Origin of the sequence: Polaromonas sp. YR568, assembly GCF_943369415.1 — a bacterium.
Taxonomy (GTDB): Bacteria; Pseudomonadota; Gammaproteobacteria; order Burkholderiales; family Burkholderiaceae_C; genus Polaromonas.
In genome coordinates, this window is the sequence record NZ_CALRNF020000001.1 from 55607 (window position 1) to 109671 (window position 54065).

Consider the following 54065-nt stretch of genomic DNA (forward strand, 5'->3'; position numbering starts at 1 on the left):
TGATGGGGACGTAATCCTTGTCCTCGATGTCCAGCAGCGCGCGCGCGGTCTTCTTGGGCAGGCCGCCCGGCATCTTCTTGTTGATGAAGTGGATGACCTGCTCTTTGACGGGCGATTTGCCGACGGTCGCCGGCGGCAGGGCCGTTTGCTTGCGCGCCAGCCGGCGCAGCAGGTCGTTGGCCAGGCGCTGGGCCTTGAAACCCACGCCCACCATGGCGCCGCGCATGAACTTGATGGTCTGCGGGCTGGTCGCGTTCAGGAAAATCATCGCGGCGGCGTTGCCGGGCCGGAAAGACTTCTGTCCCATCTTGCGCAGCAGGTTGCGCATGTTCATCGAGACTTCGCCGAAGTCGATGTCCACCGGGCAGGGCGTGAGGCACTTGTGGCAGACCGTGCAGTGGTCGGCCACGTCCTCGAACTCTTCCCAGTGCTTGATGCTCACGCCGCGCCGGGTCTGCTCTTCGTAGAGGAACGCCTCCACCAGCAGCGAGGTCGCCAGGATCTTGTTGCGCGGGCTGTACAGCAGGTTGGCGCGCGGCACGTGGGTGGCGCACACCGGCTTGCACTTGCCGCAGCGCAGGCAGTCCTTCACGCTGTCGGCGATGGCGCCTATGTCGGACTGCTGCATGATCAGCGACTCGTGCCCCATCAGGCCGAAGCTGGGGGTGTAGGCATTGGTCAGATCGGCCTGAAGCCCCTGCCCTTCCCTGCCCAGGTGGCCCTGGTTCCGCAGCAGCTTGCCTTTGTTGAAGCGACCTTCCGGGTCGACCTTCTGCTTGTACTCGGTGAAGGGCCGCAACTCCTCGTCGGTCAGGAACTCCAGCTTGGTGATGCCGATGCCGTGTTCGCCGGAAATCACGCCGTCCAGCGAACGGGCCAGCACCATGATGCGCGCCACGGCCTCGTGCGCGGTCTGCAGCATCTCGTAGTCGTCGCTGTTGACGGGCAGGTTGGTGTGCACGTTGCCGTCGCCGGCATGCATGTGCAGCGCCGCCCAGACGCGGCCCTTGAGCACGCGCTTGTGGATGGCCGTGCATTCCTCGAGGATGGGCAAAAACGCGCCGCCCGAGAAGATCGCCTGCAGCGGCGCGCGGATCTGCGTCTTCCAGCTGGCGCGCAGCGAATGGTCCTGCAACTGCGGGAACAAGGTGGCCACGCCTTGCAGCCAGCCGGACCAGAGCGTGCGCACCTCGGCCACCAGCGCCAGCGCCTGGCCGACGCGGTCTTCGAGCAGTTCGGCCGAGGGAATGTCGTTGGCGTCGTCCGACTTGCCCAGGGGCAGGCTGCCCTTGAGGAAGAAAGCTTCCAGTTCGTCGCACAGCTTGATCTTGTTGCGCAGGCTCAGCTCGATGTTGATCTGTTCGATGCCGTCGGTGTACTCGGCCATGCGCGGCAGCGGGATGACCACGTCTTCATTGATCTTGAAGGCGTTGGTGTGCTTGGAGATGGCCGCCGTGCGCTTGCGGTCCAGCCAGAATTTCTTGCGCGCTTCGGCGCTGATGGCGATGAAACCTTCGCCGCTGCGCGAGTTGGCGATGCGCACGATCTCGCTGGTGGCGCGGGCCACCACGTCGGCGTCGTCGCCGGCGATGTCGCCGATCAGCACCATCTTGGGCAGGCCGCCGCGCTTGGACTTGGTGGCGTAGCCGACGGCGCGCAGGTAACGGTCGTCCAGGTGCTCAAGGCCGGCCAGGATGGCGCCGCCGCGCTTTTGCTCGGCGAACATGAAGTCCTTGATTTCGACGATGCTGGGAACGGCGTCCTTGGCGTTGCCGAAGAATTCCATGCAGACGGTGCGCGTGTGCGCCGGCATGCGGTGCACGATCCAGCGCGCGCTGGTGATCAGGCCGTCGCAGCCTTCCTTCTGGATGCCGGGCAGGCCGCTGAGGAATTTGTCGGTGACGTCCTTGCCCAGCCCTTCCTTGCGGAAGGATTTGCCGGGGATGTCGAGCCGCTCGCGGCGCAGCGGCGTCTTGCCGTCGGCCTCGAAATACTGCAGCTCGAAGCTGGCCATGTCGGCGTCGTGGATCTTGCCCAGGTTGTGGCCCACACGCGTGACTTCCAGCCAGGTCGCGTCAGGCGTGACCATGCGCCAGGAGGCCAGGTTGTCCAGCGCCGTGCCCCACAGCACGGCTTTCTTGCCGCCCGCGTTCATCGCGATGTTGCCGCCTATGCAGGAGGCTTCGGCGGAGGTCGGGTCGACCGCGAACACAAAGCCGCCGCGCTCGGCGGCATCGGCCACGCGCTGGGTGACCACGCCGGCTTCGGTCCAGATGGTGGCGACCTGTGTTTCAAGGCCAGGCAGCGAGACCATTTCGACCTCGGTCATGGCCTCGAGCTTTTCGGTGTTGATGACGGCCGACTTCCAGGTGAGCGGAATCGCCCCGCCGGTGTAGCCGGTGCCGCCGCCACGCGGGACTATGGTCAGGCCCAGTTCGATGCAGGCCTTGACCAGGCCGGCCATTTCGACTTCGGTGTCGGGTGTGAGGACCACAAAGGGGTATTCGACGCGCCAGTCGGTCGCGTCAGTGACGTGCGAGACCCGCGAAAGGCCGTCGAACTTGATGTTGTCCTTGAGGGTCAGCTTGCGCAGCTTGCGTTCGGTCAGGCGGCGCAGGTCGTACATCTCGCTGAAGGAGGTGTAGAAGCGCGCGACGGCGCCGCGGGCGGCGTCCAGCAGTTCACCGACGATGGCGTCGCGCTGCGGGTCGGCGTCCGGCGTGCGGCGTTTTTCCACTTCGGTCAGGCGGTGCTGCAGCGCGTCGACCAGCAGCTTGCGCCGCTTGGGGTTGTCCAGCAGGTCGTCCTGCAGATAGGGGTTGCGCTGCACCACCCAGACGTCGCCCAGTACTTCATAGAGCATGCGCGCGGAGCGGCCGGTGCGGCGCTCGTCGCGAAGGCGGTTCAGCAGGTCCCATGCCCGTTCGCCGAGCAGGCGTATGACCACTTCGCGATCGGAGAAGGAGGTGTAGTTGTAGGGAATCTCGCGGATGCGGGCTTCGCCGGCCTTTGCGTCGTCGGCAAAGACATGGAGTTCTTGGAGTGTAGTAGGGGCGTTCATCGTGAAAAGCCAGCGGCTTCAGACCGTGTCCAGCGCTGTTGCCCTATATTACCGCAGCGCACCATTTGCAGCCGTGGCCGCACCTGTCTTGGGCGAATCTTAAGTTATCTTATGGAAATCCCGCTTGTCGGGAGCGCCTCAAATCGCTTAAATCCGTCTGTCACAAACAGTTCCTAGACTGTCCCGTTTAACTTGGCGCGCCCCGCGCGTGCCCAATTCCCAGGAGTTTTGATGAAAAAACGTCTTTCCGCGTTTGCCTTTGCGGCCCTAGGCCTTTGCGTGCCTTTGGCCGGCCAGGCGCAGACCGAGATCCAGTGGTGGCATTCCATGACAGCCGTCAACGGCGAGTGGGTCAACGACCTGGCCAAGCAGTTCAATGAAAGCCAGAAGGAATACAAGGTCGTACCCACTTTCAAGGGCACCTACGACGAATCCATGACGGCCTCCATCGCGGCCTTCCGCGCCGGCAACGCGCCCCACATCCTGCAGGTGTTTGAAGTCGGCACCGCCACGATGCAAGCCAGCAAGGGGGCCATCGTCCCGGTCGGCAAGATCATGCAGGACGCCGGAGAAAAGTTCGACCCGAAAGCCTACATACCCGCTGTCGCCGGCTACTACACCGCGCCGAACGGCCAGATGCTGAGCTTCCCGTTCAACAGCTCCACCACCATCTTCTATTTCAACAAGGACGCCTTCAAGGCCGCGGGCCTGCCGACCGACAAGGCGCCCGTCACCTGGCCTGAGGTCGTCAACGCAGCCGCCAAACTGAAGGCATCCGGCCACAAGTGCCCCTTCACGACCGCCTGGCAGAACTGGACGCAGGTGGAGAGCTTCTCGGCCTGGCACAACGTCGAATTCGCCACCAAAGCCAACGGCCTGCAAGGCCTGGATGCGCGCCTGAAGGTGGATTCGCCGCTGCACATTCGCCACATCGAAAACCTGGCCAACATGGCCAAGCAGGGCCTCTTTGTCTACAAGGGCCGCGGCAACGTGCCGGAAGCCAGCTTCGTGTCGGGCGAGTGCGCCATGATCAACACATCGTCGGGCTTCTACGGCAACGTGGCCAAGAACGCCAAGTTCGCCTACGGCCTGGCCCCGCTGCCTTATTACCAGGACGTTCCCGGCGCGCCGCAGAACACCGTGATCGGCGGCGCCAGCCTCTGGGTCATGTCGGGCAAAAAGCCTGCCGAATACAAAGGCGTTGCCAAGTTCTTCAGCTTCATCTCGACGCCTGAAGTGCAGTCGGCCAGCCACAAGCGCACGGGTTACCTGCCCGTCACGATGGCTTCGTACGACTTGACCGAAAAGTCCGGTTTCTACAAACAGAACCCGGGCACCGACGTCGCGGTCACGCAGATGATCCGCAAGGTCACGGACAAGAGCCGCGGCATCCGCCTGGGCAACTACGTGCAGATCCGCGCGATCGAGGACGAGGAACTCGAACAGGTGTGGAACGGCAAAAAGACCGCCAAGGAAGCGCTGGAGTCCATCGTCAAGCGCGGCAACGAGCAGCTCGAGCGCTTCCAGAAGGCCAACAAGGGCGGCTGATCGCCCACGAGACAGAGCAAGCCCGCCCGCCGGGCTACACTCGGCCCGCCTGAATCCCTCTTCCAGATAAGAGACGGCCAGGCGGGTTTTTATGTTTAAGCGCCCCCAAGTTTCTGCCCATTGAAGGCCCTATGGAAAAACGCGTTGTCTTTAAATCCAGCTGGCTGCCCTGGCTGCTGCTGCTGCCGCAAATGGCGGTCATCCTGGTGTTCTTCTTCTGGCCCGCCGCGCAGGCGCTGCTGCAGTCGCTGCAGCAGCAGGACCCCTTCGGCACCTCCGTCGAGTTCGTCGGCCTGGCCAACTTCAGGCAGTTGCTGGACGATCCGAGCTATGTCGAGTCCTTCAAGACCACCGCTTTCTTCTCGGTGATGGTGGCCGGCCTCGGCATCAGCCTGTCGCTGGTGCTGGCGGTGTTTGCCGACCGCATCACGCGCGGCGGCATGTTCTACAAAACGATGCTGGTGCTGCCTTATGCAGTCGCCCCGGCCGTGGCGGCCGTGCTGTGGGTCTTCATGTTCTCGCCCTCGCTGGGCGTGGTGGCCTATGCGCTGGGCAAGATAGGTATCAACTGGAACCACCTGCTCGATTCGGGCCATGCCATGACGCTGATCGTGATGGCTTCGGTGTGGAAGCAGATTTCCTACAACTTCCTGTTTTTCCTGGCGGGCCTGCAGTCCATTCCCAAATCTCTGATCGAGGCCGCTGCGATCGACGGCGCGAAACCCTGGCGCCGCTTCTGGACCATCCAGTTCCCGCTGCTGTCGCCGACGACCTTCTTCCTGCTGGTCATCAATGTGGTCTACGCCTTCTTCGACACCTTCGCGATCGTCGACGCCGCCACGCAGGGCGGCCCCGGCAAGGACACGGCCATCCTGGTCTACAAGGTGTATTACGACGGCTTCAAGGCCATGGACCTGGGCGGCTCGGCCGCGCAGTCAGTGGTGCTGATGGTGATCGTGGTCGCGCTGACCGTGATCCAGTTCCGTTACGTCGAGAAAAAGGTTCAATACTGATGTTCTCTAAAACACACGTGAATTTCTGGTCAGCCGGGGCCGCGGAACTGGCTTTGCCAGGCCGCAGGCGCAGCGGCCCCTTTACCCGTGCAAGGGGCAGGGCGTTGCCGCAGGCTCGCAGTGAGCAACCGTGGGGGTCATATCATGGTTGAAAAACGCGGCACCCATGGCATTCTTGCTCATGTGATCGTGATTCTGGGCGTCCTCATCGTCGCCTTTCCCCTCTACCTGGCGTTTGTGGCCTCGACCCATACGGCGCAGGAAATCGTGCAGGCGCCCATGCCGCTGCTGCCGGGCACGAACATGCTCGACAGCTACAAGGCGGCGCTGTTCGGGCGCGAGTCCGCGGCCGGCTCCAATGCGCCGGTGGCGCACATGATGTGGGTCAGCTTCGTCACGGCGATGGTGATCGCCATCGGCAAGATCACCATCTCGCTGCTGTCGGCATTTGCCATCGTGTACTTCCGCTTTCCCTTCAAGAAAACCTGCTTCTGGGCCATCTTCGTCACCCTGATGCTGCCGGTGGAGGTGCGGATACTGCCGACCTACAAGGTGCTGTCGGACCTGAACATGCTCAATACCTATGCGGGCCTGACGGTGCCGCTGATCGCCTCGGCCACGGCGACCTTCCTGTTCCGCCAGTTCTTCCTGACGGTGCCTGAAGAACTGACGGAAGCCTCGCGCATGGACGGCGCCAGCCCCATGCGCTTTTTCTTCGACGTGCTGCTGCCGCTGTCCAAGACCTCGATCGCGGCACTCTTCGTGATCCAGTTCATTTACGGCTGGAACCAATACCTCTGGCCGCTGCTGGCCACGACCAGCGAAGACATGTACCCGGTGGTCGTGGGCATCAAGCGCATGATCGCCGGCGGCGACGGCCAGAACGAATGGAACGTGGTCATGGCCACCGCCATCCTGGCGATGCTGCCGCCCGCCCTGGTGGTGGTGCTGATGCAGAAATGGTTCGTCAAGGGCCTGGTCGACACCGAGAAATAAAAGAAACACGCAAGCAAGACAAGACGGAACACAACTATGGCATCCCTTTCATTCAACAACGTCATCAAGCGCTACGGCTCCGGCAAGGACGCGCTGCAGGTGCTGCACGGCGTGAACGCCGAAATCGCCGACCACGAGTTCATCGTTATCGTCGGGCCCTCGGGCTGCGGCAAATCCACCCTGCTGCGCATGGTGGCCGGGCTGGAAGAGGTCAGCGACGGGCAGATCTCCATAGGCGGCAAGGTCGTCAACGAGCTGGAACCCTCCGAGCGAGACATCGCCATGGTGTTCCAGAACTACGCGCTCTACCCGCACATGAGCGTGTTCGACAACATGGCCTACGGCCTGAAGATCGCCAAGGTGCCCAAGGACGAGATCAAGACGCGCGTCGACAAGGCCGCCAGGATCCTGGAGCTGGGCCACCTGCTGGACCGCAAGCCCCGCGCGCTCTCGGGCGGGCAGCGCCAGCGCGTGGCCATGGGCCGTGCCATCGTGCGCCAGCCTCAAGTGTTCCTATTCGACGAACCCCTGTCCAACCTGGACGCCAAGCTGCGCGTACAGACGCGCCTGGAAATCCAGAAACTGCACCGCGAGCTCGGCATCACCTCGCTCTTCGTCACCCACGACCAGGTCGAGGCCATGACGCTGGCCCAGCGCATGATGGTGATGAACGCCGGCCGCATGGAGCAGTTCGGCACGCCCGAAGAGGTCTACAACCGCCCCGCCACCACCTTTGTGGCCAGCTTCATGGGCTCGCCGCCCATGAACCTGCTCAAGCAGGCGCCCAATGCCGACTTCGGCGGCAAGCCCGGCGCCATCCTGGGCATACGACCCGAGCATCTCCAGGTGGGCGCCACCGGCTGGGCCGTGCAGGTCGACACCATTGAAATGCTGGGCGCCGAACGCCTGGTGTACTGCCGCATGGGCGAGGAATTCCTGATCGTGCGCACCGACGAAAGCCTGTCGATAGCGCCCGAGATCGGCGCGACCATCCACGTCACGCCGCGCGCGGACCGCCTGCACTGGTTTGACGCCGAGACCGGCAAACGGCTGTAATTCCCGCCATGACGAATCCCGTATCCGCCACCCACTGGCCCTATCCCCGCTGGGTGGCGCACCGCGGCGCCGGCAAGCTGGCCCCCGAAAACACCCTGGCCGCCTTCATGGTGGGCGCCAGCCACGGCTACCGGATGTTTGAGTGCGACGTGAAGCTCAGCGCCGATGACGTCCCGTTTTTGCTGCACGACGCCACGCTGGAGCGCACCAGCAACGGCAAGGGCGTGGCCGGCGAACTCAGTTGGGAGGCACTGGCGAAGCTGGATGCGGGTGCGTGGCATTCGCCGGCCTTTGCCGCTGAAGGCCTGGCCAGCTTTGAGCGCATTGCCCGCTTTTGCCTGGACAAGGGCTATTTCCTGAATATCGAGATCAAGCCCACGCCGGGCGCGGAAAGCCATACCGGCACCGTGGTGGCCAACGAGGCCGTCCGGCTGTGGCATGGCCAAGCCGTTCCCCCGCTGCTGACGTCTTTCCAGCCGCTGTCGCTGGAGGCGGCCCAGGCGACACAACCGCAGTTGCCGCGCGGCCTGCTGCTCGACCAGCTTCCCGTCAACTGGCTGGAAACGGCCACCCGGCTGGGCTGCGTGGCGATTGTCTGCAACCACAAGCTGTGGAATGCGGACACGGTGGCGCAGGCCAAAAAAGCCGGCTTCAAGTTGTTGAGCTACACGGTGAACGACGAGGCCAACGTGCAAAGGCTGCTGGCATTGGGGACTGACGGCATCATCACGGACGCCGTGAACGTTTTCAAGCCTGACTAGGCTTTCCAGGCGCCTGTCAGCACCCACTGGCACAGCGACGCGCCGGCCACCATCGCGGCATAGGTCAGCATCTTCCCGTCATGGCCGAAAACCAGCAGGCCGGCGACCAACACCGCAACATTCACGGCAAAAACAATGGCCGCCTGCGCCCACCATGTGGCGGCCATGGGCGTTTTGGACCGGAAGACACCGCCAAAGACGCGGCTGGACAGCACCAGCAGCAAGGCGACGGCGGCGGCCGGCAAAACAAAATTAAGCAGGTGATTGGCCAGCAGGTAAAAGGTCATGCGCTTGCGGATGGTGGGGAAAATCCCCGGGGAAGGCGCCGACACAGCGCCAAAACAGGCCCCCAAAAGGGGCTATCAGGGCAATTGTCAGGGCTTCCCGCCGGAGTGAGCACTTCAATTTTATAATCGGGGGATGTCAGTCTGGGCCCTTGGGCTAAACCATAACACCGCACCGCTCGATTTGCGTGGACGCTTTGCCTACGCTATCGACCAAATTGAGCCCACTTTGCGGGGCCTGCGCGCCTCGCTGGCCCGCCAGCCCGAGGCCACGCTGCTGTCGACCTGCAACCGCACCGAAATCTACTGCGCCGGCGACAACGGCGACATGGACCACACGCTGGAGTGGCTGGCGCACAACGGCGGCGTCTCGCCGGCCCTGCTGCGCTCCCATGCCTACACGCTGCACGGCGACCAGGTCGCCCGCCACGCCTTTCGCGTGGCCAGCGGGCTCGATTCCATGGTGCTGGGCGAGCCGCAAATCCTGGGCCAGATGAAAGACGCGGTGCGCGCCGCCGAAGACGCCGGGGCCATGGGCACCACACTGCACCAATTGTTCCAGCGCTCCTTCGCCGTGGCCAAGGAAGTGCGCAGCAGCACCGAAATCGGCGCCCACAGCATCAGCATGGCGGCCGCCAGCGTGCGCCTGGCCGGCCAGCTGTTTGAAGACTTGAGCGACATCAAGGTGCTGTTTGTCGGCGCTGGCGAGATGATTGACCTGGCGGCCACCCACTTCGCCGCCAAAAATCCCAAGGCCATGGCGATCGCCAACCGCACGCTGGAGCGCGGCGAAAAGCTGGCCGGCCGCTTCGGCGCCGAAGTCATGCGCCTGGCCGATTTGCCCAGCCGCCTGCACGAATTCGACGCGGTGATCAGCTGCACCGCCAGCACGCTGCCCATCATCGGCCTGGGCGCCGTCGAGCGCGCCGTCAAGCTGCGCAAGCACCGCCCCATGTTCATGGTCGACCTGGCCGTGCCACGCGACATCGAACCCGAAGTCAAGGGCCTGCCCGACATCTACCTCTACACGGTGGACGACCTGGCGCACGTGGTGCAGACCGGCAAGGACAGCCGCAAGGCCGCCGTGGCGCAGGCCGAGGTCATCATCGACGCCGGCGTGCAGAACTTCATGCACTGGCTGGGCCAGCGCCGCAGCGTGCCGCTGATCCAGCAGCTCAATGCGCAAACCGACGCGTGGCGCGCCGCCGAAATCGTGCGGGCCAAGAAGCTGCTGGCCCGGGGCGAACCCCTGGACACGGTGCTGGACGCGCTGACCCGCGGGTTGACGCAAAAAATGCTGCACGGCACACTGGCCGAACTGCATGCGGGCGACGCCAGCAGCCGCGAAGCCACGGCGCAGACCGTCTCCAGGCTGTTCTTGCGCGGCCAGCTGCCCAAAATCAGGCCCGACGACAAAGAGCGTTAGCGCCGCCTCTGCGCTGACTCCTCCTGCCGGCACCCGACGGCGCCCTTGTTGACGGCCTTGCGGCATCCTTTCCGGCTTTTGCAGCCCCACTTCCATGAAACCCTTTCTTCGCCAAACCCTGGACCGCCAGCTTCTGCGGTTGCACGAGCTGGACTCGCTGCTGTCCGCCAGCGACGTGGTCAGCGACCTGGACCGCTTTCGCGCCCTGACCCGGGAACACGCCGAAGCCAGCGTGATTGCCGAGCAGTACAGGCGGCTCACCGGCCGTGAAGCCGACCTGAACAGCGCCGAAAGCATGCTGGCCGAGGCGAAAGACGACCCCGAGATGGCCGCCATGGCCGAGGAAGAGATTGACGCGGCCAAGGCCGACATCGCACAGATCGACGAAGCCCTGCAGCTGATGCTGATCCCCAAGGACCCTGACGATGTGCGGCCGGCCTTTGTGGAAATCCGCGCCGGGACCGGCGGCGACGAGTCTGCGCTGTTCGCGGGCGACCTGTTTCGCATGTACACCCGTTTTGCCGAGCGCAACCGCTGGCAGGTCGAGATCATCAGCGAGTCGCCCAGCGAGCTGGGCGGCTACAAGGAGGTGGTGCTGCGTATAGAGGGCGCCGCCGATGCCCTGGGCGTGGGCGTTTACGGCAAGCTGCGCTTCGAGTCGGGCGGCCACCGCGTGCAGCGCGTGCCGGCCACCGAAACCCAGGGCCGCATCCACACCAGCGCCTGCACGGTGGCCGTGATGCCCGAGCCCGACGAGGCCGTGGCCATCCAGATCAACCCGGCCGACCTGCGGATCGACACTTACCGCGCCAGCGGCGCCGGCGGCCAGCACATCAACAAGACCGACTCGGCCGTGCGCATCACGCACATCCCGACCGGCATCGTCGCCGAGTGCCAGGAAGGCCGCAGCCAGCACAGCAACAAGGCCCAGGCGCTCAAGGTGCTGACGGCCCGCATCCATGAAAAAGACCGCGCCGAGCGCGCCGCCAAGGACGCCGCCCTGCGCAAGGGCCTGGTCGGCACGGGCGACCGCAGCGACCGCATCCGCACCTACAACTTCCCGCAGGGCCGCCTGACCGACCACCGCATCAACCTGACGCTGTACAAGCTGCTGGCCATCATGGAAGGCGACCTGGGCGACGTCATCACCGCACTGCAGGTGGCGCGCGGCGCCGAGCAGCTCGCCGAGCTGGAAACCGCCAACAGCGGGCTTTGAGGGCCGTGAATCCGCCAACTTGCGCGCAAGCCCTGGCCGCTGCCCAGACCCTGGGGCTGGATCGGCTGGACGCCCAGCTTCTGCTGCTGCACGCCCTGGGCAAGCCCGACGACGCGCGGGCTTGGTTGCTGGCCCACGATACCGACGTCCTGACGGAAAAGGCCGCGGAGGATTTCCGGGCCATGTGCCTGCGCCGGGCGGCCGGCGAGCCGCTGGCGTATATCGTCGGCCACAAGGAGTTTTTCGGCCTGGCGCTGACGGTGGACGCCCGCGTGCTGGTGCCCAGGCCCGACACCGAGACCCTGGTGGATTGGGCGCTCGAATTGCTGCGAACACCCGCCATGGCAAGCGCGCCCGCCGTGCTGGACCTGGGCACGGGCAGCGGCGCGATTGCACTCGCTATCGCCCACAGCCTGCAAACCAGTGGCCGCCAAGGCACGGTGACGGCCGTTGATGCGAGCAGCGATGCGCTCGACGTGGCCCGTGACAATGCCGTCCGCCTGCAACTGAAACTGGGGTTCATTCAAAGCCACTGGCTGAAAGAAGTTAGTGGACACTTTCACCTGATCGTCAGCAACCCGCCCTATATCGCCAGCGCCGATGCGCATCTGGTAGACCTGGCCTACGAACCGCTGGCCGCCTTGGCCTCCGGTTCGGACGGGCTGGACGACATCCGGGAAATCATCGCGCAGGCGCCCGGCCATCTGCTCGCAGGCGGCTGGCTGCTGCTGGAGCACGGCTACGACCAGGCCGAGGCGGTGTGCGCACTGCTCGCCCGGGAAGGCTTTGTGCAAGTCCAAAGCCGCATGGACCTGGCCGGGATCGCGCGCTGCTCCGGGGGGCTGTGGCCGGGTGGACAAGGAATCGGCGCGGGATTTCAAACGGCGGGATAATCAGCCGTTGAATTCTGGTTTCCAGATTCCATCTAATTGAAACGGCCCGGCCCCGGCAATGGGGCCCGGCACGGGCGCCCGGACCCTTACCCCCCAGGATTTCCAAAGGATTTCACCATGAGCACCACAGACCCCACCCAGCAACGCATCGCCGAAATCGTCAAATCGAGCGACGTGGTCCTTTTCATGAAGGGCACGGCCCAGTTCCCGATGTGCGGTTTTTCCGGCCGCGCCATCCAGGTCCTCAAGGCCTGCGGCGTGAACAAGCCCGCCACCGTGAATGTGCTGGAAGACGAGGAAATTCGCCATGGCATCAAGGAATTCAGCAACTGGCCGACCATTCCCCAGCTGTATGTGAAGGGCGAATTCATAGGCGGCTCGGACATCATGATGGAGATGTACCAGAGCGGCGAACTCCAGCAGGTACTGGGAACGCCCGCCGCCTGAACTCAAGGCCCGGTGCCCGCGGGCCGCCGATGGTGGCCTCTCTTATTCTCTTGATTACCAGTCAGCGCGTGTAGCCCGTGCAGACGCCTGCGTCCACGGCTCCCTTGCATTCACGCTTGAGGCGCGCGGTACGCTGGGCGGGCGTTTCGCCGGATCCCTGGATGAATGTGACCTTGCCACCGCTGGCGGCGCCGCTTTTCGCGGCCTTTTTGGATTTGGACTTCGCGGGCTTGTCGCCTTCCGGCGCCGACTGAGTCTGTGCCTGGGCACCGGTTGCCGCCAACGCGGCGATCATGAGCGCGGCCAGGAGGGGCCAGCCCAAAGACTTCCTGTTCATTTTTCTCTCCCTATCTTTTTTTACTCTCACCAAACGCGGGTGACGCCGCGTGCCTCATCAAATTTTATTGCAGCTTCGGATCGCCGAACACCTCGTCATCGGGCGGCGTGTCCGCCGGCAACCGAAAACCTTCGCTGGCCCAGGCGCCCAGGTCGATGTTTTTGCAGCGCTCGCTGCAGAAAGGGCGAAAGGGATTGCTGGGCGCGTAAACGCTTTCGCCGCCGCAGCCCGGGCATACGACCAGCTTGACGGGTGGGGAATCTTTTTTCATCGCAGGCATGTTTCGGGACAGGTCTGTAGGATCAAACGGATGGGACGGCCCGTGTTCGGCAGCGCCCGGGATCAGGAACAGAGAGTCAGCTCAAACGCCGAATCTTCGGTGCTGGCATGCAACCGGTCGTCGCTGCCGTGGCGCATGAGGCGCACGGAGACGATCAGACGGTTGCCGCTGATTTCCGGGATCAGGCCGAGGGAGGGATCAATCCTGAGGCGCAGGAGCTGGAAAGTGCGCCCTTGCGGTAGCGTCTGCTGGTATTGCCCCGCCGGGGCCACCACTTTTTGCGCTGCCCCGGAATCGCGCAGCAGTGTCAGCAACACTCGAATGGACTCGGCCAGAGGCACCAGCGGCGTGATCCAGCGCTGCAGGTCTTGCTGGCGCACGCCGGTTGGCAGGTGTTGCCAGGCGTAATAGGCCGGCAGATCGAACTCGCAGGTTCCGCCGGGAATGCCGACGCGGCTGCGAATGCTCATGAGCCAGTCGTTTTCGGTCAGGGACTGGCCGGCTTTGCCAGGCAGGCCGTTCAATGCTGAAAAACACCCCTCAAGCTGGCCTGTCACCTCGTCAAGCACGGCCTCGGAAATGGCCGGGTTGCCGCGGTAGCCGTTGAGAACATGCTTTTGTTTTTCGAGGTCCTTCAGGACGTCGGTCTTCAGGTCGGCCCGGGCGCCCACGTCCATGATTTCAAAAATCGTCGTGATGGCGTAGTGATGATCCGTCGGGCTCTCCCGCTCCACCAGTTCGCCAAGGCGGCGGAACAGGTGTTCAAGTCGCAAATAAGTGCGTATGCGTTCGTGGAAAGGATACTCGTAAAGGATCACAGCGCTATTTTCGTCGGCTTCAATGAGGAGGTTTGTTTGCGCATCATAGCCCGAAGCGCGCGGCCAGTTGCCGCACCTGGGCATCCAGCGCATCCAGCGGCAAACCATCGTTGTACAGACACAGATCCGCGGCCGAAAGGCGCTGCGCGCGGCTGGCCTGCCCGGCGATGACTTTCTCCACCGCTTCGCGGGGCCAGCCGTTGCGGGCCATGACCCGGCTGACCTGCGCGGCTTCGCTGCAATCCACGACCAGCACCTGTTCCAGCTGTTGCCGCCAGCGCCCGGACTCCACCAGCAGGGGAACATCAAACACCACACAGGCGCTGCCTGCGCTGACGGCGTTCCCGTATTGCCTGAGGGTTTCCTGGCTCACAAGGGGATGAACAATGGACTCCAGCCGCCGCCTGGCGGACGTGTCGGTAAAGGCGAGCTGCCGCATCAATTCCCGGTCCATGGCGCCATCGGAGGTGATGAACTGGTCACCAAACTGCGCAGCGATTTCTTTCACGGCTGCACCGCCGGCGGCGGTGACCGCGCGGGAGATCGCATCGGCGTCCACCAGGGTCGCGCCGCACGCCACCAGGGTGCGGGCAACCGTGCTTTTCCCGCTGCCTATGCCGCCGGTCAGTCCGATGCGCAAGGCTGCACGGCGCATGGCATCACAAGCCCACAAACCGCAAAATGGATTGAGGCCCAAACACCATGGCCGTGAATCCCGCCCCCGCCAGGAAGGGGCCGAAGGGGACATAGCCGCCCTCGCGCAATCCACTGGAAAACTTCAGCGCTATGCCGATGACGGCGCCGATCACGGATGCCATCAGGATCATCGGTACCAGCGCCGGCCAGCCGAACCAGGCGCCGAGAGCGGCAAAAAGCTTGAAGTCGCCGTAGCCCATGCCTTCCTTGCCTGTAACCAGCTTGAACGCCCAGTAGACCAGCCACAGCGAGAGGTAGCCGGCGACCGCTCCCCACAATGCCGTCGGCAAGCTGACGGGCGGATTCCATTGCAGGGCGGCGACGATCAGGCCGGCCCACAGCAAGGGCAAGGTGATGTCATCCGGCAGCAGGGTCGTGTCCCAGTCAATCAGGGCCAGCGCCAGCAGCGCGGCAGAGAACCCGCACCATGCCAGCGCGGTCAGCGACCAGCCCCAGCGCCATACGCAAAAAAAGAACAGGGCGCCCGTTACCGCTTCCACAATGGGGTAGCGCACGCCATAGGGTGTGCCGCACACCGAGCACTTGCCCCGTAGAAACAGGTAGCTGGCCACCGGAATGTTTTCATACCAGCGTATGACGTGGCCGCAACTGGAGCAGCGCGAACGCGGCACCAGCAGGTTGAATTTTTCGACGGGTTCCTGGGGGGTTCGGGTCAGCTCGGCGCATTCCTGTGCCCACTGCCGCTCCATGATCCTGGGCAGGCGGTAAATAACGACGTTGAGAAAACTGCCGATCAGCAGCCCGAAAACACCGGCGAGTAGCGCATCCAGCACCGGCCCCAGACCGGGCTCCATTAAACGACGGAACCCAGCTTGAAGATGGGTAGGTACATGGAGACCACGATCCCGCCAATAAGGGTACCCAGGATCACGATGATGATGGGTTCCATCAAGCTCGAAAGGCCCGCCACCATCTCATCGACCTCGGCTTCATAAAAGTCGGCGGCCTTGCCCAGCATGTGGTCGATGGAGCCGGACTCTTCGCCGATGGCGCACATCTGCAGCACCATGGTGGGGAACAGGTTGGCATTGCCCATGGCTGCCGTGAGGCTGGTCCCCGTAGAGACCTCCTGCTGGATTTTTATGGTCGCGTCGGCGTACAGCGAATTGCCCGAGGCGCCCCCCACGGAGTCCAGCGCTTCCACCAGCGGGACGCCGGCGGCAAACATGGTGGAAAGCGTGCGCGTCCAGCGGGCTATGCAGGATTTCTCGATCAAGGCGCCAAACACGGGTATCTTGAGCATTACCCTGTCCATGACTTTCTGCATCTTCTCGTTGCGCTTCCAGGCCTGGAAGAAAAAGTAAAGTCCCCCGCCGATGCCTCCGAAAATCAACCACCAATAAGCCACGAAAAATTCGCTGATCGCAATCACTACCAGGGTGGGGCCGGGCAAGTCCGCGCCGAAGGACGAAAACACGGTTTTAAACGCCGGAATCACAAAAATCATGATCACGGCAACCACCACGAAAGCCACGACCATCACCGATATGGGATACATCAGGGCCGACTTGATCTTCGATTTGATTGCCTCGGTTTTCTCCATGTAGACCGCCAGGCGGTCCAGCAGGGATTCCAGAATACCGGCGGCCTCGCCTGCCTCAACCAGGTTGCAGTACAGCGCATTGAAATACAGGGGGTATTTGCGAAATGCCGCACTCAGCGACGTCCCGGTTTCCACATCGGTGCGCACGTCATTGAGCAGCTTGGTCACGCTGCCATTGGGATTGCCGCGGCCCACGATATCAAAGGCCTGCAGCAACGGCACGCCGGCCTTCATCATGGTGGCCAGCTGGCGGGTAAAAATGGCGATGTCCCTGGGCTTGATGGACTTGCCGGAGCGCATCTTGCGCTTCCTGATCTTGACGGGCAAAACACCCTGCCGGCGCAACGAGGACTTGACCTGGTTTTCACCGGAAGCGCGAATTTCGCCGCGGACCTGTTTTCCGCCCCTGTCCTTGCCTTCCCACTCGAAAACAAATTCCTTGATGCCTTTGGATGCTGCAGTTGCCATGATGCCTTCTCGTTGTATGGACAGCCTCAAGCCGCCCCGTCGCCACCGTCACGCCGCCCTGTCCCGGCTGTCAAGCGCACCGGCTTAAACATTGGTGCACCCCAGAATCTCCTCCAGCGAGGTCAGGCCGAGTTTAACTTTTGACAGCCCCGATTGACGCAGGCTCCTGACGCCTTCGGCCTCCGCCTGGGCCGCGATATCCATCGCGCTGCCGTCGCGAAGGACGATACGCTGAATTTCCTCGGAAATGGGCATGACCTGATAAACACCGACCCGGCCTTTGTAACCATTCGTGCACATGGAGCAGCCAACCGGACGATACGGCGTCCAGGAGCCATCGACATCTTCCTCCTTGAAGCCCGCTTCCAGCAAGGTCTCGCGCGGGATGTCCGCAGGGGCTTTGCAGTTGAGGCAGAGGCGCCGCGCCAGGCGCTGGGCGGTGATCAGAATGACGCTGGAGGCAATATTAAAAGGCGCGATGCCCATGTTGCGCATACGCGTCAGTGTGGTCGGCGCGTCGTTTGTATGCAACGTGGACATGACCATGTGGCCGGTCTGTGCAGCCTTGATCGCGATATCGGCGGTTTCAAGGTCCCGGATTTCACCGACCATGATGATGTCGGGATCCTGCCGCAAGAACGCCTTGAGAGCGACCGAAAATGTCATGCCGGCCTTGTCGTTCATGCTGACCTGGTTAACGCCCGGCAAGGTGATTTCGGCGGGATCCTCGGCCGTCGCGATGTTGACGCCGGGCTTGTTGAGGATGTTCAGGCAGGTATAGAGCGACACGGTCTTCCCGGAGCCGGTGGGGCCGGTCACGAGCACCATACCGTAGGGGCGCTGGATGGCCGCCAGCAACCGCTCTTTTTCAACGGGCTCGTAGCCCAGCGCGTCAATACCCAGCTTGGCGCTGCTCGGATCCAGGATACGAATGACGATTTTTTCGCCATACATGGTCGGCAAGGTGCTGACCCGGAAATCGATGACGCGATCCGGGCCGATCTTGAGTTTCATCTTGCCGTCTTGCGGAACGCGCTTCTCGGAGATGTCGAGCTTGGATATGACTTTGATCCGCGCAGCCAGCTTCTCCTTGATGGCCACGGGCGGCGACGCGATTTCGCGCAGCTCGCCGTCCACCCGAAAGCGCACGCGGTAGGTATGCTCGAACGGTTCAAAATGCAGGTCGGAGGCGCGCATGCTGAAGGCATCGAGCAGCATTTTCTGCAGGAATTTGACGACCGGCGCATCTTCAACTTCAGAGACACTCGCCTCGTTATCCTCGCTCGACGCGTCGGTGCTGGCTTCGTCAAACTCAAAATCGTCGCCGATGATGCTTTCCATGGCCTCGGAAGCCGTGGTGTTGGACGCCTCCGCCAGTTTCGAAAGCTTGTCGTACTCTGCGATGACCCAATCCACCCCCATCTGGGTGGAGAACTTGATTTTTTCCGCTGCTTCCTGGTCGGAAGGATCGGCTGTGGCGACGATCAGGCGGTTGTTGCGCTTGCTCAGCACGACGATGCGGTAGGTCGCGCAAATCTTGTTATCCAGCAACCCCTTGGGCAAACGCTGCACGTCGATGGCCTCTAAATCCAGCAAAGGCGCGGCAAATGCCGTGGACATGGTGTGGGCCAGATCGAACGCGGACACCGCGCCGGAACCCGTGAGCTCGGCGATAAAACTGGTGCGGCCGGTTTGGGCCTTGCGGAAAATGTCTTCGGCGGCCTTTTGACCTAACTTTCCGGCAATCACCAAGGCCCGTCCCAAGCCGGGCAAAGCCATGGAAGGCGGTTGGTTGATAGCGGTGTCGACAGCGGCCATAGTTCTCGGGGGATTAGCTCAAATAGGTATCATCGCCCATAGATTCCCGGGTGTAAATCGAAAACACCCCCGCAACCCAAGTGGCGTTGGAACTATGCGAAGAAACGCACACTTACGATGAAAACAGACCTGGTCGGGGTGAGAGGATTCGAACCTCCGGCCTCTACGTCCCGAACGTAGCGCTCTACCAGGCTAAGCTACACCCCGCCGTCGCGCAGCTCATCAGGAACGCCTCTCCAGCAATTGGGAGGCCAGCTGCGTCAAGGCATTACTGTAAATGTTTTGCGGCAATATCTGCAAGGCATTCAGCGCGCGCTGCGCCTCCACGGCAGCGGCGTCGCGGGTGGCCCGCAACGCTCCGGTGTGCTGCACGATCTCAATGATCTGTGCCATCTGGTCGGTGCCGCCGGTTTCAATGGCCTGCCGGATGGTGGCCCGCTCCGCTTCGCTGCCGCGCTGCATCGCGATGATCAGCGGCAGCGTCGCCTTGCCTTCGCGCAGGTCATCGCCCAGGTTTTTGCCCATTTCCGAGACGTCCCCGTCATAGTCAAGCACGTCATCGATCACCTGAAACGCCGTGCCCAAGGCTTGCCCGTAGTCGGCGCAGCTTTGCTCAATGGCGGGCGGCGACTTCGCCAGCAAGGCCGCCAAGCGGGCGCTGGCTTCGAACAGCTTGGCCGTCTTGGAGCGAATCACGCGCAGGTAGCCCTCCTCGGAGAGCGCCGCGTCATGCATATTCATGAGCTGCAGCACCTCCCCTTCGGCAATCACATTAGTGGCTTCCGCGAGGGTTTGCATGACGCGCATGTCACCGGCTTCCACCATCATCTGGAACGCCCGGGAATAGAGGAAATCGCCGACCAGCACGCTCGCGGGGTTGCCGAATGCCTCGTTGGCGGTCGCCCGGCCGCGGCGCAAGGTGGATTCGTCCACCACATCGTCATGCAACAAAGTCGCCGTGTGGATGAACTCCACGACGGCCGCGAGGTTGTAGCGCTGTTCGTCCCGATACCCCAAAGCGCCGCACATCAGCAACAAAAGGGCCGGGCGCAGCCGTTTTCCGCCGGCCGCCACGATATAGCCGGAAACCTGGCTGACCAGAGGCACTTCGGACTTCAGGCGGCGCTCGATCACCGCGTCCATCCCGCGCATGTCATCGGCAATCAGGGCAAGGGCTGCGGCGGTGCTTGAAGAATTGGCAGACAAGAGCGATCCAGACATTAAGTGTGGGCAGATTATAGGAAGCCGCCCCGCCGGCACTGCCTCGACGGGTCCCGGAAACAGGCTCCGAAAAGCCGTAAAACAGCCCTACTGGCCATTTTCTACCTGCCGTGCTAGAATATTGGGCTCTGCGGAAATCCGTCTGCAGAACTCAATTTACGAGGTCTTACATGTACGCGGTCATAAAAACCGGTGGCAAACAATACAAAGTTGCTACTGGAGAAAAAATTAAAGTAGAACAGATTGCTGCGGACGTAGGCCAAGAGATCGTTATTGACCAGGTATTGGCTGTCGGCACCGGCAGCACAATCACGGTTGGTACGCCCTTGGTGTCCGGCGCCACTGTTACAGTCACTGTCCTTTCGCAAGGTAGGCACGACAAGGTTCGCATTTTCAAAATGCGCCGTCGCAAGCACTACCAAAAACGTCAGGGCCACCGGCAAAACTACACGGAACTGCAAATCGGCGCTATCGCCGGTTAAGCAGGGACGTACCAGGAGTAACGAAAAATGGCACAGAAAAAAGGCGGCGGCTCTACGCGCAACGGGCGTGATTCACAGCCCAAAATGCTTGGCGTCAAGAAATTTGGCGGCGAAGTCATCAACGCAGGCAGCATCATCGTGCGCCAGCGCGGCACCAAGTTCCATCCAGGCGTCAATGTCGGCATCGGCAAAGACCACACCCTGTTTGCACTGGTTGACGGCTCGGTCTCGTTTTCCGTCAAAGGTGCGCTGAACAAGCACACCGTGAATGTGACCCCGGCTTAAGCTGATCACTTCGATGGCATCGAAGCCCCGACCTGTCGGGGCTTTTTTGTTTGTAAACTTCCTTCCCTACCCTCACCGCGCCGTTTCTTACCGCAGCACTCCATCATGAAATTCGTTGACGAAGCCTTTATTGACATTGCCGCAGGCGATGGCGGGAGTGGCTGCGTCTCCTTCAGCCACGAAAAGTACAAAGAGTTCGGCGGGCCCAACGGCGGCGATGGCGGGCGCGGTGGCCATGTGTACGCGGTCGCGGACATCAACCTGAACACTCTGGTGGATTTCCGGTTTTCGCGCCGGCACGACGCCCGCAACGGCGGTCACGGCATGGGCTCGGACATGTTCGGCGCCAAGGGCGACGACATCATCCTCAAAATGCCTGTGGGCACCATCCTGACCGACGCAGAAACGGGCGAAGTCCTTTTCGAGCTGCTGGTGCCTGGCGAGCAGGTCCTGATCGCCAAGGGCGGCGACGGCGGTTTCGGCAACCTGCGCTTCAAAAGCTCGACCAACCGTGCGCCCCGCAGCAAAACGCCGGGTTGGCCCGGCGAGCGCAAAAGCCTGAAGCTTGAGCTCAAGGTGCTGGCCGACGTCGGCCTGCTGGGCATGCCCAATGCCGGCAAATCCACCTTCATCTCGGCGGTCTCCAACGCCCGCCCCCGCATCGCCGACTACCCGTTCACCACGCTGCACCCCAACCTGGGCGTGGTGCGGGTGGGCCCCGAGCAGAGCTTTGTGGTGGCCGACCTGCCCGGCCTGATCGAAGGCGCTTCCGAAGGCGCGGGCCTGGGCCACCTTTTCCTGCGCCACCTGCAGCGCACCCGGCTGCTGCTGCACGTCGTCGACCTGGCGCCTTTTGATGAAGGCGTGGACCCGGTCGCGCAAGCCAAGGCCATCGTTGGCGAGCTCAAAAAATACGACGAAGCGCTCTATGAAAAACCGCGCTGGCTGGTGCTCAACAAGCTCGACATGGTGGACGCCGACAAGCGCGCGGCCATCGTCAAGGACTTCGTCAAACGCTTCAAGTTCAAGGGCCCGGTGTTCGAGATCTCGGCGCTGACGCGCGAGGGCTGCGAACACCTGATCAAGACGATCTACCAGCACGTCAAGAAGGTCCAGAAGAGCGAGCAACCCGTGGAAGAAATCGATCCGCGCTTTGCCCCACTTCCGCCGGAACCGCCGGAACCGTCCTGACCCTTCGTTTCCGGCACCCTCAACCTCGGGCAGGTGCAGGGCTGCACTTGCTCACTCAACCATAGCTGCCGATGTCCGTATTGACGGCAAAGCAGACTGAGAAGTACTGAACATGCAAGACAAACCAGGCTCCACCATCCTGCGCAACGCCAGACGCATCGTGGTCAAGGTGGGATCCAGCCTGGTCACCAATGAAGGCCGCGGGCTCGACGCCGTGGCCATAGGCCATTGGTGCGAACAGCTGGCCGTCCTGGTCAAGGACGGACGCGAAGTGATCATGGTGAGCAGCGGCGCCATCGCCGAGGGCATGAAACGCCTGAACTGGACCACCCGTCCCAAAGCCATTCATGAGCTGCAGGCCGCAGCCGCGGTGGGCCAGATGGGCTTGGTCCAGGTCTATGAAACCAAGCTGCGCGAAAACGGCATCGGCAGCGCGCAGGTTCTGCTGACGCACGCCGACCTCGCCGACCGGGAGCGCTACATCAACGCCCGTTCAACCTTGCTGGCCTTGCTGCAACTGGGCGTCGTTCCCGTCATCAATGAAAACGACACGGTCGTCAACGACGAAATCAAGTTCGGCGACAACGACACGCTGGGCGCGCTGGTGGCCAACCTTGTCGAGGCCGACGCGCTTGTGATCCTCACCGACCAGCGGGGCCTGTACAGCGCCGATCCGCGCAAGGACCCGGCGGCCCAGTTCGTGCACGAAGCCAAAGCCGGCGACCCTGCGCTGGAAGCCATGGCCGGGGGCGCAGGCTCCAGCATCGGTAAAGGCGGCATGATCACCAAGATACTGGCCGCCAAGCGCGCTGCCGGTTCAGGCGCTTCGACCGTGATTGCCTGGGGCCGCGAGCCTCAGGCGCTGATCCGGCTGACTCAGGGCGAGCCCATAGGCACTCTGCTGGTGGCACAGACACAGAAAATGCAGGCGCGCAAGCAATGGATGGCGGACCACCTGCAAATGCGCGGCTCGGTCACTGTCGACGCAGGTGCCGTGGTCAAGGTACAGGGCGAAGGGAAAAGCCTGCTGCCTATCGGCATGACGGCGGTTCAGGGCGATTTCTCGCGTGGCGACGTCATCGCCATCCGCAGCCCCGAGGGCGGGGAGATCGCGCGCGGCCTGGCCAACTATTCAAGCTCCGAAGCCCGGCTGATCTGCCGCAAGGCGTCCTCGGAATTCGAAAAGCTGCTGGGCTACACGGGCGAACCCGAAATGGTCCACCGCACCAACCTGGTCCTGACCCGCTAGGCGGGGCCGGACATCAAGCTCAGTCGGCCATCCTGAAGTTCGGGTTTTTCAGGCGAGACACCAGCACATTCACCGAAGGCGCCGACGCGGCGCTGTCACACGCACCAGCCCTGGCAAACCGCAGTGCGTGCTTGGACGGCATCGGCCCAAACATGGATTGCCACTCCGGATTGGCCACCATGTTCCATTTGCCGTCGGGTGAATAGCGGCCGTAGGTCTTGTACTCGCCGGTGGAGCAGCGAATGCCTTCATACATCACATTGCGGGCACCACTGGCGTTGCTGGCGACGATCACGTAGCGAACCACGTTGTCACTGTCGGTGATGGTGATGGAGGCAGGATCGATGCCGTAATTCAGTGAGGAGCCGGTCGACACCTCCAGCGGAATCAGTTTCTTGACGTCAAAGGCCGGTGGTGGCGGGACGGGCGATTCCTTCCAGTCGACAGGGTCCTCGAGCGCATACACCTGGGCCTGCGCCGGGCCCGTGGCGTAAAGCGCCGTCAGGACGATGGAGGCCAGGACGGCCAATTTGAGTTTCATGGTTTTGGGGTACTGGGATCCGCGCCCAGGCTGGTCTGCGGATCAGGTTCAAAGGTAGCGCCGGGCGGCAATTCAAAAGAAGCGCCTGGCCTGATCTGGGCGTGAAAAGACTCGCCCGCGGCATGGAATCCGGCCTCGCCGGTCGGGCCCGCGTGGTCGCGCTGGTGCAGGCCGCCGCGCAGGTAGCGGTTGCGATGGTCGGGACGCGGCTCGGCCCGGTTATCCACGCGCGGGACAAACCTTGAGAGTTCGGTCAGCGCCATTTCATAAACGCCGCGCTTGAACTCGACCACCACGTCCAGCGGCACCCAGTAGTCGTTCCAGCGCCAGGCGTCGAACTCAGGGTGGTCGGTCGCGCGCAGGTTCAAGTCCCAGTCGTGGCCGACCAGTTGAAGGAGAAACCAGATTTGTTTCTGGCCTTTGTAATGTCCGCGCGCATCGCGGCGGATGAACCGGTCAGGCACCTCATAGCGCAACCAGTCTCGGGTTCGGGCCAGCACATTCACATGCTGCGGCAACAGCCCCACTTCTTCATGCAACTCGCGGTACATGGCCTGCTCGGGATTTTCGCCCCGGTCAATGCCACCCTGCGGAAACTGCCACGAGTGGGTACGGATACGTTTGCCCCAAAATACCTGACTTCTCTGGTTGAGCAAGATGATGCCGACGTTGGGCCTAAAGCCGTCCCGGTCAAGCATAATCAAACCTCAAAATTTTTAAACTGAGTCCATTATGCACAGCGAAGGCCCCAGCGCCAAGCGCACGGCGGGCTGCAGCAGCTTTTCCCCTATTTCCAACCCCGGAATCCCCGAAAACCGCCCATGAAAGCATCCCAGTTCTTCATTTCCACCCTCAAGGAAGCCCCCGCCGACGCGGAAGTCGTCAGCCACCAGCTCATGATGCGGGCCGGCATGATCAAGAAACTGGGTGCCGGTGTTTACAACTACATGCCCATGGGCCTGCGCGTGATCCGCAAGGTCGAGGCCATCGTGCGCGAGGAAATGAACCGGGCGGGCGCCGTGGAGATGACCATGCCGGTGATCCAGCCGGCCGAGCTCTGGCAGGAAACCGGCCGCTTTGAAAAAATGGGTCCCGAGCTGCTGCGCATCAAGGACCGCCACGGCCGCGACTTCGTGGTCCAGCCGACCAGCGAAGAAGTCGTCACCGACGTGATGCGCCAGGACATCAAGAGCTACAAGCAGCTGCCGAAAAACCTGTACCAGATCCAGACCAAGTTCCGCGACGAGCGCCGGCCGCGCTTTGGCCTGATGCGCGGGCGCGAGTTCATCATGAAGGACGCCTACAGCTTCGACCGCGACCAGGCCGGCGCCAAGGCCAGCTACCAGGTCATGGCAGCGGCCTACCGCAAGATTTTTGACCGCTTCGGCCTGACCTACCGCGCGGTGGCCGCCGACAGCGGCGCCATAGGCGGCGACCTCAGCGAAGAGTTTCAGGTGATCGCCGCGACAGGCGAAGACGCCATCGTCTACTGCCCCGGCAGTGACTACGCCGCCAACATGGAGAAAGCCGAGGCGCTGCCGCCCCAAGGCGTGCGCAAGGCTGCGTCGCAGGCTATGACCAAAACACCCACCCCCGGCAAATCGACCTGCGCCGACGTGGCCGAACTGCTGGGCATTCCATTGCAGACCACCGTCAAGTCGCTGGTACTGGCCACCGACACGCTCGATGAGGCGGGCAAGCCCGTCAAGTCGCAGGTCTGGCTGTTGCTGCTGCGCGGCGACCACGACATGAACGAAGTCAAGGTCGGCAAGGTGCCGGGCCTGGCGGACTTCCGCTTCGCCACGCTGGCCGAGATTGAAGACCACTTCGGCTGCAAGCCGGGTTACCTCGGCCCGCTGAACCTGAAGAAACCCGTCAAGCTCGTGGTAGACCGCGAAGTCGCCGCACTGGCCGACTGGGTCTGCGGCGCCAACGAAGCGGACTTTCACCTGACCGGCGTCAACTGGGGTCGCGACCTGCCCGAGCCCGAACTGGTGGTCGACATCCGCAACGTGGTAGCGGGCGACCCGTCCCCCGACGGCAAGGGCGCGCTGGTGATCGAGCGCGGCATCGAAGTCGGCCATGTGTTCTACCTCGGCACCAAATACAGCCGGGCCATGAACGCCACCTTTCTGGGCGAAAACGGCAAGCCGCAATTCATGGAGATGGGCTGCTACGGCATAGGCATCACACGCCTGCCCGCTGCAGCGATCGAACAGAATCACGACGAGCGCGGCATCATCTGGCCCGACGCCATCGCCCCCTTTACCGTGGTGTTGTGCCCCATCAGCCCCGACCGCTTCCCCGAAGTCGAAGCCGCAGCCAACAAGCTCTACGTGGAGTTGCTGGCGGCCGGTGTGGACGTGATCCTGGACGACCGGGGCGAGCGGCCCGGCGCCATGTTCGCCGACTGGGAGCTGATAGGCGTGCCGCATCGCATCACCATCGGCGACCGCGGCCTGAAAGACGGACAGCTCGAATACCAGCACCGCCGCGACGCGGCCTCCAGCAAGATCGATGCAGCCGGCGCCTTCGACTTCCTCAAGGGAAAGCTGGCGCTTTGACCTTTCCATGGTTTCCGTGCGCTCATTGACGCTGTCCGCATCCGGTACCGCCCTGGCAAAGGCGCAGGGGATCTCCAGGCGAACCTGCCTGCAGGCCTTGCCTATCGCCTGCAGCCCGCTGCTGCTGGCGAAGCAGGCGCATGCCGGCGCGCAGGTGGAAGAGCCGCTGATTGACTCGGTACGCACCGCGCTGAGCTCGGCCATCGCCAACCAGGCGCCGCCCGTGCCCGAGTTCAAGGACACGGAAAGCCGCCTCACCTACCTGCGCTGGCTGGGTGCCATGAGCGACCGGCTCAAGAAGAAAAAACCCGAATGGCAGATTCGCAAGGAGTTTTTGCAAACCGTGTGGTACGAAAGCCGGCGCGCCGGGCTGGACACCACGCTGGTGCTGGGCCTGATCCAGGTCGAGAGCAACTTCCGCAAGTTCGCGGTCAGCAACGTCGGCGCGCGCGGCTACATGCAGGTCATGCCCTTCTGGACGCGTGTGATCGGGGACGGCGACCCGGGCAAGCTGTTTCACATGCAGACCAACCTGCGTTTCGGCTGCGTGATCCTGCGCCACTACCTGGACCGGGAGCGCGGCGACCTCTTCATGGGCCTGGGCCGCTACAACGGCTCACGCGGCAAATCCCCCTACCCCGACGCCGTGTTGGGCGCAAGCAAGAACTGGGTATTTGCCGGCTAAGGCAACGCTGTAAAGCACAGCAAGATCAGCAGGTCGCGCCGGCAAAGCCCCGCTCTTCGGCAAACCAGGCCAGCACCGGCACAGTACCCGGCAAGACGGGCTGCACGCTGACCGGCAGCGACTGCCAGGCATGCGATTGGCCTTCGTGCATCTGGAGTTCGCCGGTCCACTCAAACACCTTGCAGAAATTCAGGCGCACCAACGCATGCGGGTAGTCGACCATCTCGACCCTCCAGGGATGGACCGCGCCTATGGTCACGCCGATTTCTTCCTGCAGCTCACGGCGCAGCGCGGCCTCGACAGTTTCACCTTGCTCCAGCTTGCCGCCCGGGAACTCCCAGTAACCTTCGTAGACCTTGCCGGGGGGCCGGGAGGTCAGCAGGAAATCGCCATCGGGCCGGATCAGCACGCCGACCGCGACATCGACGACCTTGCGATCCGCGCCGCCCTCGCGCGGCCGTTCACCGTCGGCGACCAGCACGCTCATGTTGAATGGTCTGGCGCCTGGTCCGAAGACACCGCAACAGAAGCGCCTGGCCGCTCGTAGGCCGCAATGGCCGGCGCCGCCACAGGCCGCGTGGCGCTGTCGCGGCCCGCATAATCGCGCGCGAACTGGTAGGCGACACGACCGCTGCGCGAACCGCGCTCCAGCGCCCAGACCAGCGAGGCCGGCTTCGCGGCCGCGATGGCATCTTGGCCCACGCCGAAAGACGACAGCCACTGCGCGACGATGGTCAGATATTCGTCCTGGGTGAAAGGATAAAAGCTGACCCAGAGGCCGAAGCGCTCGGACAGCGAAATCTTTTCCTCGACCACTTCACCGGGATGCACCTCACCGTCGTCTCCGTGGGTGTAGGTGAGGTTTTCCGTCATGTACTCGGGCAGCAGGTGGCGCCGGTTGCTGGTCGCGTAGATCAGCACATTGGGCGTGGCGGCCGCGACGGAGCCGTCGAGGATGGACTTGAGCGCCTTGTAGCCCGGCTCGCCCTCCTCAAAACTCAGGTCGTCGCAAAAGACGATGAATTTTTCGGGCAGGCCGGAGACCACGTCGACGATGTCCGGCAGGTCGGTCAGGTCGGCCTTGTCGACTTCAATCAGGCGCAGGCCGCGTGAGGAATATTCATTCAGGCAAGCCTTGATCAGCGACGATTTTCCGGTGCCGCGCGCACCGGTCAGCAGCACGTTGTTGGCGGGCTTGCCCAGCACGAACTGCTCGGTATTGCGCTTGATCTTTTCCTTCTGGTCCTCGATCTCCTTGAGGTCGCCCAGGCTCATGTTGCCGATGTGGCGGACCGGCTCCAGTGAGCCGTGGCCCGAACTGCGCTTGCGGTAGCGGTAAGCGACTGAGGCGCTCCAGTCCGGCGCGGTCAGAGGCTGCGGCAGCACGGACTCAATCCGTGCCATCAGGGATTCGACACGGGTGATCAGGCGTTCAAACTGCTCGTTCATTTTTGTTGTGGTGTGCTGTCGCGATTAACTGCGGTAGTCGGCGTTGATCTTGACGTAGTCGTACGAAAAATCGCAGGTCCAGACGGTGTCAATGGCCGCGCCGCGGCCCAGCACCACGCGCACCGTGATCTCGCTTTGCTTCATCACGCGCTGGCCGTCGGCCTCGACATAGCCGGGGTGGCGGCCGCCGTTCTTGGCCACCAGCACCTCGTCCAGGTACAAATCGATTTTTGTCTGATCCAGGTCGTCAATGCCGGCATAACCGACGGCCGCGAGGATGCGGCCGAGATTCGGGTCACTGGCGAAGAAGGCGGTTTTCACCAGCGGTGAATGGGCGATGGCGTAGGCCACCTTGCGGCACTCCTCACCGGTCTTGCCGCCCTCGATCCGGATGGTCATGAATTTGGTCGCGCCTTCTCCGTCGCGCACGATGGCCTGCGCCAACTGCCTGGCGATGTCCAGCATGGCGGTACGCAAGGCCTGGCCGTCGGCGCTGTCCAGCGAGGTCACGGGTGCGTGAGCGGCCTTGTTGGTGGCCACCACTACAAAGGAGTCGTTGGTCGAGGTGTCGCCGTCCACTGTCACGCGGTTGAACGATCCCTCCGCCAGTTCCCGGGCCAGTTGCGCCATCAGCGGCTGGGCCACGCAGGCGTCGGTCGCCATGAAACCCAGCATGGTCGCCATGTTGGGCCGTATCATGCCGGCGCCCTTGCTGATGCCGGTGATGGTGACCTCGGCGCCTGCAAGCTTGATGCGTTTGGAAAAAGCCTTGGCCACCGTGTCGGTGGTCATGATGGCTTCAGCCGCATTGCCCCAGTTGTCTTCCTTCGCGTCGGCCAGCGCGGCCGGCAGGCCTGCCGCGATGCGGTCGTTGGGCAGCGGCTCCATGATGACGCCGGTGGAAAACGGCAGGATCTGCTCGGGCGCGAGGTCCAGCAGCCGCGCCAGCGCGATGCATGTGGCGTGCGCGCGGCTCAGGCCGTCGTCGCCGGTGCCGGCGTTGGCATTGCCGGTGTTAATGACCATGGCGCGTATGCCGGCCGTCTGGCCGCCGTTTTTGGCGAGGTGCTCGCGGCAGATCTGCACGGGCGCGGCACAAAAGCGGTTCTGCGTGAAGACCGCCCCTACGGACGCGCCTTCATCGAGCAGCAGCACGGAAAGGTCTTTGCGGTTGGCTTTGCGTATGCCCGCCTCGGTGATGCCCCAGCGCACGCCGGGAACAGGGTAAAGGTTCGCGGCAGGCGTGGCAACCAGATTGACGGGCATGTGTTGACTCCGGAAAACCAGTGGGATGGATAGGCGTTCAGCTCAGGCCGGTGCTCAGTTCAGCAGGCCGTGGCAGTTTTTGTATTTTTTGCCCGAGCCGCAAGGGCAGGGGTCATTGCGGCCCACGCGGGGCACGTCGCCAACCGGCACGGCCGGTGCGCGGCGCTGCGACTCCTCATCCACCGTGGTTTCCACTTCGCCGGTTTCGGTGGGCGCGGTGTAGGTGACGTTGGCGATGTTCTCGGCGCGGCTTTCCATCTCTTCGGCCGCTTGTTCCAGTTGCTCGCCCGACTGGATCTTGACCGTCATCAGGACCTTGGTGACTTCGTTCTTCACGCTGTCGAGCAATTGGCCGAAGAGCTCAAACGCCTCGCGTTTGTATTCCTGCTTGGGCTGCTTTTGCGCATAGCCGCGCAGATGGATACCCTGGCGCAGGTAGTCGAGCGCGCTCAGGTGTTCGCGCCAGTGGCTGTCTATGCTCTGCAGCAGAACCACGCGCTCGAACTGCGTGAAGTTTTCTTCGCCGATTTTTTCGACCTTGTCGGCAAAGGCGGCGTTGGCGGCCACTATGACCTTCTCGACCACCTCTTCGTCGGTGATGGCCGTGGCGGTTTCAAGCTCCTTGCGCAGCGGCAACTCGATCTGCCATTCATCGCGCAGTACGTTCTCAAGGCCCGGCACGTCCCATTGCTCTTCGACACTTTCCACCGGCACGTACTGCCGAGCCAGGTCGGTGAAGCAGCCTTCGCGCAGCGAAGCGATCTGCGCCTGCAGGCTACCGGCGTCCATGATGTCGTTGCGCTGCTGGTAGATCACCTTGCGCTGGTCGTTGGCGACGTCATCGTACTCAAGCAGCTGCTTGCGGACGTCGAAGTTGCGCGCCTCGACCTTGCGCTGGGCCGACTCGATGCTGCGGGTGACGATGCCCGCTTCGATCGCCTCGCCGTCGGGCATCTTGAGCCGCTCCATGATGGCCTTGACGCGGTCGCCCGCGAAAATGCGCATCAGCGGGTCGTCCAGGCTCAGGTAGAAACGCGAGGAGCCGGGGTCGCCCTGGCGGCCAGAGCGGCCGCGCAGCTGGTTATCGATGCGGCGCGATTCATGGCGTTCCGTCGCGATGATGCGCAGGCCGCCCAGCGAAGTGACCTGTTCGTGCTCTTCCTTCCAGGCAGTGCGCAGGCGGGCGATTTCCGCTTCCTTGGCGGCGGCATCCAGTGCCTCGTCCGCCTCGACGACTTCGATCAGTTTTTCAACGTTGCCGCCCAGCACGATGTCGGTGCCGCGGCCGGCCATGTTGGTGGCGATGGTGATCATCTTCGGGCGGCCGGCCTGCGCGATGATGTCGGCTTCGCGGGCATGCTGCTTGGCGTTGAGCACCTGGTGCGGCAGGTTTTCCTTGCTCAGCAGCGCGTCGATGATCTCGGAGTTCTCAATCGAGGAGGTGCCGACCAGCACGGGCTGGCCGCGCTCGTAGCACTCGCGGATGTCCTTGATGGCGGCTTCGTATTTCTCGCGCGTGGTTTTGTAGACGCGGTCCAGCTGGTCGTCGCGGCGGCTCACGCGGTTAGGCGGGATCACCGTGGTTTCCAGGCCGTAGATTTCCTGGAATTCGTAGGCCTCGGTGTCGGCGGTGCCGGTCATGCCGGCCAGCTTGGCGTAGAGGCGGAAATAGTTCTGGAAGGTGATCGAGGCCAGGGTCTGGTTCTCCGCCTGGATCTGCACGCCTTCCTTGGCTTCGACGGCCTGGTGCAGGCCGTCGCTCCAGCGCCGGCCCGACATCAGGCGGCCGGTGAACTCGTCGACGATCACGACCTCGCCGTCCTGCACCACATAGTGCTGGTCGCGGTGGTAGAGCTGGTTGGCGCGCAGGGCCGCGTACAGGTGGTGCATCAGCGAGATGTTGGCCGGGTCGTACAGCGTGGCGCCTTCGGGGATCAGGCCAAGGTTGAACAGCAGGCGCTCGGCGTTCTCATGGCCTTGCTCGGTCAGGGTCACCTGGTGGCTTTTTTCGTCGACGGTGAAGTCGCCGGGCTTGGTCACCCCCTCGCCGGTGCGCGGGTCGGCTTCGCCTTCCTGGCGCGTCAGCATGGGGACGACCTTGTTCATCGCCAGGTACATCTCGGTGTGGTCTTCGGCCTGGCCGCTGATGATGAGCGGCGTGCGCGCCTCGTCGATCAGGATCGAGTCCACTTCGTCGACGATGGCGTAGTTCAGGCCGCGCTGCACGCGGTCCGCCACTTCGTAGACCATGTTGTCGCGCAGGTAGTCGAAGCCGTATTCGTTGTTGGTGCCGTAGGTGATGTCGGAGCCATAGGCGGCCTGCTTTTCCTCGCGCGGCATATTGGGCAGGTTGATGCCCACCGTCAGGCCCAGGAAGTTGTAGAGCTTGCCCATCCAGCGCGCGTCGCGGCTGGCCAGATAGTCATTGACCGTCACCACGTGCACGCCCTTGCCGGTCAAGGCATTGAGGTACACCGGCAGCGTGGCGGTCAGGGTCTTGCCCTCGCCCGTGCGCATTTCGGAAATCTTGCCGTTGTGCAGCGACATGCCGCCCAGCATCTGCACGTCAAAGTGGCGCATCTTCATGACGCGCTTGCTGCCTTCCCGCACCACCGCAAACGCTTCGGGAAGGATGGCATCGAGCTCTTCACCCGCGGCTACCCGGCTTTTGAACTCCTGGGTTTTGGCGCGCAACTGGTCGTCGTCAAGCTTTTCGTACTGGGTCTCCAGCGCATTGATGCGTTCGACGGTTTTGCGGTAGGTTTTGAGCAGCCTGTCATTGCGGCTGCCGAAAATTTTGGTCAGGATGTTGGAAGCCATAAATGCGAGGCCGCCTTGACCGCTCCCCTTGAGCTGGCAATGCGGCCGAAATCCCTTATTGAGTACGGAACCTAGGTGTGGGCGCCATCAGTGAGTTCAACTGGGCCCAAACCTCTGATTTTAACTCTGCCGGGAGAGTCGCACGCCCTGCGGGCCTAAATCCGCGATGATCGGCAAAAAGCCGCGCATGCCCGCAATGCAGGCACAAGCCGCCTAATGAGGACGCGGCAGCTGCGGGAGCTGTGCGGGCACAGGTGCCGGAGCGGGTGCGGAGGGCCGCCCGGCGGCTGACGCCACCATGGGCCCGGGCAGTTTCTGTCCTGCGGTCAGGAATTTCTGCGGATCCTGGAAAACACCCTGGACCAGCACCTCGAAATGCAGGTGCGGGCCTGTGGAGCGGCCGGTGGTGCCGACTTCTGCAATCTTCTGGCCGCGCTTGACCAGATCGCCCTTTTTGACCAGTACCCGCGATGCATGGGCATAACGCGTGACAAGTTCGTTGCCGTGGTCGACCTCGACCATGTTGCCGTAGGCCGGGTGGTATTCCTGCGTGACCACCACGCCGCCCGCGGCGGCCAGGATGGCCGTGCCCGGCTCGGACGGGAAATCGAGCCCTGTGTGCAATGCGGAGCGCCCGTTCATCGGGTCAATGCGCCAGCCGAAGGGCGAGCCAAGGTTGCCGCCGGCGACGGGTTCCTGGGTGGGAACCATCATTTTTTTGATTTTCTGGTCAAACAGGCGCGACTCCATCACCGTCATCAGGTCAACCCGCTGGTCGGTGAGTTTGTCAAGGTCCGCCAGCGTGGCCTGCAGCTCTTCCATGGTGAGCGAGGGGCCCGCCACCAGTGCGCCGCCGCGGCCGGGCGTGGCCTTGATGTCGTTGGGATTGACGCCCGCCAGGCCCGACACCCGCTCGCCGAGCGCTTCAAGTTGCATCATCTTGGCCTGCATTTCGCCGACCCGCTTGGCCATCACGTCGAGGTTTTCACGCATGAAGCGGTCGCGTTGGTCGAATTCGTCCTTGACCATAAGCTTGACCAGCGAGCCGATGACAGGCCAGCCTTCGCGCGCGCCCTTGAGGAACACCCAGTGGTAGAGGCCGGCGGCCACAAGCATCAGCGCCAGCGCGGCGACAAAGCCCGCCAGCACCAGTTTTGTGCCGCTTAAATAGATGGCCCGGCTTTTTGCCAGCCACGCATCCGTGATAATCAAATGCACTTGTCTACCTCTTTAAAAGCTAGCGCTCACCCAGCCGCGCCCAGTCCATCATGACCTCCGACCGACGCCTTCCACAGGCGCTCTCCGTTTATCAAGCCGCCGGGAATTCCCCTTCCCTGGCCCGGCTGACCGAACTCGTCCGGGAGTCCAGCGACAGGCTCAAGGCCATTGAGTCGCTGCTGCCGGAAGCTCTGCGCCCCGCCGTTCAGGCGGGTCCTATCGACGGCGAAACCTGGTGCCTGCTGGTCAGCGGCAACGCGGCCGCCGCAAAAATCCGGCAGCTACTCCCCCTGATCCAAGCCCGCCTTATAGGCAAAGGTTGGAAGGTTACCTCAATTCGACTCAAGATCCTAATAAGCAGAAAGTAGTAGCCGTTCTTTTCATTAACGGCGCTATGACATGGAAACTAAAGCCCCGCCTGATGGTTCGCTACAAAATTGCTAGCGATAGTACCCATGTTGCATGGGGAAGGCAAGGCTTGGGGGAAATGGTGCCGCTTGTCGGAATCGAACTGACGACCTACCGCTTACAAGGCGGTTGCTCTACCAACTGAGCTAAAGCGGCACGGGGGTATTTTACTTGACGCGTTTCAGCGAAGGCCGCGCGCGTGGCGACTTGGGAGGCTCCGGCGGAGTGTCGGGGCCGCCGTCTTCAGCGCCAGGCGCGCTTTCGGGCACCAGTTGCATGATCTTGTTTTCGGGCACATCCACCGGGCTGTGCGATGCCGGCGCGGGTGCCGGCGATGCGGCCGCTGCAGGCGCCGTCAGGCCGGCGTCACTTGCCGTGCCGGCGCCGGAAACGGGGCCTGCTGCGGAAGGCGCCACCATGGGGAAGGCCATGCCCTGCCCGTTTTCACGGGCATAGATGGCAATCACATGGGTGATGGGCACCATGATTTCCCGGGCACTGCCGGCAAAACGCGCCTTGAACTCGATGAAATCGTTGCCCAGCTTAAGCGACGAGGTCGCGTCAAAGCTGATGTTGAGCACAATCTCATTGTTCTTCACGTACTCGCGCGGCACCTGCACGCTGTCGTCCACCGACACGGCCACGTAGGGCGTGAAGCCGTTGTCGGTGCACCACTCATACAGGGCTCTTATCAGGTAAGGGCGCGTCGACGTGGAGTCCAGGGCGTTCATGAATTCAGCCAAGCTGCTTGTCCGGAAAATCGAATCCGTAGATTATTTACGCATCACCTTTTCAGAAGGCGTCAGTGCCTCGATGTAGGCTGGGCGCGAAAAAATACGTTCCGCGTATTTGAGCAGCGGCGCGGCATTCTTCGACAGGTCGATGTCATAGTAGTCGAGGCGCCACAGCAGGGGGGCGATCGCCACGTCGAGCATGGAGAAGTTGTCGCCCAGCATGAACTTGTTCTTCAGGAAGATGGGGGCGAGCTGCGTCAAGCGGTCGCGGATGTGCGAGCGGGCTTTTTCGAGCGCCTTCTCGTTGCCCTTGGAAGCGCGCGATTCCAGCGTGCTGACATGGACGAAAAGCTCTTTTTCAAAGTTCAGCAGGAAAAGGCGCACACGCGCGCGGTCGACCGGGTCGCCGGGCATGAGTTGCGGATGCGGGAAACGCTCGTCGATGTACTCGTTGATGATGTTCGACTCGTACAGGATCAGGTCGCGCTCGACGAGGATGGGCACCTGGCCGTACGGGTTCATCACGTTGATGTCTTCGGGCTTGTTGTACAGGTCGACGTCGCGGATTTCGAAGTCCATGCCTTTTTCAAACAACACAAAACGGCAGCGGTGCGAGAAGGGGCAGGTTGTGCCTGAATAAAGGACCATCATGGTGCGGAACTCCTAAATGCAAAGGAGTGGATACATATAAAAAGCATCCACTCCAGAAGGTGCCGGGAACTGAATCCCGGCGAAAAAAATTACTTGACGTCTTTCCAGAACGCCGCATTCAGGCGCCAGGTGACGAAGGTCAGGCAGAGAAGGAAAAGCAGCACCCAGACACCGACGCGAATGCGGATGTTCTGGGCCGGCTCTGCCATCCACTGCAGATAACCCACGAGGTCGCCCATGGCCTGGTCATACTGCAGCGGCGTCATGGTGCCGGGGCTGACCTGCTGCCAGCCCTTGAAGATTTCGACCTTGTGCCCGTGTTCTTCCTTTTCCTCATACACGGGGGTGCGCACGCCCTGCAGTTCCCACAGCACGTGCGGCATGGCAACGCTGGGGAAAGCCAGGTTGTTCCAGCCGGTGGCCTTGGTTTCGTCGCGGTAGTAGGTGCGCAGGTAGGTGTAGAGGTAGTCGGCACCGGTGCCGTTGTGGCCGGCGCGCGAACGCGCGATCACGGTGAGGTCGGGCGGGTTGCCGCCGAACCAGTCCTTGGCCTGTTTCGGATCGATCGCGGACTTCATGGTGTCGCCCACTTTTTCAGTGGTAAACAGCAGGTTGTCCTTGATTTCCTTGTCGGTCAGGCCGATGTCTTTCAGGCGGTTGAAGCGCATGAAGGCGGCGGAATGGCAGTTCAGGCAGTAATTGACGAACAGCTTGGCGCCGTTTTGCAGGGAACCCAGGTCGTTGGTGCGATCGGGCGCTTTGTCCCAGGCAATGCCGCCTTCGGAGGCCTGTGCACCGGCCACGAGGCCAAAAGCGGTAACCAGCGCGAAAATAATTTTTTTCATCGTTTTTATCTCCAACTCTCAGTGACCGTGAAAAACAGGACGGTCCGGCGGTGTCTTGGGGGTGCCAACACGACTCCACCACGGCATCAGGATGAAGAAGCCGAAGTAAAACAGCGTGCCGACCTGCGAGACACGTTCGCCGATAGGCGACGGCGGCTGAACGCCGAGATAGCCCAGCACCAGGAAGTTGATGACAAAAATGCCGTAGAGGTATTTGTGCCAGTCGGGACGGTAGCGGATCGACTTGACCGGGCTGTGATCAAGCCAGGGCAGGAAGAACAGGATCACGACGGCGCCGCCCATCACGACCACGCCCCAGAACTTTGCATCGATGGACAGCAGCAACGCGGCGCCCACGACAGCAGCACCGGCGATGGCGGCCTTGAACAGTACCGGCATGCGGAATTTCCAGATGCTGACGGCCGCGGCACCCACCACGCAGACGATCAGCGCATAGATCATCTCGCTGGTGATGGCGCGCAGCATGGAGTAGTAAGGCGTGAAGTACCAGACAGGGGCGATGTGCGCCGGTGTCTTCAGCGGATCAGCCGGGATGAAGTTGTTGTACTCGAGGAAGTAGCCGCCGAATTCGGGCGCGAAGAAGATGATCGCCGAGAAGATCATCAGGAAGACGCTCACGCCGAAAATGTCGTGCACCGTGTAGTACGGATGGAAAGGAATGCCGTCCAGCGGATGGCCTTGGGCGTCTTTGGGCGCGTTCGGTCCCTTGATTTCGACGCCGTCCGGATTGTTGGAGCCCACCTCATGCAGCGCGATGATGTGCGCGGCCACCAGGCCCAGCAGCACCAGCGGCACCGCGATTACGTGAAACGCGAAGAAGCGATTCAGCGTGGCATCGCCCACCACGTAGTCGCCGCGGATCAACAGCGCCACGTCGGGGCCGATGAAAGGAATCGCGGCGAACAGGTTCACGATAACCTGGGCGCCCCAGTAGCTCATCTGGCCCCATGGCAGCAGGTAGCCCATGAAGGCCTCGGCCATCAGGCACAGGAAGATCGCGCAGCCGAAAATCCAGACCAGCTCGCGCGGCTTGCGGTAGCTGCCGTAGAGCAGGCCGCGGAACATGTGCAGGTAAACCACCACGAAGAAGGCCGAAGCGCCGGTCGAGTGCATGTAGCGGATCAGCCAGCCCCAGGGCACGTCGCGCATGATGTATTCGACGGAACCGAAGGCCTGTGCGGCATCCGGCTTGTAGTTCATCGTCAGGAAGATGCCGGTCACGATCTGGATGACCAGCACCAGCATGGCCAGCGAGCCGAAGATGTACCAGAAGTTGAAGTTCTTGGGCGCGTAGTACTCGCTCATGTGCTCTTTGTAGAGCTTGCTGGCGGGAAACCGGTTGTCGACCCAGTTCATCGCCTTGGCGGCGAGCGGGGCATCGGGGGAAATTTCTTTGAATTCAGCCATAACTGATCCTGGTTCGGTGGGGTTCTTTGGCAAGCGCCTGGTACGCGTGTCGGTGTGTCGGCAGGTATCGGGCGCTGGCTACAGGGTCTTATGAAGGAGCTTGGGGTGGAAAGCGCCTTCAGGCCTTCTTGTCTTCACCGATCAGCAACCGGGTGTCTGACAGGTACATGTGCGGGGGAACTTCGAGGTTGTCGGGCGCGGGCTTGTTCTTGTAGACGCGGCCGGCCATGTCGAAGGTCGAGCCGTGGCAAGGGCACAGGAAACCGCCGGCCCAGTTGTCGGGCAGCGAAGGCTGCGCGCCGGGCTGGAACTTGTCGGAAGGCGAGCAGCCCAGATGCGAGCAGATACCGACCACCACCAGCGTTTCGGGCTTGATGGAGCGGTTTTCGTTGCGGGCGTAAACGGGGGTCAGCTCGTCGGGCTTGCGCTCGGACTTGGGGTCGGCCAGCAGGGCGTCGACCTTGGGCAGCTCGGCGAGCTGCGCGGGCGTGCGCTTGACGATCCAGACCGGCTTGCCGCGCCATTCCACCGTGATTTTTTCACCGGGCTTGACGTCGGAAATATCGACTTCGACGGCGGCGCCGGCGGCTTTGGCTTTTTCGGAAGGCTGGAAGGTGCTGACGAAGGGAACAGCGGTGGCTGCTACGCCTGCGCCGCCCACCACGCAGGTGGTCACGAGCCAGTTTCTTTTATCTTTGTCTACGGGAGCGCCGTGCGGCACACCATTCGCGCTTGCTTCGCTTGCTTGGGTCATGAGAGTCCTTCAAGAACTGGCTTGAAATAGGCATAGTGGGGTCAACCCGCAATTGTAGCGGAGCGCGATGCCGTTTTTCAAGGCAAGGGGGCGTATACGGGTGGCCCCGGCCTGCCCTGCGGCCGTTCGCATGCCTATTTTTTGGGCACAGCCTGGATTGCCCGTGCACATACTTTGTTTCAAGCCGGGTCCGTGCGCACGCTGCGCCAGCAGGCTCAGCCTTGATAATGTTTTTCGGGATAAGCCGGCGAGGCCGGCAATGACTCAGCAACAAGAGGAGAGACTTCATGGGAATGATGCAGGAATTCAGGGAATTTGCCGTCAAGGGCAATGTGGTCGACCTGGCCGTCGGCGTGATCATCGGCGCGGCCTTCGGCAAGATCGTCGACGCGGTCGTGAGCGACCTGATCATGCCGGTGGTAGGCCTGGTCTTCGGCAAACTGGATTTCTCCAGCATGTACGTGCTGCTCGGCACCGTGCCGCCCGGCACCGACATGTCGCTGGAGGCACTGCGCAAGGCGGGCGTGCCGGTGTTCGCCTACGGCCACTTCCTGACCGTGACGGTCAACTTCGTCATCCTGGCCTTCATCATTTTCCTGATGGTCAAACAGATCAACCGGCTCAAGCGGCACCACGAGGCCGCGCCGCCGCCTGCGGCAACGCCGGAAGACATCGTGCTGCTGCGCGAAATCCGCGACAGCCTGAAAAAATAAACCGCCAACGCGTCAGCAAACAGCAAGCCGGCGCGCCATGCGCACGGCCGCCAGCAGGCTGGAGGCGTCGGCGCGGCCGCTGCCCGCGATATCGAAGGCTGTGCCGTGGTCGGGGCTGGTGCGCACCAGCGGCAGGCCCAACGTGACGTTGACGCCCTGCTCCACCCCCAGGTATTTGACCGGGATCAATCCCTGGTCGTGGTACATCGCGACCACCACATCAAACTCGCCGGGCTTGCCGGCGGTATGGCGAGCCCGCATGAACACCGTGTCGGGCGCGAAGGGGCCGCTCACATCCAGGCCTTCCGCACGCGCCGCGGCAATGGCCGGGGCGATGATGGCCTGCTCTTCGCTGCCGAACAGGCCGCCTTCGCCCGCATGGGGATTGAGCCCCGCCACGGCGATGCGAGGCGCACGTCCCAGGCTCGCCGCCACGGCGCCATGCGTGATGCGCAGGGTTTGCAATACGTTGTAAAAGGTCACGGACTCGATGGCGTGACGCAGCGACATGTGAATGCTCACCAGCACCGTGCGCAGTTCGTCATTGGCCAACATCATGCGCACCGGCACCTCACCCACGGACTTGCCCAGAAAAGCGGCCGCCTCGGCCTGCAACATTTCCGTATGCCCCGGAAAGCCGGCCGCCCAGCCGCCGGCGGCTGCCAGGGCCTCCTTGTGGATGGGCGCGGTCACCAGCGCAGCGGCATCACCGGCTAATACGCGGCGGGCCGCCCAGACGATGCAGTCCGCCGCAGCCTGCCCGGCCATGCCGCTGACCTGCCCATAGGGAACCAGGGCCGGCAGCGTGCACTGTTGCAACACCGCGATGCAGTTTGGCGGCACGCCCGGCAGGTCGGCCAGGCTTTCCAGTTGCCCGATGGGCAGTGCCAGCGGCGATGCCACCAGCGCGGCGGCGCGGCGCAGCGTGGCTACATCGCCCACCACGGCGCAGCCCGCCATGTCCGCAGGTGCTTCGCGAAAAGCCCGGGCGATGATTTCCGGGCCTATGCCGGCCGCATCGCCCATGGTGATAAGCATGGGCTTAGCCACGGTGCACGTTCCGCTTGACGACGGCGAATTCCGGTGGCCCAGTGCATTCCATGGCCGGACGGACCATAATCGCCAAAAAATGGGTACGCCCGCGGGCGGCAAGGCGCCGCGGCGGGTCAAAAGACGCAGAGGGTTGGTGCAGATGCATTCTTGGGCTATTTTGGCGCAAACCACAGAGCAGCGGCCGGCAGGCCCCTGCGCGCAGCGCTGAGCCGGCCATGAACACCCTTACCCACGCACTGCCCGATGCCGACCTGATGCTGTGGAGCGCCGCTGCCGGCGCGCTGGGCCTGGTGCTTTTTCTGGCGCTGGCCGATGCCTTTTACAGCCGCAACCGCGCCGCGTCGCAAACGCTGGCCTACCTGAGTCTGTGTTGGGCGGTAGTGATGCTGCTCAGCGGCCTGCCCGCCACCCTCTGGCCGGGCGCGCGCGAGTGGCTGGCGACCGCGCAGATCCTGGCCGGGCCGCTGTGTGCCGCCATGGGCAGCTTCGGCGCCAGCAAATGGCTGTCGGCCCACCAGCGCGACCGCCTGATGAAAACCAGCCTGCTGGCGATGACGCTGGTGTGCCTGGCGGGCGGGCCGCTGTGCCTGCTGCTCCTCGCCCCCGAGTGGCGCCTGCCGGTCTCAGGCGCGCTGGCTATCGCCAACCTGTCGGTGGTGCTCTGGCTGTCGGTGCGCGCCACGCAGCTGGGCGACAGGCTGGCCTGGGGCCTGGCCCTGGGATGCCTGCTGACCCTGCCCGCGCAGATCGGCCTTTATGGAATGGCGCTGAACACCACGCGGCCGCCTCTGCTGCTGCAGGCCGGCGTGGCGCTGGCCGCGCTGCTCAGCGTGGTCGTCACGGCCGCGATGCTGTGGTTGCGCAACCACCAGGCCCGGCAGATGACGCAGGGCGAGGTCTCGCGCCGCGACCCCATCACCCAGCTGTACGACGGCGTGGCGATGGTGCAGAAGATCATCCGCGCGCAGCGCCGGCGCCTGCGCACCCGGCGCGACGGCGCCCTGATGGCCGTGCTGCTGTTCGAACCCGAGCGCCTGCTGCCGCAAATCGGCCAGGCGGGCCTCAACGACATCTACATCCAGCTGGCGCGCCGCATGCAGCGCCATACCGGCACCGTGAATCCGGCGGGCCGCTATTACGACCGCTGCTTCGTGGTGCTGCTGGAGACCATGCACTCGCCGCGCTGGATACGCACGCTGGGCCTGCGCGTGGCCTCCAGCCTGCGCCGTCCCATGGACGTATCCTCGCTGGACGGCCGGCACCTGCGGATCACACCCGACATTGCGGTCGGCATCGTTCACCTGTCTACGGCGGACAAAGACGTGGACCAGTTGCTGCACGAGGCGCAGTCGGTGGCCCAGGCGGCGCGGGCCATGCGTTCCCGCGCTGCTTTGCTGGACCTGGAAAGCCACACCGCCGTGCCGGTCGAACATGCCGAGCTGGGCTCCAGCTGGCGCGCCCTGCGCAATACGGCGCCGAAAGCTGCTGCGCGCCCGAAAAGCCCGAAAACCGCCAACAGCAAAGCCCCGCGGACCGGCCGGTCGCGCCACAAGCCGGCCTGAACCGGCCCCCACCGGCAAGCCTCAAGCCGGGTTGTCGATGTCGATGAACTCGTGGGCCAGGCCCAGTTGCGCGGCCACCCGCCCTGCCACCGCCGGCGCGCCGTAACGCTCGGAGGCGTGGTGGCCGCAGGCGATAAAGGCCACGCCCATCTCGCGCGCGTAATGGGCCTGCGGCTCGGAAATCTCACCCGTGATGAAGGCATCGGCACCCGCCGCGATCGCCGCCTCGAAATAGCCCTGCGCGCCGCCGGTGCACCAGGCGATGTTGTGTATGGCCCTTTGCGCCGGTCCCGCGTGGATTACAGCCCGCCCCAAAACCTGCTGCACGTGCGCGGCCAGTGCGGCGGCATCGGTAAATCCGTCGCCGCTTGTACGCGTGCCCATAAAGCCCAGATCCTGTTCGCCGAAGCGCCCGCTGGCGGTGAGCCCCAGCTGCAGCCCCAGTTGCGCGTTGTTGCCGAGTTCGGGGTGGGCATCCAGCGGCAGGTGGTAGGCATAGAGGTTGATGTCGTGCGCCAGCAGCAAGGCCAGGCGCTGCTTCATCCAGCCCGTGACGCGCCCGTCCTGGCCGCGCCAGAACAGGCCGTGGTGCACAAAAACGGCGTCGGCCTGCGCGGCAACGGCCGCCTCGATCAGGGCCAGGCTGGCGGTGACGCCGGAGATGATCCTGCGCACTTCGGGCTTGCCCTCAACCTGCAGGCCGTTGGGGCCGTAGTCCTTGAAGCGCGCGGGCTGCAAAAGCGCGTCAAAGGCTTGCAGCAAATCCTGTCGTGTGGTGCTCATGGGGCGATTGTCTCAGGCGCGAACGACCCGCGAAAGCCTTGGGGACTTGGTGGACCTGAGGGACAATAGCGGCTTGCAGCGCCAATCTCCGCGCGGTTTTTGACTTTTTTTTGCTGACACTCCTCATTCATGAAGCGTACCTGGCTCCTGTTTTCCCAAGCCGTCACCGTCCTGCTGGCGGCTTACTTCGTCGTGGCCACGCTCAAGCCCCAGTGGCTGGACCGCGGCAACACGCCGGGCGTGTCGGTCATCGAAGCGCCCGCCGGCAGCGCGCCGCGCAGCCCGGGCGCAGCCGGCGGTTTTGCCTCGGCCGCCAAGGTGGCATCCGCGGCCGTCGTCAGCATCAACACCAGCAAGGCCGCCGCGAAAAACCCACATGCCGAAGACCCGTGGTTCAAGTTCTTTTTCGGCGACCAGAGTCCCAACGAGCCCCAGGGCGGCCTGGGCAGCGGCGTCATCATCAGCGCCAGCGGCTACATCCTGACCAACAACCACGTCGTTGAAGGCGCCGACGAAATCGAGGTCATCCTCAACGACACGCGCAAAGCCAAGGCCCAGGTCATAGGCACCGACCCCGATACCGACCTGGCCATCCTCAAGATCGACCTGGAAAAGCTGCCCGTCATCGTGCTGGGTAACTCCGACGCGCTGCAGGTGGGCGACCCGGTGCTGGCCATCGGCAACCCCTTCGGCGTGGGCCAGACCGTGACCGGCGGCATCGTGAGCGCGCTGGGCCGCAACCAGCTGGGCATCAACACCTTTGAAAACTTCATCCAGACCGACGCCGCCATCAACCCCGGCAACTCGGGCGGCGCGCTGGTCGACGTGAACGGCAACCTGATGGGCATCAACACCGCGATCTACTCGCGTTCAGGCGGCTCCATGGGCATAGGTTTCGCCATTCCGGTGTCCACCGCCAAACAGGTGCTCGAGGGAATCTTGAAAGACGGCCAGGTCACGCGCGGCTGGATAGGCGTGGAGCCGCAGGATTTAAATCCCGAACTCGCCGAGACCTTCGGCCTCAAGCCGGCGGCAGCGAAAGACGGGGGCGTCATCATCACCGGCGTGCTGCAGAACGGCCCGGCCGCGCAGGCCGGCATACAGCCCGGCGACGTGATCACCGCCGTGGACGGCAAGAATGTGCGTAACGTGAGCCAGTTGCTGACCGCCGTGGCGGCTCTGAAGCCCGGCACGCCGGCGCCGCTGACGGTGCTGCGCAAGGACAAAGAGACTGAGATTGCCGTGACACCCGGCAAGCGCCAGCGGCCCAAGGTGCAGCAGCGCTAGGCTGCCAAAGAATCAGGGCTTGGCGGCCTCGGCCTCGCCGTCGTCTTCGGGCTTTTTGGTGTGTTTGACGAAAAGCAGGGCGGCGAGGATACCGACCTCATACAAGCCGCCGACCACGCCCAGCAGCATGATCATCGATCCCGCGTCAGGAGGCGTCACCAGAGCGGTGCCGACTGCGGCGGCCACCCAGAAGTAACCACGGTAATCGCGCAGCTGGGCCACGGTGAGCACGCCCATGCGCACCAGCAAAATCACCGCGATCGGCACCTCAAACGCCAGCCCGAAAGCCAGGAACATGCCGAGCACGAAGTTCAGGTATTCCTCGATGTCCGGTGTGGCAATGATGGACTTGGGCGCAAAGCTCTGGATGAAGTGAAACACCTGGCCGAACACGACGAAATAACAAAAGGCCACGCCGACAAAAAACAGCAAGGTGCTGGAGATCACCAGCGGCATGACGAGCTTTTTCTCATGCGAGTAAAGGCCCGGGGCGACGAAAGCCCACACCTGGTAAAGCACCACCGGCAACGCAATCATGAAGGCGGCCATGAACAGGATCTTGATCGGCACCACAAAGGGGGTGATCACGCTGATGGCGATCAGTTTGGACCCCTGGGGCAGGGTTGCCACCAGCGGCGCGGCCATCAGGTCATACAGCGCACTGGCACCGGGATAAAACGCCAGCACGGCGGCGGCGATGCCGATGGCGATCACCGCCTTGATCATCCGGTCGCGCAGCTCCATGAGGTGCTGCACAAAAGGCTGCTCAGTGCCCGCGAGTTCGTCGGGCTTGTCGGTGTTGGGATCGCTCATGAAGGGAGTTTGCGCTGGGTGGATGGCGCCGGAAGATGCGCAAAGAACAGAAAATCAGCAGGAAGGCTCAAGACAGGCGGCCCGGCTGCGGACGGAAACGCGCCACACGCGCGGCGCCCGACTGCGCGCGGGTGCGCACGCCGGAACGGGCCTTGTACCACTGGGGCGTCGCGCCCTGCTTGAGGCGCCACTTCTTTTTCGGGTGCTTGTATTCGGGGAAGATTTCCATGCCCGGCAAGCTGCCTGAGGAGGAATCACCCGTGGCCTCGGCCCAGGATTTTTCAAAATCGCTGGCGTTGGTCTGGATGGAATTCTCGACGTCGCGGGCAGCGCCCTCGACGCTTTCCTTCATCTTCTTGAGCTCGTCCAGTTCCATGGAACGGTTGACCTCATTCTTGACGTCGGCCACGTAGCGCTGCGCCTTGCCCAGCAGCATGCCCACGGTGCGCGCCACGCGCGGCAGTTTTTCCGGGCCGATGACGATCAGCGCCACGGCGCCTATCAGCGCCATTTTGGAAATGCCGAGGTCAATCACGGAGCGTCAGGCCTGAATTAAGACTTCTGGCGTGCTTCGACGTCGATGGTGGTCTTGTCGGCAGCCTGCGCGTTCGTAACGCTGGCAGGCGGCACGGGCACGTCGGCCGGCGTCTGGCTGCCGTCTTTCATTCCGTCCTTGAAGCCCTTCACGGCGCCGCCGAGGTCGCTGCCCATGTTCTTCAGCTTTTTGGTGCCGAAAACCATCACCACGATCAACAGAACGATCAGCCAGTGCCAGATGGAAAATGAACCCATGATTTGCTCCTAATCTGTAAATACAGGTGTAAATGCAATATTGCCGGTTTGGGGCGGTTTGCACGCAATTGCGTTGATTCTAAAGGCCAGTCCTGCCGGGGCGTCGATTACACCCATTGGCCTACCGGGTTAGTGTGCTTACGCGGCCCGGGGTTCCCGGTGCTTCCTCAACCCTTCAGCCATGGGCGGGGGCCGCCAATCACGTGGAAATGCAGGTGGTGCACTTCCTGCCCGCCTTCCGCGCCGGTGTTGGTGAGGATGCGGTAGCCGCCTTCGGGGTAAGGGTTGCAGCCCTGTTCCATCGCCAGCCCGGGGGCCAGCACCAGCATGCGGCCCAGCAGCGCCGCGTGCTCGGGGCCCACCTGCGCCATGGACGGAATGTGATCCTTGGGGATGATCAGGAAATGCACGGGCGCCCAGGGATTGATGTCGTGAAAAGCGAACAGCTCGTCGTCTTCGTACACCTTGCGGCTGGGGATGGCGCCCGCGGCGATCTTGCAGAAAATGCAGTTGGCGGAATGGCTCATGGCTTGATCGGGTCCAAAGAGAATTAAGTGGGCCTGTGGCTGTTGAAACGCATCCAGCCGCGCACGCAACGGTACAGGTACCAGAGCCACACAAGGCCATAGGCGACAAATCCCGGGAACACGAACAGCAGCCACAACGGCGACAGCAGCACCAGCCATGCCAGCGTCCACCAGAAGGTGCGGATCATGTAGTTGTGGTGGTCGATGTACAGCGCATCGGTTTCGTCGGCACGGCGTATGTAATTGATGATGACGGCAATCACCGCGAACACGCCGCCGCTGAACCAGGCCAGCGTGTGCAGGCCGTAGAGCACATGCATGACGGTGCGGTCGTTGGGGTTCTTGCCCTCGAATTCGGCCAGATCGGTTTCCATGGGTCAGGTTCCTGTTACGGTGAAGTCAAAATGAAAATCCATGGCCGCCGCAATCAGGGCTTCTCGGCCGCGTCGCGTTGCTGCGCCTTGCGCAAGGCCTTTTCCTCGATGCCGCTGGTGCCTTCGCGGCGCTCCAGTTCGGCAATCACGTCGGCAGGGCTCAGGCCGTAGTGTGCCAGCGCGATCAGGCTGTGGAACCACAGGTCGGCGACCTCGCCGACCAGCTTGCCCTTGAGTTCGGCCGTCGCGCCACCGTGGCTCAGCGCGCAATCGATGTCCTTGGCGGCCATCACGGTTTCGGTGGCCTCCTCGCCGATTTTTTTCAGGAAGGCGTCGGGGCCTTTGTGCAGCAGGCGCGCCACATAACTTTTGTCCGGGTCGCCGCCGTTGGCCGTCTTGCGGCTTTCGATGATGTGCGCCAGGCGCTGGAGGGAGTCATTCGTGCTCATGTTTGCCGGGAGTCTGTTTGTACATGGTTGTCGGGTCTTTCAGGACCGGCTCGGTCACCACCCACTGGCCGTTTTTATACACACTGAAAAAGCAGCTGTGGCGGCCGGTGTGGCAGGCGATGCCTGGCGTGTGGCCCAGTTGCGTCACCTTGAGCAGGACCACGTCGTTGTCGCAATCCAGGCGGATTTCATGCACCGTTTGCTGATTGCCCGATTCTTCGCCCTTGTGCCAGAGGCGCCCGCGCGAGCGGCTGTAGTAAACCGCCTGGCCCAGCTCGGCGGTTTTTTGCAGCGCCTCGCGGTTCATCCAGGCGAACATGAGCACGTCACCGCTGGAGGCTTCCTGCGCGATGACCGGGATCAGGCCCTTGTCGTCCCAGCTGATGTCGTCTAACCAGTTCATCGGCATATTGTCAAAGATTTGGGCATTACAGCCGATTGCAACACAAAAGCTGCCGGAGTAAGGCGCAGCGGCACCCATGCGGGAGGCCTGAGGGGCTTAGGTCAACCTCATGGGGATACCTCGCGAGGCCATATGCTGCTTGGCCTGCTGCACCGTGTATTCGCCGTAATGGAAGATGCTGGCGGCCAGCACCGCGTCGGCGCCGCCGGTCTGGATGCCGTCGGCCAGGTGCTCCAGGGTGCCGACGCCGCCCGAGGCGATCACCGGCACGCCGACGGCATCGCTCACCGCGCGGGTCAGCGCCAGGTCGAAGCCCGACTTGGTGCCGTCGCGGTCCATGCTGGTAAGCAAAATCTCCCCGGCGCCGCGCCGCGCCATCTCGGCGGCCCAGGCCACGGCGTCCAGGCCGGTGTTCTTGCGCCCGCCATGGCTGTAGACGTCCCAGCCCGGGCCCACCGGTTCGCCGGCGGGGGTCAGGCGTTTTTCGTCTTCCGCGCTGCGGCGCTTGGCGTCAATCGCCACCACGATGCACTGTGAGCCGTATTTGGCGGAGGCGTCCGCGATGACCTGCGGGTTGGCGATGGCGGCCGAGTTGAAACTGGTTTTGTCGGCGCCGGAATTGAGCAGGCGGCGCACATCCTCGACGGTGCGCACGCCGCCGCCTACCGTCAGAGGAATGAAGACCTGCGAGGCCACGGCTTCGATGATGGGCAGGATCAGGTCGCGCCCGTCGCTGGTGGCGGTGATGTCGAGGAAGGTGAGCTCGTCGGCGCCCTGCTCGTTGTAGCGCGCGGCGATTTCCACCGGGTCGCCCGCGTCGCGCAGCTGGGTGAAGTTGACGCCCTTGACCACGCGGCCGCCGGTGACGTCGAGACAAGGAATGATTCGTTTGGCTAACATGTGGCCCCCACGCTTCTCGCTTCGCGTAGTGCGCTGCCCCCCGAGGGGGCGGCTGCGCCTGCGGCCCGGCAAAGCCGGTTCCGCGGCCCTGGCTGGCATGAACAGCCGCTCTTTATCGCAACAGCGGTCATCCGTTTAATTCGTCCGCGCGAGCCTGGGCTTTCTCAAAGTCGAGATCACCGCTGTAGATGGAACGGCCGCAGATCACGCCTTCGACGCCCTCTTCCTCAACTTCGCACAAAGCCTCGATGTCGGCCATGTTGGACAGCCCGCCGGAGGCGATCACGGGAATCGTCAGCGCCTGGGCCAGCTTGACGGTGGCGGCGATGTTGATGCCGCTGAGCATGCCGTCGCGGCCTATGTCGGTGTAGATGATGGATTCGACGCCGTAGTCCTGGAATTTCTTGCCCAGGTCTATGACCTCGTGGCCGGTCATCTTGCTCCAGCCGTCGGTGGCGACCTTGCCGTCCTTGGCGTCCAGGCCGACGATGATGTGGCCGCCGAACGCGGTGCAGGCATCCTGCAGGAAGCCCGGGTTCTTGACGGCCGCCGTGCCAATGATGACGTAGCGCAGGCCGGCGTCGAGGTAGCGCTCAATGGTGTCCAGGTCGCGGATGCCGCCGCCCAGTTGCACGTCGATTTCGCTGCCGACTTCGGCCAGGATCTGCTTGATGGCCGCCTCATTCTTGGGTTTCCCCGCAAACGCGCCGTTCAGGTCCACCAGGTGCAGGCGGCGTGCGCCCTTGTCGACCCAGTTGCGCGCCATGGCGGCCGGGTCTTCGCTGAAGATGGTGGATTGATCCATGTCGCCCTGTTTAAGGCGGACGCAGTGACCGTCTTTCAGGTCAATCGCGGGGATGAGTAGCATGTGGCGGTAAAAAAGACGGTAAAAAAAGAAACGGGTGCTCAGGGTAACAAAAAGCGGCGCGCCCCGATACCGGGTCTGACCCAAGGGCCTCAGGGATTCCAGTGCAGGAAGTTGCGGTACAGGGCCAGACCGTGGCCGGCGCTTTTCTCGGGGTGGAACTGGGTGGCAAAAATATTATCGCGTGCAACCGCCGCCGCAAAGCGGGCGCCGTAGTCGGCTTCGCCGGCGATGTGGCGCGCATCCGACGGGCGCGCATAAAAGCTGTGAACGAAGTAAAAGTAGGCGCCGTCGGGCACGCCGGCCCAGACCGGGTGCGCCTTGGCCGTGCCTGCACCATTTTGGTAAACCTGGTTCCAGCCCATCTGCGGCACCTTGTAGCGGCTGCCGTCGGGCTGGGTCCTGCCCGCCAGCTCGAACTTGACGACCTCGCCGGGGATCAGCCCCAGGCCGGCCGTGCCCGCCCCGCCGTCACCGGGCTGGCCTTCGTCGCTGTGGCTCAGCAGCATCTGCATGCCGACGCAGACGCCGAACAGCGGCTTGTGGGCGGCCGCGTGCAGCACCGACTCCAGCATGCCGGAATCGGCCAGCTCACGCATGCAGTCGGCAATCGCGCCCTGGCCGGGCAGCACGATGCGCTCGGCCGCCATCACGTCTTCAGCCCGGGAGGTGACCAGCACCTCAAAGCCGCTGCCCGCCGCGACGTGGCGGACCGCCTGCGAGACGGAATGCAGGTTGCCCATGCCGTAGTCGACCACGGCCACTGTTTTGGGTTTTGCCATCAGGGAATCAAGGTTGAGGGGCGGCGAGGGCCCGGCCTACAGCGAGCCTTTGGTCGACGGGATCACACCGGCCGAGCGCGGGTCAATCTCCAGCGCCATGCGCAGCGCGCGGGCAAAGGCCTTGAACACGGTCTCGGCCTGGTGGTGCGCGTTTTCGCCTTTGAGGTTGTCGATGTGCAGGGTGACAAAAGCGTGATTCACAAAGCCCTGGAAGAACTCATAGGCCAGCTGGCTGTCGAAGGTGCCGATCATGCCGCTCTTGAAGGGCACGTGCATTTCCAGCCCGGGACGGCCTGAAAAATCAATCACCACGCGCGACAACGCCTCATCGAGCGGCACATAGGCATGGCCGTAGCGGCGCAGGCCCTTTTTGTCGCCCACGGCCTTGGCCACCGCCTGCCCCAGCGTGATTCCCACGTCTTCCACCGTGTGGTGGCCATCGATATGCAGGTCTCCCTTGGCCTGGATGTCCAGGTCGATCAGCCCGTGGCGGGCGATCTGGTCCAGCATGTGGTCGAAAAACCCTATGCCCGTCGACAGGCTGGCTTTGCCGGTGCCGTCGAGGTTGAGCTTGACGGTGATCTGGGTCTCCGCCGTATTGCGCGAGACTTCGGCCGTTCTCGGTTCGGCGGAAACAGGTGTGGGGATGGTCATAAGGATTTTTCAAGCGCCGCCAGCATTTGCGCGTTCTCGTCCGCGGTGCCGACCGTCAGGCGCAAACAATTGGCCAGCAATGGGTGCATTTTAGAAACGTTTTTGACCAGTACCTTGTGCGATTTCATGCCTTCGAAGGTTTTGGCAGCATCGGGCACCCGCACCAGGATCATGTTGGCGTCGCTTTTCCAGGCCTTGACGCCCTTGGCAGCCATGCCGGTCAGCGCATCCATCAGCACCTGGCGCTGGACCACGAGATCCCCGGCCTGCGCGGCGAATTCTTCCTGGTGCTCCAGCGCGAACAGCGCGCATTCGTAATTGAGCACGCTGATGTTGTAGGGCGGGCGCACCTTGTCGACCTCGGCGATCAGGGCTTTGGGGCCCATCATGTAGCCGATGCGCACGCCGGCCAGGCCGAACTTGCTCAGGGTGCGCATCAGCAACACGTGGCCGTGTTTCGCGATGCGGTCGATATAGCTTTTGCTGGAGAACGGCTGGTAAGCCTCGTCCATCACGACCAGCCCGGGCGCGGCCTCGACGATCTTTTCGATGACCGCGTCGTCCCACAGGTTGGCTGTGGGGTTGTTGGGATAGGCCAGGTAGATGATGGAAGGCTGGTGCTCTTTGATGGCCGCCAGCATGGCGGCTTCGTCGAGTTCAAAGTCGGCCGTCAGCGGCACGCCGATGAATTTGAGGCCTTGCAGCTGCGCACTCATGCCGTACATCACAAAGCCCGGCATGGGCGCCAGGATGGAGCCGCCCTCGACGTCGCAGGCCATGGCCAGCAGCGAGATCAGTTCGTCCGAGCCGTTGCCCAGCATGATGTCGAAGCCCTCGGGCATCTGCGCATAGTCGGCCAGAGCCTTGCGAAGGTCATTGACCCGGCCATCCGGATAGCGGTTCAGCGCCAAAGCGCCCAGTCGCTGGCCCAGGTGCGCCTGCAGCGCTGCGGGCAGGCGGTGCGGGTTCTCCATGGCGTCCAGCTTGACCATGCCGGCCGAGTCCTGGATGGCGTAAGCATGCATGGACTGCACGTCCTGGCGTATCAGTTTTTTGAGCTTGGGGTCCAGGGAGGGTGCAGGCAGGGTCATTTGGTTTTTCTCATCTCGGGGACGGTCTTCAATCGCATCTCGGCCGCACGGGCATGGGCCTGCAGCCCCTCGCCATAGGCCAGTTCGGCAGCGACCTTTCCAAGGACCTGCGCGCCGGCTTCGCTGACTTCGATCAGGCTGGAGCGCTTCTGGAAATCGTAAACACCCAGGGGGCTCGAAAAGCGCGCGGTGCCGCTGGTGGGCAGCACGTGGTTGGGGCCGGCGCAGTAGTCGCCCAGGGATTCGCTGGTGTAGGCGCCCAGGAAGATGGCGCCGGCGTGCTTGAGCAGGGGCTCCCACTTGTGCGGCTCGCGGCTGGAGACTTCCAGGTGTTCGGGTGCGATGCGGTTGCTGATCGCACAGGCCTCTTCCATGCTGCGCGTGTGGATCAGCGCGCCGCGCCCGTTCAGGGACTTGGCGATGATCTCGGCGCGCGGCATCTCAGGTAGCAGACGGTCAATGGCGGCCTGCACGGCGTCGATGTACGCGGCGTCGGGGCACAGCAGGATGCTTTGCGCGAGTTCGTCGTGCTCGGCCTGGCTGAACAGGTCCATGGCCACCCAGTCGGCGGGCGTGCTGCCGTCGGCCAGCACCAGGATTTCCGAGGGGCCGGCGATCATGTCAATGCCCACTGTGCCGAAGACGCGCTTCTTGGCGCTGGCGACGTAGGCATTGCCGGGGCCGGTGATCTTGTCGACCTTGGGCACGGTGTGCGTTCCGTAGGCCAGCGCGGCCACGGCCTGCGCGCCGCCAATCGTGAAGGCGCGGGTCACGCCGGCCACGTAGGCGGCGGCCAGCACCAGGGCGTTTTTCTCGCCCTTGGGGGTGGGCACGACCATGATGATCTCGCCGACGCCGGCCACGTGGGCGGGGATGGCGTTCATCAGCACCGACGAGGGGTAAGCCGCCTTGCCGCCGGGCACGTAAATGCCGACGCGGTCCAGCGGCGTGACCTTCTGGCCCAGCAGAGTGCCGTCTTCGTCGCGGTAGCTCCAGCTCTCGCCGCTGGCCTTCTTCTGGGCCTCGTGGTAGCTGCGCACGCGGCGCGCGGCGGCTTGCAATGCATCGCGCTGGGCCGCTGGAATCGCGTCGAACGCGGCTTTCAATTCGGCCTGCGTGAGTTCAAGCTGGCCCATACCGGCAGCGTCCAGGCCGTCAAAGCGCGCGGTGTATTCCAGCACAGCCGCATCGCCGCGCTGCTGCACGTCGGCCAGGATGTCGGCCACGCGCTGCTCGATGGCCGCGTCGGTGTCGGCGGACCAATGCAGCCGCGCCTTGAAGTCGGCCTCGAAGCTGCCGGAAATCGTGGAAAGGCGGGCGGGTGCAGCGGTCAATTTCATGGGTCAGGTTTTTCGAGAGGCGGCCGTGGCGGCCGAAAGGGCGTCTATGAGTTGGCGTATGGGCGCCTGCTTGAGCTTGAGCGCGGTCTGGTTCACCACCAGGTGCGAGCTGATGTCCATGATGCGCTCGACCTCGACCAGGTGGTTGGCCTTGAGGGTACTGCCGGTGGACACCAGGTCGACGATGGCGTCGGCCAGGCCCGTGAGCGGCGCCAGTTCCATGCTGCCGTAGAGCTTGATCAGGTCGACGTGCACGCCCTTGGTGGCGAAGAAATCGCGGGCGATCGCCACGTACTTGGTCGCGACTTTCAGGCGCGAGCCCTGGCGCACGGCGGCGGCGTAGTCAAAGCCTTCGCGCACGGCCACGCTGATGCGGCATTTGGCGATCTGCAGATCGAGCGGCTGGTACAGGCCCTGGCTGCCGGATTCGAGCAGGGTGTCCTTGCCGACCACGCCGAGATCAGCACCGCCGTACTGCACATAGGTGGGGACATCGGTGGCGCGCACCAGCACCACGCGTACGCCGGGCTGGTTGGTGTCCAGGATCAGCTTGCGGGATTTTTCGGGGTCGTCGAGTACCTCGATGCCGGCCGTTTTCAGCAGCGGCAGGATGTCGTCGAAGATGCGGCCCTTGGATAAAGCAAGCGTAATCATGCTTTTAGCCGTTCGATGTCCGCACCGATGCCGCGCAGCTTGGCTTCCATCTGGTCGTAGCCGCGGTCCAGGTGGTAGATGCGGTCCACCAGGGTTTCGCCTTCGGCGACCAGGCCGGCGATCACCAGGCTGGCGGAGGCGCGCAGGTCGGTCGCCATGACGGTCGCGCCTGAGAGTTTTTCGACGCCTTCCATGACGGCGATCTTGCCGTCGATCTGGATCTTCGCGCCCAGCCGCACCATCTCGTTGACGTGCATGAAGCGGTTTTCAAAAATCGTCTCGGTCACGGTGCTGCTGCCCAGCGCGATGGCGTTGAGCGCCATGAACTGGGCCTGCATGTCGGTGGGGAAACCGGGGTATTCGGTGGTGCGGAAAGATTGCGCCTTCATGCGGCCGCTGGCCTGAATGCGGATAAAGCCCTCGCCCGCCGTCACAGTGGCGCCGGCTTCGCGCAGCTTGTCGATCACGGCATCGAGGTGGTCGGCGCGGCCATGCTTGAGCACCACGTCGCCGCCGGCGGCCGCGACCGCGCACAAAAAGGTGCCGGTTT

58 protein-coding genes and 2 tRNA genes (2 of these 60 running past the window's edge) are annotated in these 54065 nt (G+C 63.3%); 19 read left to right on the forward strand and 41 right to left on the reverse strand.

Annotated features, from left to right (window positions below):
* Positions 1-3061 carry the 5' portion of a DUF3683 domain-containing protein gene (locus ACLV74_RS00285; protein WP_411877361.1) on the reverse strand. 839 nt of this gene lie to the left of the window's left edge, so the window shows 3061 of its 3900 coding nt (coding positions 1-3061); the start codon lies at positions 3059-3061; its stop codon lies off the left edge, out of view.
* A gap of 231 nt (positions 3062-3292) precedes the next feature.
* Here ACLV74_RS00285 and ugpB point away from each other — a divergent pair, with 231 nt between their 5' ends.
* The 5 genes from ugpB (at position 3293) to ugpQ (ending at position 8435) form a co-directional block, all read left to right on the forward strand.
* On the forward strand, positions 3293-4609 hold the full coding sequence (gene ugpB / locus ACLV74_RS00290) for a sn-glycerol-3-phosphate ABC transporter substrate-binding protein UgpB (RefSeq protein ID WP_411877362.1): 1317 nt from the start codon (positions 3293-3295) through the stop codon (positions 4607-4609).
* A 131-nt stretch (positions 4610-4740) separates the two neighbouring features.
* Positions 4741-5622: a sn-glycerol-3-phosphate ABC transporter permease UgpA gene (ugpA, locus tag ACLV74_RS00295; RefSeq protein WP_411877363.1), complete on the forward strand. Its 882-nt coding sequence runs from the start codon at positions 4741-4743 to the stop codon at positions 5620-5622.
* A 144-nt stretch (positions 5623-5766) separates the two neighbouring features.
* Positions 5767-6618: a sn-glycerol-3-phosphate ABC transporter permease UgpE gene (ugpE, locus tag ACLV74_RS00300; RefSeq protein WP_411877364.1), complete on the forward strand. Its 852-nt coding sequence runs from the start codon at positions 5767-5769 to the stop codon at positions 6616-6618.
* Between the two features lie 36 nt (positions 6619-6654).
* The gene (locus ACLV74_RS00305; RefSeq protein ID WP_411877365.1) at positions 6655-7674 is read left to right on the forward strand and encodes a sn-glycerol-3-phosphate import ATP-binding protein UgpC; all 1020 of its coding nucleotides are present in this window, start codon (positions 6655-6657) and stop codon (positions 7672-7674) included.
* Positions 7675-7682: 8 nt separating this feature from the next.
* Positions 7683-8435: a glycerophosphodiester phosphodiesterase gene (ugpQ, locus tag ACLV74_RS00310; protein WP_411877366.1), complete on the forward strand. Its 753-nt coding sequence runs from the start codon at positions 7683-7685 to the stop codon at positions 8433-8435.
* Here the strand turns inward: ugpQ and ACLV74_RS00315 are convergent.
* Positions 8432-8722: a hypothetical protein gene (locus ACLV74_RS00315; protein ID WP_411877367.1), complete on the reverse strand. Its 291-nt coding sequence runs from the start codon at positions 8720-8722 to the stop codon at positions 8432-8434. The two genes, ugpQ and ACLV74_RS00315, sit on opposite strands and share 4 nt — an antisense overlap.
* Before the next feature lie 133 nt (positions 8723-8855).
* Between ACLV74_RS00315 and hemA the strand changes: the two genes are divergently transcribed.
* The 4 genes from hemA to grxD all read left to right on the forward strand — a co-directional run bounded on the left by hemA (position 8856) and on the right by grxD (position 12701).
* Positions 8856-10145 (forward strand): glutamyl-tRNA reductase, encoded by a 1290-nt coding sequence (gene hemA / locus ACLV74_RS00320; RefSeq protein WP_411877368.1) that lies wholly within the window; start codon positions 8856-8858, stop codon positions 10143-10145.
* 94 nt (positions 10146-10239) lie between these two features.
* On the forward strand, positions 10240-11361 hold the full coding sequence (prfA, locus tag ACLV74_RS00325) for a peptide chain release factor 1 (protein ID WP_411877369.1): 1122 nt from the start codon (positions 10240-10242) through the stop codon (positions 11359-11361).
* 5 nt (positions 11362-11366) lie between these two features.
* Entirely contained in the window at positions 11367-12254 is an 888-nt protein-coding gene (gene prmC, locus ACLV74_RS00330) for a peptide chain release factor N(5)-glutamine methyltransferase (RefSeq protein ID WP_411877370.1), read from the forward strand.
* A 117-nt stretch (positions 12255-12371) separates the two neighbouring features.
* Positions 12372-12701 carry a Grx4 family monothiol glutaredoxin gene (gene grxD, locus ACLV74_RS00335; protein WP_411877371.1) on the forward strand — a complete coding sequence of 110 codons (330 nt, stop codon included), beginning with the start codon at positions 12372-12374 and terminating at the stop codon, positions 12699-12701.
* Positions 12702-12762: 61 nt separating this feature from the next.
* Here grxD and ACLV74_RS00340 read toward each other — a convergent pair whose 3' ends face one another.
* The 9 genes from ACLV74_RS00340 to ACLV74_RS00380 all read right to left on the reverse strand — a co-directional run bounded on the left by ACLV74_RS00340 (position 12763) and on the right by ACLV74_RS00380 (position 19888).
* The gene (locus ACLV74_RS00340; RefSeq protein ID WP_411877372.1) at positions 12763-13038 is read right to left on the reverse strand and encodes a hypothetical protein; all 276 of its coding nucleotides are present in this window, start codon (positions 13036-13038) and stop codon (positions 12763-12765) included.
* 64 nt (positions 13039-13102) lie between these two features.
* Complete coding sequence (locus ACLV74_RS00345; protein WP_411877373.1) at positions 13103-13309, reverse strand: DNA gyrase inhibitor YacG; 207 nt, start codon at positions 13307-13309, stop codon at positions 13103-13105.
* A 71-nt stretch (positions 13310-13380) separates the two neighbouring features.
* Positions 13381-14136, reverse strand: coding sequence for a cell division protein ZapD (gene zapD, locus ACLV74_RS00350; protein ID WP_411877573.1), 756 nt, complete (start codon positions 14134-14136; stop codon positions 13381-13383).
* A gap of 43 nt (positions 14137-14179) precedes the next feature.
* Positions 14180-14791, reverse strand: a complete 612-nt coding sequence (gene coaE, locus ACLV74_RS00355) for a dephospho-CoA kinase (protein ID WP_411877374.1) — start codon at positions 14789-14791, stop codon at positions 14180-14182.
* A 4-nt stretch (positions 14792-14795) separates the two neighbouring features.
* The gene (locus tag ACLV74_RS00360) at positions 14796-15647 is read right to left on the reverse strand and encodes a prepilin peptidase (RefSeq protein ID WP_411877375.1); all 852 of its coding nucleotides are present in this window, start codon (positions 15645-15647) and stop codon (positions 14796-14798) included.
* Positions 15647-16864 (reverse strand): type II secretion system F family protein, encoded by a 1218-nt coding sequence (locus tag ACLV74_RS00365; protein ID WP_411877376.1) that lies wholly within the window; start codon positions 16862-16864, stop codon positions 15647-15649. The genes ACLV74_RS00360 and ACLV74_RS00365 overlap by 1 nt, the downstream gene beginning before the upstream one ends.
* Positions 16865-16948: 84 nt before the next feature.
* Complete coding sequence (gene pilB, locus ACLV74_RS00370; RefSeq protein WP_411877377.1) at positions 16949-18682, reverse strand: type IV-A pilus assembly ATPase PilB; 1734 nt, start codon at positions 18680-18682, stop codon at positions 16949-16951.
* A gap of 130 nt (positions 18683-18812) precedes the next feature.
* Positions 18813-18889, reverse strand: a tRNA-Pro gene (locus ACLV74_RS00375).
* Between the two features lie 15 nt (positions 18890-18904).
* Positions 18905-19888, reverse strand: a complete 984-nt coding sequence (locus ACLV74_RS00380) for a polyprenyl synthetase family protein (protein ID WP_411877378.1) — start codon at positions 19886-19888, stop codon at positions 18905-18907.
* Between the two features lie 185 nt (positions 19889-20073).
* Between ACLV74_RS00380 and rplU the strand changes: the two genes are divergently transcribed.
* The 4 genes from rplU (at position 20074) to proB (ending at position 23110) form a co-directional block, all read left to right on the forward strand.
* On the forward strand, positions 20074-20385 hold the full coding sequence (gene rplU, locus ACLV74_RS00385) for a 50S ribosomal protein L21 (protein WP_122955355.1): 312 nt from the start codon (positions 20074-20076) through the stop codon (positions 20383-20385).
* 27 nt (positions 20386-20412) lie between these two features.
* Positions 20413-20670, forward strand: a complete 258-nt coding sequence (gene rpmA / locus ACLV74_RS00390) for a 50S ribosomal protein L27 (RefSeq protein ID WP_122955354.1) — start codon at positions 20413-20415, stop codon at positions 20668-20670.
* A 105-nt stretch (positions 20671-20775) separates the two neighbouring features.
* A complete protein-coding gene (cgtA, locus tag ACLV74_RS00395; RefSeq protein ID WP_411877379.1) occupies positions 20776-21861 on the forward strand; it encodes an Obg family GTPase CgtA in 1086 nt (361 codons plus the stop codon).
* A 112-nt stretch (positions 21862-21973) separates the two neighbouring features.
* Complete coding sequence (gene proB, locus ACLV74_RS00400; RefSeq protein ID WP_411877380.1) at positions 21974-23110, forward strand: glutamate 5-kinase; 1137 nt, start codon at positions 21974-21976, stop codon at positions 23108-23110.
* 19 nt (positions 23111-23129) lie between these two features.
* On the opposite strand, the gene ACLV74_RS00405 is transcribed toward proB, so the two are convergent.
* Together ACLV74_RS00405 and ACLV74_RS00410 are read right to left on the reverse strand one after the other, a co-directional pair.
* Entirely contained in the window at positions 23130-23651 is a 522-nt protein-coding gene (locus tag ACLV74_RS00405; RefSeq protein WP_411877381.1) for a CNP1-like family protein, read from the reverse strand.
* Complete coding sequence (locus ACLV74_RS00410) at positions 23648-24349, reverse strand: RNA pyrophosphohydrolase (protein WP_411877382.1); 702 nt, start codon at positions 24347-24349, stop codon at positions 23648-23650. Before ACLV74_RS00410 ends, ACLV74_RS00405 begins: the two co-directional genes overlap by 4 nt.
* 123 nt (positions 24350-24472) lie before the next feature.
* Here ACLV74_RS00410 and ACLV74_RS00415 point away from each other — a divergent pair, with 123 nt between their 5' ends.
* Both ACLV74_RS00415 and ACLV74_RS00420 read left to right on the forward strand, forming a co-directional pair.
* Entirely contained in the window at positions 24473-26215 is a 1743-nt protein-coding gene (locus ACLV74_RS00415; RefSeq protein ID WP_411877383.1) for a proline--tRNA ligase, read from the forward strand.
* Positions 26216-26222: 7 nt separating this feature from the next.
* The gene (locus ACLV74_RS00420) at positions 26223-26900 is read left to right on the forward strand and encodes a lytic transglycosylase domain-containing protein (protein ID WP_411877384.1); all 678 of its coding nucleotides are present in this window, start codon (positions 26223-26225) and stop codon (positions 26898-26900) included.
* 25 nt (positions 26901-26925) lie between these two features.
* Here the strand turns inward: ACLV74_RS00420 and ACLV74_RS00425 are convergent, their stop codons facing one another.
* From ACLV74_RS00425 to ACLV74_RS00445, 5 genes are all read right to left on the reverse strand, one after another.
* On the reverse strand, positions 26926-27387 hold the full coding sequence (locus ACLV74_RS00425) for an NUDIX domain-containing protein (protein ID WP_411877385.1): 462 nt from the start codon (positions 27385-27387) through the stop codon (positions 26926-26928).
* Positions 27384-28349, reverse strand: a complete 966-nt coding sequence (locus ACLV74_RS00430) for an ATP-binding protein (protein WP_411877386.1) — start codon at positions 28347-28349, stop codon at positions 27384-27386. Before ACLV74_RS00430 ends, ACLV74_RS00425 begins: the two co-directional genes overlap by 4 nt.
* Before the next feature lie 24 nt (positions 28350-28373).
* Entirely contained in the window at positions 28374-29615 is a 1242-nt protein-coding gene (argJ, locus tag ACLV74_RS00435; protein WP_411877387.1) for a bifunctional glutamate N-acetyltransferase/amino-acid acetyltransferase ArgJ, read from the reverse strand.
* 54 nt (positions 29616-29669) lie between these two features.
* Complete coding sequence (gene secA / locus ACLV74_RS00440; RefSeq protein WP_411877388.1) at positions 29670-32435, reverse strand: preprotein translocase subunit SecA; 2766 nt, start codon at positions 32433-32435, stop codon at positions 29670-29672.
* A 213-nt stretch (positions 32436-32648) separates the two neighbouring features.
* Positions 32649-33653, reverse strand: a complete 1005-nt coding sequence (locus ACLV74_RS00445; protein WP_411877389.1) for a M23 family metallopeptidase — start codon at positions 33651-33653, stop codon at positions 32649-32651.
* Between the two features lie 50 nt (positions 33654-33703).
* Between ACLV74_RS00445 and ACLV74_RS00450 the strand changes: the two genes are divergently transcribed.
* Positions 33704-34021 carry a hypothetical protein gene (locus tag ACLV74_RS00450; RefSeq protein ID WP_411877390.1) on the forward strand — a complete coding sequence of 106 codons (318 nt, stop codon included), beginning with the start codon at positions 33704-33706 and terminating at the stop codon, positions 34019-34021.
* 120 nt (positions 34022-34141) lie between these two features.
* Here the strand turns inward: ACLV74_RS00450 and ACLV74_RS00455 are convergent.
* From ACLV74_RS00455 to petA, 6 genes are all read right to left on the reverse strand, one after another.
* Positions 34142-34217: transfer RNA gene (locus tag ACLV74_RS00455), tRNA-Thr, on the reverse strand.
* Between the two features lie 11 nt (positions 34218-34228).
* The gene (locus tag ACLV74_RS00460; RefSeq protein WP_411877391.1) at positions 34229-34792 is read right to left on the reverse strand and encodes a ClpXP protease specificity-enhancing factor; all 564 of its coding nucleotides are present in this window, start codon (positions 34790-34792) and stop codon (positions 34229-34231) included.
* 42 nt (positions 34793-34834) lie between these two features.
* Positions 34835-35446 (reverse strand): glutathione S-transferase N-terminal domain-containing protein, encoded by a 612-nt coding sequence (locus ACLV74_RS00465; protein ID WP_007868077.1) that lies wholly within the window; start codon positions 35444-35446, stop codon positions 34835-34837.
* A gap of 89 nt (positions 35447-35535) precedes the next feature.
* On the reverse strand, positions 35536-36291 hold the full coding sequence (locus ACLV74_RS00470) for a cytochrome c1 (RefSeq protein ID WP_411877392.1): 756 nt from the start codon (positions 36289-36291) through the stop codon (positions 35536-35538).
* Positions 36292-36309: 18 nt separating this feature from the next.
* On the reverse strand, positions 36310-37719 hold the full coding sequence (locus ACLV74_RS00475; RefSeq protein ID WP_411877393.1) for a cytochrome b: 1410 nt from the start codon (positions 37717-37719) through the stop codon (positions 36310-36312).
* A gap of 118 nt (positions 37720-37837) precedes the next feature.
* The gene (gene petA, locus ACLV74_RS00480) at positions 37838-38473 is read right to left on the reverse strand and encodes a ubiquinol-cytochrome c reductase iron-sulfur subunit (protein ID WP_411877394.1); all 636 of its coding nucleotides are present in this window, start codon (positions 38471-38473) and stop codon (positions 37838-37840) included.
* 287 nt (positions 38474-38760) lie between these two features.
* On the opposite strand from petA, the gene mscL reads away from it, so the two are divergent.
* A complete protein-coding gene (gene mscL / locus ACLV74_RS00485; RefSeq protein ID WP_411877395.1) occupies positions 38761-39186 on the forward strand; it encodes a large conductance mechanosensitive channel protein MscL in 426 nt (141 codons plus the stop codon).
* Between the two features lie 12 nt (positions 39187-39198).
* On the opposite strand, the gene pdxA is transcribed toward mscL, so the two are convergent.
* Positions 39199-40224, reverse strand: coding sequence for a 4-hydroxythreonine-4-phosphate dehydrogenase PdxA (gene pdxA / locus ACLV74_RS00490; RefSeq protein ID WP_411877396.1), 1026 nt, complete (start codon positions 40222-40224; stop codon positions 39199-39201).
* A gap of 230 nt (positions 40225-40454) precedes the next feature.
* Here pdxA and ACLV74_RS00495 point away from each other — a divergent pair, with 230 nt between their 5' ends.
* Complete coding sequence (locus ACLV74_RS00495) at positions 40455-41801, forward strand: hypothetical protein (protein ID WP_411877397.1); 1347 nt, start codon at positions 40455-40457, stop codon at positions 41799-41801.
* 21 nt (positions 41802-41822) lie between these two features.
* On the opposite strand, the gene ACLV74_RS00500 is transcribed toward ACLV74_RS00495, so the two are convergent.
* On the reverse strand, positions 41823-42584 hold the full coding sequence (locus tag ACLV74_RS00500) for a Nif3-like dinuclear metal center hexameric protein (protein ID WP_411877398.1): 762 nt from the start codon (positions 42582-42584) through the stop codon (positions 41823-41825).
* A gap of 129 nt (positions 42585-42713) precedes the next feature.
* Here ACLV74_RS00500 and ACLV74_RS00505 point away from each other — a divergent pair, with 129 nt between their 5' ends.
* Complete coding sequence (locus ACLV74_RS00505) at positions 42714-43871, forward strand: S1C family serine protease (RefSeq protein WP_411877399.1); 1158 nt, start codon at positions 42714-42716, stop codon at positions 43869-43871.
* A 12-nt stretch (positions 43872-43883) separates the two neighbouring features.
* On the opposite strand, the gene tatC is transcribed toward ACLV74_RS00505, so the two are convergent.
* The 15 genes from tatC to murA form a co-directional block, all read right to left on the reverse strand.
* Positions 43884-44684, reverse strand: coding sequence for a twin-arginine translocase subunit TatC (tatC, locus tag ACLV74_RS00510; protein ID WP_411877400.1), 801 nt, complete (start codon positions 44682-44684; stop codon positions 43884-43886).
* A gap of 67 nt (positions 44685-44751) precedes the next feature.
* Positions 44752-45219, reverse strand: a complete 468-nt coding sequence (gene tatB, locus ACLV74_RS00515) for a Sec-independent protein translocase protein TatB (protein WP_411877401.1) — start codon at positions 45217-45219, stop codon at positions 44752-44754.
* A 17-nt stretch (positions 45220-45236) separates the two neighbouring features.
* Positions 45237-45476: a Sec-independent protein translocase subunit TatA gene (tatA, locus tag ACLV74_RS00520; RefSeq protein ID WP_411877402.1), complete on the reverse strand. Its 240-nt coding sequence runs from the start codon at positions 45474-45476 to the stop codon at positions 45237-45239.
* Between the two features lie 167 nt (positions 45477-45643).
* Complete coding sequence (locus ACLV74_RS00525) at positions 45644-46003, reverse strand: histidine triad nucleotide-binding protein (RefSeq protein WP_411877403.1); 360 nt, start codon at positions 46001-46003, stop codon at positions 45644-45646.
* Between the two features lie 23 nt (positions 46004-46026).
* Positions 46027-46377, reverse strand: coding sequence for a DUF4870 family protein (locus ACLV74_RS00530; protein ID WP_411877404.1), 351 nt, complete (start codon positions 46375-46377; stop codon positions 46027-46029).
* A 53-nt stretch (positions 46378-46430) separates the two neighbouring features.
* A complete protein-coding gene (locus ACLV74_RS00535; RefSeq protein WP_411877405.1) occupies positions 46431-46826 on the reverse strand; it encodes a phosphoribosyl-ATP diphosphatase in 396 nt (131 codons plus the stop codon).
* On the reverse strand, positions 46813-47229 hold the full coding sequence (hisI, locus tag ACLV74_RS00540) for a phosphoribosyl-AMP cyclohydrolase (protein ID WP_411877406.1): 417 nt from the start codon (positions 47227-47229) through the stop codon (positions 46813-46815). The genes ACLV74_RS00535 and hisI overlap by 14 nt, the downstream gene beginning before the upstream one ends.
* A 96-nt stretch (positions 47230-47325) precedes the next feature.
* On the reverse strand, positions 47326-48129 hold the full coding sequence (gene hisF, locus ACLV74_RS00545) for an imidazole glycerol phosphate synthase subunit HisF (RefSeq protein WP_411877407.1): 804 nt from the start codon (positions 48127-48129) through the stop codon (positions 47326-47328).
* A gap of 127 nt (positions 48130-48256) precedes the next feature.
* Positions 48257-48997, reverse strand: a complete 741-nt coding sequence (hisA, locus tag ACLV74_RS00550; RefSeq protein ID WP_411877408.1) for a 1-(5-phosphoribosyl)-5-[(5-phosphoribosylamino)methylideneamino]imidazole-4-carboxamide isomerase — start codon at positions 48995-48997, stop codon at positions 48257-48259.
* An 89-nt stretch (positions 48998-49086) separates the two neighbouring features.
* Complete coding sequence (hisH, locus tag ACLV74_RS00555; RefSeq protein WP_411877409.1) at positions 49087-49776, reverse strand: imidazole glycerol phosphate synthase subunit HisH; 690 nt, start codon at positions 49774-49776, stop codon at positions 49087-49089.
* Positions 49777-49812: 36 nt separating this feature from the next.
* Positions 49813-50430 (reverse strand): imidazoleglycerol-phosphate dehydratase HisB, encoded by a 618-nt coding sequence (gene hisB / locus ACLV74_RS00560; RefSeq protein ID WP_411877410.1) that lies wholly within the window; start codon positions 50428-50430, stop codon positions 49813-49815.
* Positions 50427-51521, reverse strand: a complete 1095-nt coding sequence (gene hisC, locus ACLV74_RS00565) for a histidinol-phosphate transaminase (RefSeq protein WP_411877411.1) — start codon at positions 51519-51521, stop codon at positions 50427-50429. The genes hisB and hisC overlap by 4 nt, the downstream gene beginning before the upstream one ends.
* Positions 51518-52861, reverse strand: coding sequence for a histidinol dehydrogenase (gene hisD / locus ACLV74_RS00570; protein ID WP_411877412.1), 1344 nt, complete (start codon positions 52859-52861; stop codon positions 51518-51520). The genes hisC and hisD overlap by 4 nt, the downstream gene beginning before the upstream one ends.
* Positions 52862-52864: 3 nt before the next feature.
* Entirely contained in the window at positions 52865-53515 is a 651-nt protein-coding gene (hisG, locus tag ACLV74_RS00575; protein ID WP_411877413.1) for an ATP phosphoribosyltransferase, read from the reverse strand.
* Positions 53512-54065: the 3' end of a UDP-N-acetylglucosamine 1-carboxyvinyltransferase gene (gene murA / locus ACLV74_RS00580; protein ID WP_411877414.1), read on the reverse strand. Its footprint extends 715 nt past the window's final position; 554 of the gene's 1269 nt are visible here — the last part of the coding sequence; its start codon lies beyond the right edge, outside the window — the gene reads right to left on this strand; it ends in the stop codon at positions 53512-53514. The genes hisG and murA overlap by 4 nt, the downstream gene beginning before the upstream one ends.

Excerpts from the sequence above, each read along its gene's own strand:
- grxD (WP_411877371.1), top strand. The coding sequence starts at position 12,372 with ATGAGCACCACAGACCCCACCCAGCAACGCATCGCCGAAATCGTCAAA.
- tatC (WP_411877400.1), bottom strand. The coding sequence starts at position 44,684 with ATGAGCGATCCCAACACCGACAAGCCCGACGAACTCGCGGGCACTGAG.
- ACLV74_RS00530 (WP_411877404.1), bottom strand. The coding sequence starts at position 46,377 with ATGGAAACCGATCTGGCCGAATTCGAGGGCAAGAACCCCAACGACCGC.
- ACLV74_RS00465 (WP_007868077.1), bottom strand. The coding sequence starts at position 35,446 with ATGATGGTCCTTTATTCAGGCACAACCTGCCCCTTCTCGCACCGCTGC.
- ugpB (WP_411877362.1), top strand. The coding sequence starts at position 3,293 with ATGAAAAAACGTCTTTCCGCGTTTGCCTTTGCGGCCCTAGGCCTTTGC.
- hisH (WP_411877409.1), bottom strand. The coding sequence starts at position 49,776 with ATGGCAAAACCCAAAACAGTGGCCGTGGTCGACTACGGCATGGGCAAC.
- ACLV74_RS00450 (WP_411877390.1), top strand. The coding sequence starts at position 33,704 with ATGACCTCCGACCGACGCCTTCCACAGGCGCTCTCCGTTTATCAAGCC.
- ACLV74_RS00495 (WP_411877397.1), top strand. The coding sequence starts at position 40,455 with ATGAACACCCTTACCCACGCACTGCCCGATGCCGACCTGATGCTGTGG.
- ACLV74_RS00345 (WP_411877373.1), bottom strand. The coding sequence starts at position 13,309 with ATGAAAAAAGATTCCCCACCCGTCAAGCTGGTCGTATGCCCGGGCTGC.
- ACLV74_RS00460 (WP_411877391.1), bottom strand. The coding sequence starts at position 34,792 with ATGAACGCCCTGGACTCCACGTCGACGCGCCCTTACCTGATAAGAGCC.
- hemA (WP_411877368.1), top strand. The coding sequence starts at position 8,856 with ATGTCAGTCTGGGCCCTTGGGCTAAACCATAACACCGCACCGCTCGAT.
- ACLV74_RS00340 (WP_411877372.1), bottom strand. The coding sequence starts at position 13,038 with ATGAACAGGAAGTCTTTGGGCTGGCCCCTCCTGGCCGCGCTCATGATC.
- ACLV74_RS00360 (WP_411877375.1), bottom strand. The coding sequence starts at position 15,647 with ATGGAGCCCGGTCTGGGGCCGGTGCTGGATGCGCTACTCGCCGGTGTT.
- ugpA (WP_411877363.1), top strand. The coding sequence starts at position 4,741 with ATGGAAAAACGCGTTGTCTTTAAATCCAGCTGGCTGCCCTGGCTGCTG.
- ACLV74_RS00470 (WP_411877392.1), bottom strand. The coding sequence starts at position 36,291 with ATGAAAAAAATTATTTTCGCGCTGGTTACCGCTTTTGGCCTCGTGGCC.
- hisC (WP_411877411.1), bottom strand. The coding sequence starts at position 51,521 with ATGACCCTGCCTGCACCCTCCCTGGACCCCAAGCTCAAAAAACTGATA.
- argJ (WP_411877387.1), bottom strand. The coding sequence starts at position 29,615 with ATGCCCGTCAATCTGGTTGCCACGCCTGCCGCGAACCTTTACCCTGTT.
- hisG (WP_411877413.1), bottom strand. The coding sequence starts at position 53,515 with ATGATTACGCTTGCTTTATCCAAGGGCCGCATCTTCGACGACATCCTG.
- ACLV74_RS00420 (WP_411877384.1), top strand. The coding sequence starts at position 26,223 with ATGGTTTCCGTGCGCTCATTGACGCTGTCCGCATCCGGTACCGCCCTG.
- cgtA (WP_411877379.1), top strand. The coding sequence starts at position 20,776 with ATGAAATTCGTTGACGAAGCCTTTATTGACATTGCCGCAGGCGATGGC.
- ACLV74_RS00405 (WP_411877381.1), bottom strand. The coding sequence starts at position 23,651 with ATGAAACTCAAATTGGCCGTCCTGGCCTCCATCGTCCTGACGGCGCTT.
- pdxA (WP_411877396.1), bottom strand. The coding sequence starts at position 40,224 with ATGCTTATCACCATGGGCGATGCGGCCGGCATAGGCCCGGAAATCATC.
- ACLV74_RS00305 (WP_411877365.1), top strand. The coding sequence starts at position 6,655 with ATGGCATCCCTTTCATTCAACAACGTCATCAAGCGCTACGGCTCCGGC.
- ACLV74_RS00525 (WP_411877403.1), bottom strand. The coding sequence starts at position 46,003 with ATGAGCCATTCCGCCAACTGCATTTTCTGCAAGATCGCCGCGGGCGCC.
- rplU (WP_122955355.1), top strand. The coding sequence starts at position 20,074 with ATGTACGCGGTCATAAAAACCGGTGGCAAACAATACAAAGTTGCTACT.
- ACLV74_RS00500 (WP_411877398.1), bottom strand. The coding sequence starts at position 42,584 with ATGAGCACCACACGACAGGATTTGCTGCAAGCCTTTGACGCGCTTTTG.
- prfA (WP_411877369.1), top strand. The coding sequence starts at position 10,240 with ATGAAACCCTTTCTTCGCCAAACCCTGGACCGCCAGCTTCTGCGGTTG.
- ACLV74_RS00430 (WP_411877386.1), bottom strand. The coding sequence starts at position 28,349 with ATGAACGAGCAGTTTGAACGCCTGATCACCCGTGTCGAATCCCTGATG.
- tatA (WP_411877402.1), bottom strand. The coding sequence starts at position 45,476 with ATGGGTTCATTTTCCATCTGGCACTGGCTGATCGTTCTGTTGATCGTG.
- ACLV74_RS00535 (WP_411877405.1), bottom strand. The coding sequence starts at position 46,826 with ATGAGCACGAATGACTCCCTCCAGCGCCTGGCGCACATCATCGAAAGC.
- ACLV74_RS00425 (WP_411877385.1), bottom strand. The coding sequence starts at position 27,387 with ATGAGCGTGCTGGTCGCCGACGGTGAACGGCCGCGCGAGGGCGGCGCG.
- hisA (WP_411877408.1), bottom strand. The coding sequence starts at position 48,997 with ATGCTACTCATCCCCGCGATTGACCTGAAAGACGGTCACTGCGTCCGC.
- petA (WP_411877394.1), bottom strand. The coding sequence starts at position 38,473 with ATGACCCAAGCAAGCGAAGCAAGCGCGAATGGTGTGCCGCACGGCGCT.
- mscL (WP_411877395.1), top strand. The coding sequence starts at position 38,761 with ATGGGAATGATGCAGGAATTCAGGGAATTTGCCGTCAAGGGCAATGTG.
- ACLV74_RS00315 (WP_411877367.1), bottom strand. The coding sequence starts at position 8,722 with ATGACCTTTTACCTGCTGGCCAATCACCTGCTTAATTTTGTTTTGCCG.
- ugpE (WP_411877364.1), top strand. The coding sequence starts at position 5,767 with ATGGTTGAAAAACGCGGCACCCATGGCATTCTTGCTCATGTGATCGTG.
- ACLV74_RS00475 (WP_411877393.1), bottom strand. The coding sequence starts at position 37,719 with ATGGCTGAATTCAAAGAAATTTCCCCCGATGCCCCGCTCGCCGCCAAG.
- secA (WP_411877388.1), bottom strand. The coding sequence starts at position 32,435 with ATGGCTTCCAACATCCTGACCAAAATTTTCGGCAGCCGCAATGACAGG.
- hisI (WP_411877406.1), bottom strand. The coding sequence starts at position 47,229 with ATGAACTGGTTAGACGACATCAGCTGGGACGACAAGGGCCTGATCCCG.
- ugpQ (WP_411877366.1), top strand. The coding sequence starts at position 7,683 with ATGACGAATCCCGTATCCGCCACCCACTGGCCCTATCCCCGCTGGGTG.
- proB (WP_411877380.1), top strand. The coding sequence starts at position 21,974 with ATGCAAGACAAACCAGGCTCCACCATCCTGCGCAACGCCAGACGCATC.
- hisD (WP_411877412.1), bottom strand. The coding sequence starts at position 52,861 with ATGAAATTGACCGCTGCACCCGCCCGCCTTTCCACGATTTCCGGCAGC.
- rpmA (WP_122955354.1), top strand. The coding sequence starts at position 20,413 with ATGGCACAGAAAAAAGGCGGCGGCTCTACGCGCAACGGGCGTGATTCA.
- ACLV74_RS00410 (WP_411877382.1), bottom strand. The coding sequence starts at position 24,349 with ATGCTTGACCGGGACGGCTTTAGGCCCAACGTCGGCATCATCTTGCTC.
- ACLV74_RS00365 (WP_411877376.1), bottom strand. The coding sequence starts at position 16,864 with ATGGCAACTGCAGCATCCAAAGGCATCAAGGAATTTGTTTTCGAGTGG.
- hisB (WP_411877410.1), bottom strand. The coding sequence starts at position 50,430 with ATGACCATCCCCACACCTGTTTCCGCCGAACCGAGAACGGCCGAAGTC.
- hisF (WP_411877407.1), bottom strand. The coding sequence starts at position 48,129 with ATGTTAGCCAAACGAATCATTCCTTGTCTCGACGTCACCGGCGGCCGC.
- ACLV74_RS00505 (WP_411877399.1), top strand. The coding sequence starts at position 42,714 with ATGAAGCGTACCTGGCTCCTGTTTTCCCAAGCCGTCACCGTCCTGCTG.
- pilB (WP_411877377.1), bottom strand. The coding sequence starts at position 18,682 with ATGGCCGCTGTCGACACCGCTATCAACCAACCGCCTTCCATGGCTTTG.
- ACLV74_RS00415 (WP_411877383.1), top strand. The coding sequence starts at position 24,473 with ATGAAAGCATCCCAGTTCTTCATTTCCACCCTCAAGGAAGCCCCCGCC.
- coaE (WP_411877374.1), bottom strand. The coding sequence starts at position 14,791 with ATGCGCCGTGCAGCCTTGCGCATCGGACTGACCGGCGGCATAGGCAGC.